Source organism: Klebsiella sp. WP3-W18-ESBL-02 (genome assembly GCF_014168815.1).
GTDB classification, from domain to species: domain Bacteria; phylum Pseudomonadota; class Gammaproteobacteria; order Enterobacterales; family Enterobacteriaceae; genus Kluyvera; species Kluyvera ascorbata_B.
The window spans coordinates 3446982-3503988 of sequence record NZ_AP021972.1 but is presented as its reverse complement, the minus strand read 5'-3'; the positions used below and the strand labels follow the sequence as shown (position 1 = coordinate 3503988).

Sequence of the window (57007 nt, the reverse complement as noted above, 5' to 3'; positions counted from 1 at the left end):
GGTCTTGTCGCGCATGAATCACGCCTGTTTGCTGCCTGCCAACAGAGTAAACGGCGTGCTGATTTTGTTGTTTATGCCTATTTATGGAGCATCGCCAGTGTGCATCAGCTCACTTCATTTGCTGATGTCGCTCTTGATGCCATTAAGAGTGACAAAATGGATACGATTATGTATGCCCTGTCGTTCTTGAATGCCTCTCCAACCTCCGCACTTTTGCCACTTTGTGCTGATTTTATTGCATTTTATGAGCGTAATATTACGCGTGGGCATAATTTAGCTCGCGTGGAGGTTGAGCTAATCCGACTTATTGATAAATGCGCAGATCGCACGCGGATAAGCCAGTGGTTAAATGGTTATCTGGAGTCGTTTTTCCCTCAGGAAAAGAGAGATAAATTCGCGGAAGACGATATCACGTATGCTTTCTCGTTAAGTCATGTCATCGCGACGATTGCGAAATATGCAGATGATATTGATGTTGGTATCATCAATAAGATCATCTTGCTGGATTGCAAGGCGTGGACTGAGATCGACAATTATCAACGTCAGATGGTGAATGCGCTCACCGACGCGCGGGCAACAGAACTGCTGGAGCTAGCGATCTCAAGTCAGTCTGTACCGGTCATTAATAATTATCTGGCTAAATTGTTGGTTGGAAGAGCGCATCTGCTGACGAAAGCGCTAACGATTAGCCTGATTCCTTCATTGCTTAGTTTCCATATGTGGCATCACACGCTGTTTATGCTCGTGGCGTCAAAATGGGATGATGAGGTGGCCGATGCGTTTTTAAAAAATATGATTGAAATGCCATGGAATTCGATTAATGCGCAAATGTTTGAAGGTAAAGCCGGAGAGTTTTCCACGTTGCTTTCAGCACGGCATTTGGACGCTTATACCGATTATGCAAACAGAGTTACTGACCCTCGTATTTTACGCATTTTCCAGCTATGGATTGAGGTTGCCAGAGATGAAACGCCCTCTCCGTAGAGAGGGCGGTTTTATCACTTCGCTTTACCCTGGTTTGCTACCGCAGCGGCTTTCGCGGCGATTTCATCCGCATTGCCCAGATAGTAGTGTTTGATAGGCTTGAAGTTTTCGTCGAACTCGTACACCAGCGGAACGCCGGTCGGGATGTTCAGCTCAAGAATTTCATCTTCGCCCATGTTGTCGAGGTATTTGACCAGCGCACGCAGGGAGTTACCGTGCGCAGCGATGATTACGCGCTCGCCGCTTTTCAGGCGCGGCAGAATGGTTTCGTTCCAGTAAGGCACCACGCGCTCGATGGTCAGCGCCAGGCTCTCGGTGGTTGGCAGCTCTTTATCGGTCAGCTTAGCGTAACGCGGGTCGTGGCCCGGATAGCGCTCGTCGTCTTTCGTCAGCTCTGGTGGGGTGACCGCGAAACCGCGGCGCCACTGCTTAACCTGCTCGTCACCGTATTTTTCTGCGGTTTCGGCTTTGTTCAGACCCTGCAGCGCGCCGTAGTGGCGCTCGTTCAGTTTCCAGGATTTCTCAACCGGCAGCCAGGCCTGATCCAGTTCATCCAGAACGTTCCACAGCGTGTGGATGGCACGTTTCAGCACAGAGGTATAAGCAAAGTCGAAGCTGAAGCCTTCAGCCTTCAGCAGTTTGCCTGCTGCTTTTGCTTCGCTAACGCCTTTCTCAGACAGATCAACGTCGTACCAACCGGTGAAACGGTTTTCGTTGTTCCACTGACTTTCACCGTGACGAACCAGTACCAGCTTAGTTACAGCCATACTCTCACTCCTCAAGCTTTATTGAATGATAACAATTCTCATTATATTGCCGCGATCGCCTCGCCAGCAACGCTTATGCATAACCATAGCGAAAATAGTGCCCCAGTGTAAGATGCATGTGAACTCAGCGTTATTATTTTGTCTGTTCGTGACGTTATTTTCAGCGATATGCTTAAAAGATCGGCGAGATGCCGCAGGGGAGAGAATAGCCCGGCGTCGCTTCGCTCGGCCGGGCGGGTAACATCGGTCACTACAGGGCAATAAACTGATATTCGGTCAGGCTAACGTACTCGTTGCCCGGCCGTAAAACGCAGTCCGGCTGCGGCCATTCCGGATGGTTAGGGCTGTCCGGCAGAAATTCGCTTTCCAGCGCCAGCCCCTGCCATGCGGCATAAGGTTGCGCGGTGCGGGAAAGGGTACCGTCGAGGAAGTTGCCCGAGTAGAACTGGATTGCGGGCGCCGAGGTGTAGACCGCCATCTGCAGCTTTTTGTCTTGCGACCAGACGTTGGCAACCACTTGGCTGGCGTCGCCGTTGGCCTGTAGCAGGAAGGCGTGATCGTAACCATTCACCTTTTTCTGATCGTCATCGCGCAAGAAGTCCTGTGCGACGGTCTTCGGCTCACGGAAGTCGAAGCCGGTGCCTGCTACTGCTTTCAGCCCTTCGTGCGGGATCCCGCTGGCGTCCACCGGCAGATAGTCATCTGCCAGCAGCTGCAGGGTGTGGTTGCGCACGTCGGTCTGCGCGCCGTCAAGGTTAAAGTAAACGTGGTTAGTCAGGTTCACCGGGCAGGCCTTATCAACCTTAGCGCGGTATTCAATAGAGATGCGGTTGTCTTCGGTCAGGCGGTAGATTGCGGTAGCCTGCAATTCGCCGGGGAAACCCTGGTCGCCGTCTGGCGAGGTCAGGGTAAAGACCGCTTCCGTCGCGTTCTGGGTGGTCACTAACCAGCGTCGCTTATCAAAGCCTTCCGGTCCGCCGTGCAGCTGGTGCTCTCCCTGGCTTGGCGCGACGTCTACCGTCTGTCCATCGAGCGTGAAGCGGCTGTTGGCGATGCGGTTGGCGTAGCGGCCAATAGACGCGCCGAGAAACGCCGCCTGCTGTGGGTACTGCGCTGGCGAAGCGCAGCCCAGCAACGCTTCACGCACGCTGCCGTCGCTAAGCGGAATACGCGCCGACAGCAGCGTGGCGCCCCAATCCATCAGGGTCACGACAACGCCGTTGGCATTGCGTAAGGTGATCAGACGGTACGGTTGGCCGTCAGCGGCCAGCTCGGGAGTTTCAGTTAGCACTGGCCAGCTCCTTGCGACGGTTTGCAAACATAGAAGGTTTCCTTGATGCCCGTTTTCGCTTCGTACTGTTCCGCTACCGCTTGTTTCACCGCCGGAACCAGCGTTTCTGGAATCAGCGCAACGATGCAGCCGCCGAAGCCGCCACCGGTCATACGCACGCCGCCCTGCTCGCCGACGGTCGCTTTGACGATATCCACCAGGGTATCAATCTGCGGTACGGTGATTTCAAAGTCATCGCGCATTGAGGCGTGTGATTCGGCCATAAGTTGGCCCATACGCAGCAGGTCGCCTTTCTCCAGCGCGGCCGCCGCTTCCACGGTGCGGGCATTTTCGGTCAGGACATGGCGTACGCGTTTGGCCACCACCGGGTCCAGCTCGTGGGCCACAGCATTAAATTCGTCGACGGTGACGTCACGCAGAGCCGCGCGCTGGAAGAAACGCGCGCCGGTTTCGCACTGTTCGCGACGGGTGTTGTATTCACTGCCAACCAGAGTGCGCTTGAAGTTGCTGTTGATAATCACGACGGCGACGCCTTCAGGCATCGAGACCGCTTTTGTGCCCAGTGTCCGGCAGTCGATCAGCAGCGCGTGGTCTTTTTTGCCCAGCGCCGAAATCAGCTGATCCATAATGCCGCAGTTACAGCCCACAAACTGGTTTTCGGCTTCCTGGCCGTTGAGCGCAATCTGAGCGCCGTCGAGCGGCAGATGGTAAAGCTGCTGGAAAACGGTACCGACCGCCACTTCCAGCGAGGCGGAGGAGCTTAAACCCGCCCCCTGCGGCACGTTGCCGCTGATGACCAGATCCGCCCCGCCAAAGGCGTTATCACGTTTTTGCAGATGCTTGACGACGCCACGAACGTAGTTGGACCACTGCTGAGTTTCGTGGCTGACGATCGGCGCATCGAGGGAAAAGGTATCGCTTTCGTTGTCGTAGTCGGCGGCGATCACGCGCACCGTACGGTCTTCACGCGGTGAGCAGCTGATAACGGTTTGATAATCAATGGCGCACGGCAGTACAAAGCCATCGTTGTAGTCGGTGTGTTCACCAATCAGGTTAACGCGGCCCGGAGCCTGGATGACGTGGGTGGCAGGGTAGCCGAATTTTTCAGCAAACAGGGCTTGTGTTCTTTCTTTCAGACTCATTGTTATTCTCCGGACTCGCGAAAGTGGATGTCGCTGACCGCGCGCAGGCGCTCGGCCGCTTGTTCTGCCGTCAGGTCGCGCTGGGTCTCTGCCAGCATTTCATACCCGACCATAAATTTGCGCACGGTGGCCGAGCGCAGCAGCGGCGGATAGAAGTGCGCATGCAGCTGCCAGTGAGCGTTATCTTCTCCGTTGAACGGCGCGCCGTGCCAGCCCATCGAATAGGGGAAGGAGCACTGGAAGAGGTTATCGTAGCGGCTGGTCAGTTTTTTCAACGCCAGCGCCAGGTCTTCGCGCTGGGCGTCGGTTAAGTCGGTAATGCGCAGTACGTGCGTTTTTGGCAGCAGCAGCGTTTCGAACGGCCAGGCCGCCCAGTAGGGAACAACCGCCAGCCAGTGTTCGGTTTCAACCACCGTGCGGCTGCCATCGGCCAGCTCGCGGTTAACGTAATCCACCAGCATCGGCGACCGCTGTTCAGCGTAATAGTCGCGCATCAGGCGATCTTCACGCTCAATTTCGTTGGGCAGAAAACTGTTTGCCCAGACCTGGCCATGTGGATGCGGGTTAGAACAGCCCATCGCCGCGCCTTTATTTTCAAACACCTGAACCCACGGATAGCGCTGACCCAATTCTGCAGTCTGCTCCTGCCAGGTTTTAACCACCGACTGCAGGGCGCTGAGGCTCAGCTCCGGCAGCGTTTTGCTGTGGTCAGGGGAGAAGCAAATCACCCGGCTGGTACCGCGTGCGCTCTGGCAGCGCATTAACGGATCGTTGCTTTCCGGTGCATCCGGTGTATCGACCATCAGCGCGGCAAAATCGTTAGTGAAGACGTAGGTGCTGGTGTAGTCCGGGTTCTTATCGCCCGTCACCCGGGTATTTCCCGGGCACAAAAAGCAGTCCGGATCGTGTGCGGGCAGCGTCTGTTTTGACGGTGTCTCTTGCGCCCCCTGCCAGGGGCGCTTTGCACGATGCGGTGACACGAGGATCCACTGGCCGGTTAACGGATTAAAGCGGCGATGCGGATGGTCGACGGGGTTAAATTGCGTCATTTCACAATCCTTAATCGGGATATCCCTGAGGATGGCGGGACTGCCAGTGCCAGGTGTCCTGCGCCATTTCATCAAGGTTACGGGTGACACGCCAGTTCAGCTCCTGGTCGGCTTTGCTTGCATCGGCCCAGTAGGCCGGGAGGTCGCCGTCACGACGGGGAGCGAAGTGGTAGTTAATGGGTTTGCCGCAGGCTTTGCTGAACGCGTTAACCACGTCAAGCACGCTGCTGCCGACGCCTGCACCAAGGTTGTAGATATGCACGCCGGCTTTGTTGGCCAGCTTTTCCATCGCCGCAACGTGGCCGTCGGCGAGGTCCATGACGTGGATGTAATCGCGCACGCCGGTGCCGTCAGGCGTCGGGTAGTCGTTACCGAAAATGGCCAGCGATTCACGACGGCCTACCGCCACCTGCGCAATGTACGGCATCAGGTTGTTCGGAATGCCCTGCGGATCTTCGCCCATATCGCCAGACTGATGCGCACCCACCGGGTTGAAGTAGCGCAGTAGCGCAATGCTCCAGTCCGGCTGCGCTTTTTGCAGGTCGGTCAGGATCTGTTCAACCATCAGCTTACTTTTGCCGTATGGGCTTTGCGGTGTACCGGTCGGGAAGCTTTCAACATAAGGGATTTTCGGCTGGTCGCCGTAGACGGTCGCGGAAGAGCTGAAAATGAAGTTTTTAACGTTCGCGGCGCGCATTGCGCTGATTAAACGCAGGGTGCCGTTAACGTTGTTGTCGTAGTACTCCAGCGGCTTTTGCACTGATTCACCGACGGCCTTCAGGCCCGCGAAGTGGATCACCGCATCAATGGCGCGATCGCGGAGGATCTCGGTCATCAGCGCTTCATCACGGATATCGCCTTCGACGAACGATGGGGCTTTGCCGCCCAGGCGGGTAATGACGGGCAAAACGCTACGTTTGCTGTTGCACAGGTTGTCGAGAATCACCACTTCATGACCCTGCTGCAGCAGCTGTACGCACGTGTGGCTTCCAATGTAACCGCTACCACCTGTAACCAATACTTTCATTTTTAGCTCCGTTAAGCTTATGGCATGGAATAACCTTAGCATAACAGAACGGCTAAAAGTGTGACATGGGCTAAATTAGTGGTATCGTTTACACAGCAATACGTTAAACAGGGAATCGAATAAAAATGATTTTAAATCAAAAGGGTAACTTGTTCATGTGAAAAAAATCTGAAAAAGGACCTTATTTGAGAACGGATTATTCTCTGCAGAGCGGTGTTTGTCCGGGCTACGCGTAGCACGCCGTAACCCGGACAAACGCGATTACAGCGGGCCGACCTCGTAGCGATAGCCGTCACCGTCGGCGACAAACGCCAACCGGTGGGTAATACACTCCGGCGCGTCTTCCGCATGATGCGAGACAAACAGCAGTTGGGTTTTTCCCTCACTTATCAACACGTCGATAAAACGGCGCACCACCTGACGATTGAGCGGGTCCAGCCCCTGCAACGGCTCGTCAAGAATGAGCAGCGTAGGATGCTTAACCAACGCGCGAACAATCAGCGCCAGCCGCTGCTGGCCCCAGGAGAGGCTGTGGAACGGCGCGTCGGCGGTACGCGCGTTCATGCCGAGTATCGCCAGCCATTCGTCCACCTGTTTACGCTGCTTATCAGAAACGGCCTGATAAATGCCAATGGAATCAAAATAGCCGGAAAGGATCACGTTGCGTACCGTCGTGCTGACGCGGTAGTCAAGGTGCAGGCTACTGCTGACATAGCCGATATGCTTTTTGATATCCCAGATGGTTTCGCCGCTGCCGCGGCGACGGCCGAACAGCGTAAGATCGTTGCTGTAGCCCTGCGGATGATCGCCGGTGACAAGGCTTAGCAGCGTCGATTTGCCGGCTCCATTGGGCCCGACAATCTGCCAGTGCTCGCCGGGTGATACCGTCCAGCTCAGGTGGTTAATGATCGGTCGATCGTTATACGACACCACGCCGTCGCGCAGCACGATACGTGGCTGGTCGTCGGGTAAGGAAAGGCGGGCCGAGGGGGCGTCCGGTTCGGGCAGCGTCATCCCGGCGAGCTTCTCGCTGTGGGCCAGCTGGGCAACCAGCGTTTGTTCAAGCAGCGTTTTTTTCTCGCCCATGTCGCTCAGCGTACAGTCGGCGAGCACGCCAGCAAAGGGCACGAAGTCCGGAATATCATCAAAGCGGTTGAGCACCAGCACCAGGGTATAGCCTGACTGGTAAAGCGTGGCCAGATGATCGGCCAACTGACGGCGTGAGGCAACGTCGAGACCATCAAATGGTTCATCAAGGATCAGCAGGTCGGGCTGTGCCATCAGCGCCTGGCAGAGCAGGGTTTTGCGAGTTTCGCCGGTAGAGAGGTATTTAAAGCGTCTGTCCAGCAGGTGGTCAATGCCGAACTGGGCGGCCAGCTGCGCGCATCGCGCAGCGTCCTTAACCTCATCCTGAATAATTTGTGCGGCGGTGCGTCCGGTGTCGTCTTCGTCGGCGCTGAGCATGTCGGTGTTGTTACGCTGCCATTCGTCGCTGACCAGTTTTTGTAGCTGCTCGAAGGAGAGGCGGGTGATGCGACTGAAGCCGCACGTCCGGCTGCCGGACAGCAACGGCAGCTCCCCCGCCAGCGCGCGGGCCAGCGCTGATTTTCCGCTCCCGTTGCTGCCGACGAAAGCCCAGCTTTCGCCAGCGCGCAGCGTCAGCTGGTCAATATGGAGCGTTTTGGTGTCGCTAAGACGAAACGTGCCTTGCGAAATTTGCAATGATGACATTATGTATCCCGTTTTTTGCAGCGTTATGCATCAGGGATACGTCTTCCTCAGCGCAAAGTCAATGCCATCAGCACAACGTAGCAAGAATGATGCGATCGGCATTGAAGTATGCTGTGACATCGCTCCCTTCTTCCAGCGTTTCGGCATCCTGAAGCGGCAGCGTGGCGCACAGGGTTTGCCCGTCGGGCAGCGCCATCAGAACTTCGCACTGCTCTGCGCCGCGCTGAATGTGGCTAATACGGCAGGCGAGCTGGTTGTCAGCGGCAGCGGCGAGTGCGGGATCGCGAGTGACGTTGACCCACGGCGCTTTCAGCAGCACCAGCACTTCCTGACCTTCATCGAGCCCCAGGCGCTCGCCGCTTTGTGCGGTAATCGCCACCTTGAGACGGGTTGTGCCATCAGCCAGTAAAATATCGACATGCTGTTGTACCTGCTGGTGGTCACGGCGGGTGACCGTACCAAACCACTGGTTGCGAGCGCTGGTTTGCAGCGAGAAGCGAGAGATAGCCGCCAGCAGGCTGTCGAGCGGCAGCGCATCGTCGTCACTCAGCACATCAAAGGCTTTTTGTTGAATTTGCGCCAGCAGATCGTAGAGCTGAATCAGACGCTGACCGTAGCGGGTGAGCACCGCGCCGCCGCCGCCTTTGCCGCCGGTTGCGCGGTCGACCAGCGACTGCTCGCTGAGCTGATTCATTTCGTTAATGGCATCCCATGCGCTCTTGTAGCTGATGCCGGCGTTTTTGGCCCCCTGGCTGATTGAGCCGGTCTGTGCTATTTGTTTGAGGAGCGAGATGCGGCGCGGATCGGCAAACAGGCGCTGCTGGAGCTTAAGGGTCAGAAGGATTTCAGCCTGCATAACAGTGTCCTGGAGTCAAAAAGGGTATTCTGACCCAAATGTTAGCCTGCGCAAAGCTCACCGCACAAAAGGGCGTGTTTTTCTGCGTTATCCGGTTACAATAGCGGCATCACATTGTATGGAGTAAACCATGTTAGAGCTGTTGAAAAGTCTGGTATTTGCCGTAATCATGGTACCCGTAGTGATGGCTATCATCCTGGGGTTAATTTACGGTCTGGGTGAAGTGTTCAACATCTTCTCCGGCGTTGGTCATAAAGACAGAAGCCAGCAAAACCACTGATTCCTCAAAAACGCCCGGTTCCGCCGGGCGTTTTGCTATCAAGTTCCCCACCTTTGTGCCGATAATCAGTCCTGTACGCTGCGATCGTTGATGTATCTGTAATGCATTAATGTCAGAAAACCCCTATACTCTTCGCTGTATTTTACTTTATATAACGACATTTACAGGAGTTTCAAATGGCAGGTTCATGGTTACGCTTGTTTGCAGGGGCGACATTATCGCTTTCCGTTGTGGGTCACGCGCTGGCGGATGACGCGAAGATTACCGTTTTCGCCGCGGCGTCGTTGACGAATGCGATGCAGGATATTGCGAAGGCCTATAAGAAAGAGAAAAACGTAGACGTGGTCTCCTCTTTTGCGTCTTCCTCAACGCTGGCTCGCCAGATTGAAGCCGGCGCGCCGGCAGACCTGTTTATCTCCGCTGACCAGAAGTGGATGGACTATGCGGTGGATAAAAAAGCGATTGATACTGCGACACGTGAAACGCTGCTGGGCAACAGCCTGGTCGTTGTTGCGCCGAAGGCCAGCGAGCAGAGCGATATTACTGTCGATGCAAAAACCAACTGGACCAGCCTGCTGAAAGGCGGCCGTCTAGCGGTAGGCGATCCGGATCACGTACCGGCAGGCATCTACGCGAAAGAAGCGCTGCAGAAGCTGGGCGCATGGGAAACGCTGTCGTCGAAACTGGCCCCGGCAGAAGACGTGCGTGGCGCGCTGGCGCTGGTGGAACGCAACGAAGCACCGTTGGGTATTGTGTACGGTTCTGACGCGGTCGCCAGCAAAGGTGTTAAAGTTGTCGGCACGTTCCCGGAAGACTCTCATCAGAAAGTGGAATACCCGATTGCCATTATCGATGGCCATAAAAATGCCACCGTCTCGGCGTTCTATGATTATCTGAAAGGCCCGCAGGCGTCTGAGATTTTTAAACATTACGGATTTACGACTCGCTAATGATATTGACCGATCCCGAATGGCAGGCGGTAATGCTGAGCCTGAAAGTATCTTCCCTGGCTGTGGTATTTAGCCTGCCGTTTGGGGTTTTTTTTGCCTGGCTGTTGGTACGGCGCAACTTCCCCGGAAAAGCCCTGCTCGACGGGCTTCTTCACCTCCCGCTGGTGCTCCCGCCGGTGGTTGTGGGGTATCTTTTGCTGGTAGCGATGGGCCGCCGAGGCTTTATCGGTAGCTGGTTGTATGACTGGTTTGGCCTGACCTTCGCTTTTAGCTGGCGCGGCGCGGTGATTGCGGCGGCGGTGATGTCGTTCCCGCTGATGGTCAGGGCGATCCGTCTGGCGCTGGAAAACGTCGACGTTAAGCTTGAACAGGCGGCTCGCACCTTAGGGGCGGGGCGCTGGCGGGTATTTGGTACCATTACGCTGCCGTTGATGCTGCCGGGGATTATTGTCGGTACCGTACTGGCGTTTGCCCGCTCGCTCGGCGAGTTTGGTGCCACGATCACCTTTGTGTCGAATATTCCCGGCGAAACACGCACCATTCCTTCGGCCATGTATACCCTGATTCAGACCCCCGGCGGCGAAAGCGCTGCGGCGCGTCTGTGTCTGATTTCTATCGTACTGGCGCTGATTTCCCTGATGATTTCCGAATGGCTGGCAGGCATTAGCCGCCGCAGGATGGGGGCGTAAATCATGCTGGAGCTGAATTTTAGCCAGACGCTGGGCACGCACTGTCTGGAGATCAATGAATCGCTGCCGGCTTCCGGCATTACCGCCGTTTTCGGCGTCTCGGGCGCGGGAAAAACTTCCCTGATTAACGCCATCAGCGGACTGACGACGCCGCAGCAAGGGCGCATTGTGCTCAACGACCGCGTGCTGAATGATGCTGAACAGGGAATTTGCCTGGCACCGGAGAAACGACGCATCGGCTATGTGTTCCAGGATGCGCGCCTGTTCCCGCATTACAAGGTACGCGGCAATCTGCGCTATGGGATGGCAAAAAGCATGGCTGAGCAGTTCGATAAGCTGGTCTCGCTGCTCGGTATTGAGCCGTTGCTCGACCGGCTGCCGGGCAGCCTGTCCGGCGGCGAAAAACAGCGCGTGGCGATTGGCCGTGCGCTGCTGACCGCGCCGGAGCTGCTGTTGCTCGATGAGCCGCTGGCCTCGCTGGATATCCCGCGCAAGCGCGAGCTGCTGCCGTATCTTCAGCGTCTGGCGCGAGAGATCAATATACCGATGCTCTACGTCAGCCACTCGCTGGATGAAATTTTGCACCTGGCTGACAAGGTGCTGGTGCTGGAAGGCGGCAAGGTGAAGGCGTTTGGCAATCTGGAAGAGGTGTGGGGCAGCAGCGTAATGCATCCGTGGCTGCCGCAGGATCAGCAGAGCAGCATTCTGCGCGTGACGGTGCTGGAACACCATCCGCACTACGCGATGACGGCGCTGGCGCTGGGCGATCAGCACATCTGGGTGAATAAACTCGACAAGCCGTTGCAGAGCGCCGTTCGCGTGCGTATTCAGGCAACCGATGTGTCGCTGGTGCTACAGCCTTCGCCGCACACCAGTATTCGCAACGTACTGCATGCGAAAGTCCAGCAGTGCTATGACGACAACGGTCAGGTCGAAGTGCAGCTGGACGTCAGCGGCCGCACGCTGTGGGCGCGCATTAGCCCGTGGGCCCGCGATGACCTGGCGGTGAAGCCAGGCCAGTGGCTCTATGCGCAGGTGAAGAGCGTATCGATCACCGCCTGATTACAGCAGGTGGGTATTGATATAGTCGGCGATAGCATCAGTGGTGTTGTCACCGATCACCACGTTAGCGCGCGCCTTCACCGCATCATCCGCGTTGCCCATCGCTACGCCGGTGCCGGCCGCTTCAAGCATACTGATGTCGTTAAAGTTATCGCCGAAGGCCACCACGTCGCGCATCGACCAGCCCTGTGCGGTGATGAACTGCGTCAGACGGTTACCTTTGCTGTTACCCTGGCGCGCAATATCGACCTGATCGTGCCACGACCACTCGCATTCCAGCTGTAGCGTCTGTTCAACGTGCTTGGCAAAGTTTTGCAGTTTTTCGCCATCTTCATCGGTCAGGGCAAACTTCCAGACGTTTTTTACCTCGCGTGCCGCCTGTGCCAGCGAGTCGACCTGGGTAAACGACGGGCGCTGCGCCTCCGGCAAGCTCTGCGCCCAGTTGCTGGTTCGCACCACATGGCCGGTTGGGTACTGGTACATCATGGTATCGTCGACGTACATCAGGCCATGCACCTTGTGTTCATCAAGCAAAGCGATCAGCTGCTGGGCTTTATCAACCGGCATAGGATCGGCATCCAGTACTTTTTTCGCTTGATAATCATACAAGTAAGTGCCATTACAACAAATTGCAGGTGTATCCAGCGCCAGTGCCTGATAAAAAGGATGAATGGCAACGTGATGACGACCGGTGACGATCATTAAGTGATAGCCTGCCGCTTTGGCGCGATTCAGCGCCTCCAGCGAAGAGGGCAGTAAGGTTTTCTTTGGTGTCAGGAGCGTTCCGTCCAGATCCAGGGCAATCACACGTGCAGTCATAATGTTGTCTCGCGTTAAAGAGAAAATTTGCTGTGCAGGATGGTACACCGAGATACCTGCGCGGCAAAATGGTGTGATAAATAGCCGCAAATTATGTGTTTTCAGAAAGGAGTGTTCATGAAACAGACCGTTTATACCGCCAGCCCCGAGAGCCAGCAGATCCACGTCTGGACGTTGAACCATGACGGCAGCCTGAAGCTGGTCCAGGTGGTGGATGTTCCGGGGCAGGTGCAGCCGATGGTCATCAGCCCTGATAAACGCTATTTGTACGTCGGCGTGCGCCCGGAGTTCCGCGTGCTGGCCTACCGTATTGCACCGGACGACGGTGCGTTGACCTATGCTGCCGAAGCGCCGCTGCCGGGTAGCCCGACTCACATTTCCACCGATCGTAAAGGCAACTTTATCTTCAGCGCCTCTTACAACCAGGCCAACGTGGCGGTGATTCGCCTGCAAGACGGTCTTCCGCGCGATACCGTGACGGTGGTGGAAGGGCTGGAAGGCTGTCACTCGGCGAATATCTCACCGGATAACCGTACCCTGTGGGTACCGGCGCTGAAGCAGGATCGTATCTGCCTGTTTACCCTCAGCGACGACGGCTTCCTGGCGGAGCAAACGCCGGCGGAGGTGACCACCGTAGAGGGCGCGGGCCCGCGTCACATGGTGTTCCATCCGAACGAGCAGTATGGCTATTGCGTCAACGAGCTAAACAGCACCGTTGATGTGTGGGAGCTGAAAGATCCGTACGGCAAAATCGAATGCGTTCAGACGCTGGATATGATGCCGCATGATTTCACCGGTACGCGCTGGGCGGCGGATATCCACATCACTCCGGATGGCCGTCACCTGTACGCCTGCGACCGTACCTCTAGCTTGATCACCGTCTTTAGCGTCTCTGAAGATGGCAGCGTACTGTCGCTGGAAGGCTTCCAGCCGACCGAAACCCAGCCGCGTGGCTTCAATATCGATCACAGCGGTAAATACCTGATTGCCGCTGGGCAGAAATCGCATCACATTGCGGTGTATGAAATTGCCGGTGAGCAAGGGTTGCTACAGGAAAAAGGGCGCTATGCCGTAGGGCAGGGCCCGATGTGGGTGGTGGTGTACGCGCACTAATCGTGGCGGTTAAACCACCTGCTCGCGCAGGTGGTTTACGTCATCAGAAGTCCAGATTCAACGCATCATATTTATCCCGCTGTGCCTGCATTTCACTCTCTTTGTTGAGAATGCTGCGTTCATACATCTTAAAAAATGGGTAATACATCAATAATCCCGCCAGAATCACCAGTACCGCGACGATCGGCGCACGCCAGTCCATCGTGATAAAGTACTGGGCAATAGGTGTTGGTATTCCGCCAACCTGGGCCACCGGCCCGCCAACAAAGCCCATGTCGAAAACTAAGTACGTCAGTGACGCCAGGATCGGTGTCCCGAGCACGAACGGAAAGAAAAAGTAAGGGTTAAAGGCGATTGGAAAACCGTAGACCACCGGTTCAGAAATACCAAACAGAGAGGGGACGATGGCTGCTTTCCCCGCCGCCTTCAGCTGCGGTGCTCTGCTCATTAAGCCAAGAAGGGCGATGGCACCGGTAATCCCTGAGCCCGTACAGGCGGCAAATGCGCCCCACCAGCCTTCGGTAAATACGTGTTCCGTCGGCAGGCCCTGCGCAAAGTTTGCTGCATTCAGCGACAGGTATTGCGTCATAAATGGCAGCGTAAAACCGATGAGAATCGCGTAACCGTTGAGGCCGAAAAACCAGAAAATCATCTCCAGCAGAATGATGATGAAGACCCCCCAGACGGAATCGATGCCACTGACGGCCGGCGCCAGCGCAGTCGTGAACAGTTCGGGCACAATCTGCTGGTTGAACAGGCTCTGGCTGGTAATGGTCATTGCGCAGGCTGCTATAACGACAAAAAGCAAAGGGAATATTGATTCGAAGGTTTTGGCAATCATATCTGGCAATCCGCCGATGCGGATGGTGATTTTCTTGCGATAGGCCCAGCTAATAAATTCCACGGTTGCCAGTGAGGCAATAATGGCAACGAACAGGCCGCGAGAGTCTAAAAACGCAATATTAATATTACCCTCAACAATCTTGCTGTTCAGAATCATCGTTACCATCACCGAACTGATAATGGGGTAAAGGGGGGCAACGTTGATTTTTTGCGTGTGGTGGTAGCTAATGGTAATGGCACAATAAACCGAAAGCAGACCGAAGGTATAGGTAAAAGGCAGTTGAAATAAAGCCCCGTATTGCGCAAAAAAATGGCTGATAGCCGTATCGGGGGAAAACAAACTGCCTAACCCCGTAATGATTAAGCTGATGGAACCTACCATCAGAATCGCCATTAAGCTAATCATTCCATTTTTTATCGATGAGATAAAACGATTCTGCTCAATCCGGGTTGCAATATAGACCATGTGTTGCTCAAATTTCTTGAGAAACGGCTGTGAGGCTGTCATTTTACACCTTCCTTGGCAGGCCGATTAAGATGATATAAATAGAGTGCTTGTTTCAATATTAATGCGCCATCAGCAAGCCCGTAGGCCTGGCTGTCGATAACTTCAATGGGTTTAGCATATTGCCCGGCGATGGCCGCAAGCTCGGGAAATTTATGCTTCATCTGCGGGCCGACCATCACCAAATCGTAATCAGCGATATAGGTATTTAGATCACCAGCGCTGCGGGCATCGATACGAATATTCTGGCCTTTCAGTACTTCACTGTTATCGACAACCTCGCGCATTTTACTCACCATCACGCTAGTCGATGCTCCGAGGTTACAGACGAGAAGAATGGATAAATTCTGATAGTTCATATTGGGGCCTCGATTATTTATTTTTATACAGTTCGATAAATTCGCGATAAATATTCTGCGCCAGCAGGACGTTCATTAAATGATCCTGGGCATGAACAAAAAGCAGAGAAAATGCGATCGGTTGGCCGCTGATTTCCCCTTGTAACGATTCACTTTGAATATGATGGGCCCGCTGAAGGTTAACTTCCGATTCGTGAAAATAAGCCTCAGCCTGCGTGATATCGCCGCTTTTGGCGGCCTGTAACGCGGCATTGAGCTGCGAAAAGCTTTCTCCGGCGCAGGCTATAATGCTGAACCACCGTTGTTCGTCAGTCATAAAATACTCTCCACGTTAAACACGGCATCATCCAGCAGCAGTATCGTATTGGCGTGCTGTTTTAAGCTGGTGGCCGGGAAGTTTTCGTTCGGGGGCGTAAACAGCAGGCGCTGCACAATATTGCGTTTATGCGCGCCGCTAGCGGCAATGATAATGTGTTCACTGGCAAGAATATTACCAATGCCAAGCGTAATGCCCTGATGCAGGCGGGTGGCTGTCGGGAAATACTTCTGTGCAACGCGAATGGTTGTTTCGCTAAGGTTGGAGATGTGCGCCAGCGAGTTGAATGCGCTGCCGGGCTCATTGAGACCAAGATGGCCATTCTGACCTATCCCGAGTAGCGTCAGGCGCAGCGGCCGTTCGGCCAGCAGCTGGTTTATGCGGTGGCACTCGTGTTCCAACGCCTCTCCGGTATGCGTAGCGTCGAACTGCTGGAGTTGGCCGGGGCGCAGCGCTAAATGTTGATACAGGTCGTGATGCATTGCGTACTGGCAGCTGCCTTCATCCTGCTGACCGAGCCCGACCCACTCATCAAGCCCAACGAGCGTTGCGCGCAGCGGGAAGCGGCGACGTTGATATTCTGCGGCAACGTACTGATAGGCTCGCTGAGGCGTATCGCCCGAAGCCAGGCATACGGTGCCTTCTTGCTGAAGAGCATCAATGATGGCGTCGCCGAGCACGCGGGAAAACTGCTGTTGAGAACATATCGCCAGTTCCATTAGCGCCACTCCCCGGTGTAGGCCTGATATTCGGCGAGTAGCTCATTGAGAATCTGCGTGGCGATGGTGTAGTCATTAATCAGCGGATGTACCATGAGCGCCCGAATTGCGCTCTTTTTACAACGCTGCTCAATCGCGTGAATCGTCAGGTTTTCAAAGCGTTTGATCGTACTGATGATGTGGCTCTGATAGGCCGGCAGATCGTCGACGCGTCGCGGCATTATTTTGCCGTCATGCATATCGCAGGTTATCTCAATGACATCATCGGGATGCAACTGGCGGATGCTGTCGTTGTTTTTCACCAGAATCGTCATTGGCCACGCAGGTTTATTCTGTAATCCCCTGATAATATTCAGCGCGATTCCCGAGTAGCCGCCGGTATCTGGAGCGGCAATAAACTCCGGGAGGCTGAGTGCTTTATAGTGGTTATCCCGGCGGCCGTCGCTTTCAATCGCAAAGTAAGAGTTTTCTCGCTCCAGCAGATGGTGCGCAAAAATAGCAAATTGCTGCTCTATACTGGCTGATTGATTCGCGCGCAGCTCGTCCAGCATCCGCTGATTAATGTTTTGAATCGTCTCACCGCGCGCGCAACCGTGGCGAGCTATCGAGGTAATAATGGCCTGATGGTTGAAATAAAAGTAGAGATACTCATTGGGGAGCTCTTGTTGTAAAACGTCGATGGTTGCTTCGTCGAACAGCTTCATCTCCGTCTCTTTGAACAACTGCTGATGGGCCAGGATCTGCGCGCTGACGTCTTTACCGTCGACGGTGAAATCGCGGTAGAACGAGAGATGATTCAGACCATAGCAGGTTGCTGAGAAACGCATAATGTCGACGTCCAGCAGTTTTGCTATTTCACGCATGAAGCTCGCAGGGCCATCACAAATGCCATAAACATTGTCGTAACCGGCATTAATCAACGCCTGGGTAACCAGCCCTGATGGGTTGGTGAAATTGAAGAACAGTACCCCTTTGGCGGAAACCTGGCGGGCCAGTTCGAGATACTCTTTTAAGACAGGAATGGATCGCAGGGCCATCGCAAATCCGCCAATGCCGGTGGTTTCCTGGCCCAGAATATTGTATTTCTGAGCCAGTTTTTCATCAAAAACGCGCCCGGCATCCCCTTCAACGCGTAGCGTGGTGATAACATAATTTGCGTCGGTCAGTGCAGTCCGTGGGCTGGTGGTCAGGGAAATCGTTAAATCAGGATTTATTTTCTTTGCAATAGCCCGGGCTAGCCCGCCATAAATAGTCAGTTTCTCTTCGTTAATATCCATAAAGCATATTTCAGTCAGTGCGAGCTGCTTTGACTGTAATGCTAACGTTTTGGCAAGATATGGCGCGCGAACGCCGCCACCGCCTAATACGGTTAATTTCATTCAGGTCACTCCTTTATAATACGGTTAAATTAATTAACGGCTTATTAAAAAGGCGTGTGAGCAGGAATTGATCAAACAGCTGTAATTGATGAGTTCAGCGTCACGCCTTGTAATTCAATGGTGTATTCGAATTGACTACCGCGAGCTATTTCGACGGTGTATTCAATTGGTGTATTATCTAAAAATGCAATGCGCTCAATCTGCAAGCCAGGCGCACCAGGAGTTTCATTCAGATGTCTGGCAATATCTGGTTTAATATTTATCGCTCTGAATGTATCAATCGCCCGGCGAACGGAAATGTTATACTTTTCTTTTATAGCATTATATAAACCACACGTTTCAATATCCTCCTGCGTTAGCTCAGGGAAAAGAACACTAGTAAGATAGGTTTCTTCATATAAGATAGGCTCATAGTCGGCGGAGCGTAGACGAATAATATGATAAACAGGATTTTCAGTATTCAGTTTTTGCGCGATCCGCGTTGGCGCGCTGCTCAGACTGAAGTGGAGCAGGGTGGTGCCTGGCGTTTTATTTAAACGCATCATTTCTTCATGAAAACTATAAACGGTAATGAGGCTTTGCTTCACCGCTTGCTCGCGAACAAAAATACCTTTGCCGTGTATTTTTTTGATAAACCCTTCTTTTTCCAGCTCGGCCATCGCCTGGCGCACGGTAGTGCGGCTGATTTCATACTGCAAGCATAATTCTCGCTCAAAAGGTAATTGTTGGCCCGCCTTGAGTTCGCCAGCGTTAATTTTCTGCGTGACAATTTCAAAGAGCTGCGCATACATGGGCAATTTGTTTTTTTTATTGATCTTCATTGCACGACATCCTTAACAAGACCTGAGCTTTGATGTTGTAAGGATGTCATGATCTCTCATTGTCATGATGTTATCGCTGTCACAGTACAGCGTTATTTTTTAAGTTTTTTTCTTTTAAAACAATGCGTTAGTTGATTCCGTTAAAGCTTCAGATATAAAAAAGGCCCATGATGTCATGGGCCTTTTTCTATTGATGGCGGATTATTTCTTCGGCTCGGCCACGATATGACTTCCCACGCCGCGGTTGTTGTATTCCCACATGCGGTTGAAGTTACGGTCGTTGAGGTCGCGCTTCAGCTGACCTTTTTCGTCCTGCGCGCCGGTGTTGCCGCTGAACGGACGTTTAGAAACGGCGGCGTCAGCCCATGGTTTCGCGACGTTAAAGCCTTCGTTAATCACGCTATCGCGGATCACGACCTGGCCGTTGGTGTTGCTGTCGACGTCGAGCGAGCGGCCCAGCTGCGCTACGCCGTCACCGGAAGCGGTGAAGCGGCTGTTGGTGGCGAGGAAACCGTAGAAGATGTTGGATGACGTCGCAGGTGCGAAGACATAGCCTTCCTGCTGGGTACGCGAGTTCACTACGCGGAAATCGGTGTTGTCGAACACCACCGCGCCACGGCCGGAAACGATATCCACATCGCCTTCGAGGTAGCTGTTGCTGACCAGCGTACGGGTCTGGCGATTGTTCTGCAGACGGTTATCAACACCGCTGTTGGTGACGAAGAACGTATTCTGACGGCCCAGCACATTGACGTTGTTAAGCTGGGTTTTATCGCCATCGGTCCGCAGCGCGACCGCCTGGTGAGTCCCTGCATCGACGCTGTCGCCCAGGGTATTTTGAATCGTCAGGTTTTGCAGCTGCAGACCGTTGTTCTGCGACCAGACGACCGCCGAGCACATGACGCCAATCGTGGCGCTGCGCTTGCTCTGGCAGCTGTCAAACATGTACCACGCCGGTTTGCCCGGCATGTATTTACCGCCTGGGTTAACCAGCTTACGCCAGCTTGCCGGGTCGATTTCAGAATCGATGGCCAGACCGATTTTGACATCAATCGCTTTCTCGCCGGTACCGTAGATGGTCAGGCTGCCCGGAGCGGCCGGCACATAAACGGTGCCCTGATACTCACCTGGCAGCACGGCAATATAGATGCGTGAGCTGCTGTGGCGCGCGATAGCGGCATCAACGGCGGCCTGAATGCTGGTGTGCGTCACGCCCTGGGTACCGGCTGGGCCAACCACGAAGTCTGCTTTCGCCGGCACGGCGATAGACGACGGCGACCAGGCTGCAGCGTTAGGGTCAAGCGAAGCGAAGTAACGCGCGGCGGTAAAGTTTTGCGCTTCATCTGCCGACAGCACCGGGCGGGAAGAGGTCCCTGGCGCGGTCTGATCGGACGGACGCTGATCCGCAGGGGTTGAGCTGCAAGCCGTCAGTGTCACGCCAAAAGCCAATGCCAGCGCCAGACGAGAAACCGAGAAAGTGTTCATGTTGCTCCAGGCTAAGTAAGTGAAAGAGAATCCTGTAAAAGCAGCCTTTTTATACTAAGTTGAGCGAAACGGGAAGATGCGCTGATAAAAAAAACGCCGGTTTTTTGCCGACTTATGTCAACGAAAAGCAAAGAACTGCGGATGGCAAAGGCGAGGGCCCTATTATGGGTATTATCCATCCGCTGTCGACAGCGCTTAAAACGCTTTCTTATGCGCCAGACTGGTCACTAAATCCGTAATGCTGAGCACCAGCGTTGAGCGGACCATCTGCTGATAACGCTGTTCCTGCATGGTTCTTAGCGCATCATCAACCACGTCTTCCGGCAGGTGTAGCGTAGGCGGCGGCGGGAGTGCTGTCATGCAGTGCAGCATATTGATAGGGCCCAGGATTTCATCGTCGGTAAAGCTGTAGATTTTGTTCTCATGCGCCAGCTCGTTATTCAGCGCCAGCAGCAGTTCGACGTCTTCGTATTCATCGCGGCTGATCACGCCCAGAGCGTAGATAAGCTTGAGCCGCACCGGCAGGTTTGCCAGCGGCCCGCTGCCTTCCAGCAGCGGCTCTACCGCGTATTTAACGGCGTAATCATCTTTACGAAAGGCCTGGAGGATGAGCTGATCCACCGCTTCGGACAGCAGCCCGACGGCGGTCTGAATAAAACCGGTCAACGTCTGGCGGGCGTTCAGCCGCTCCAGGATGCGGTTTTCCACCGCCTGATTCTGATTAAGGTGTGCGTCGTCCATTGGGGCCATCATCGTTGCGTTGCTTTTTGCAAATGGTGGTTTCTCTGGAGCCGAGTCCTTTGGGTGTGGCTTTTCGCTTTCGGGTTGCGCGTTCATGCGCAGGCGATTCAGTTTCATTTTACCCTTCTTATCGGCAGCGGCCGCCTACGGCAGCCGCGCCTGTCCTATGGGGTGACATCGTCGTTAACGTTGCATGGCGTTATACACATTCACGATCTGTGCGACAAGCTCTGGCTGGTCATGCAGCCCACAAACCTGATTAACCGTGCTTGTTACCCCTTTTTCCTCCAGCAGGTTTGCCATTTCTTGCGCCTGCGGGTCCTGGTGGCTGCGATAGCGTAACGCGGCGGCAATGCCGATTATCAGGTGCCGGTTCGGCAGCGCGTACTCCAGCGTGCCGCGCAGCGGTTTGATTAAGCGATCGTTCTCGCTCAATTTACGCAGCGGCTGACGGCCTACGCGTTCGACCTCATCGTGCAGGTATGGGTTTTCGAAGCGGGTCAGAATTTTGTCGATGTAGGCGGCATGCTGCTGCGAATCGAAGGCGTAGCGCTTAATCAGCACGTCGCCGCTTTCGGTCATGGCGTTTTTCACCACCTCACGAATAGCCGGGTCCAGAATGGACTCGCGAATGGTCCGGTAGCCAGCCAGTTGACCAAGGTAGGCCGTGATAGCGTGACCGGTGTTGAGCGTGAACAGTTTACGTTCGATGTAGGCCATCAGATTGCTGGTGGGTTCCATGCCAGCAATCTCCGGCAGCGCCCCCTTGAACTGGGTGCTGTCGACAATCCACTCGCTAAAGGTTTCAACGGTGACGTCCAGTGGATCGTCGTTTGCCGCGGTCCCCGGTGGCACGATGCGATCGACTGCCGAATCGACAAAGCCAATGTGTTCTTCCACCCACCCGTGCAGCGCGATGGGCATTGCCTGCAGCACGTGCTGCTTGAGCTGGCTGGTGCCGCGCACCATGTTTTCGCAGGCGATAATATTCATCGGCTGCGCGTTGCCGCGCTCAAAGCGGGCGATCAACCCCTGGGCCAGGGTGCTGGCGATTTTGCTGAGCACCTGCGGGCCTACGGCGGTGGTGATGATATCGGCCTGCGCAATCTGCGCGATAGCGTCCGGGCTGTTGCTGTAGATGGCGCTAATGCGGCTGACCTGCTCGACGCGCGCATTTTCACCCACTACGTTGACCTGATAATGCTGCTGGTGCGCCAGTTGATCGACCAACGGTTGATTAACATCGGCGAAGGTGAGCTCCGCCTGGGCGTCCGCCAGCAGTTTACCGATAAAGCCGCGGCCAATATTCCCTGCGCCAAAATGAATTGCTTTCATTGCTGTTTACCTCGAAAAAAATCCGTAGCCGGGGGCTGAGGCCCCCGAGACCTTATGCCGCTTGCTCGCCGGACAGGAGTTGTAAAATCTCCTGGACGCTGGTGGTTTGCGCCAGGCGTTCAATCACGTCCTTATCGTCCAGCGCGTTGGCCAGACGGGCGATAACCTGAACGTGCTCGTTGTTGCGTGCGGCAATGCCGATGACCAGGCGGGCGATATCGTCCGGTTCATCGCCAAAGCGGACGCCCTGCGGGTACTGGCAAATAACAATCCCGGTGCGCAGCACGCGGTCTTTGGCTTCTACGGTGCCGTGCGGCACGGCAATGGACTCTCCGAGGTAGGTGGTGGTTAACGCTTCCCGCGCCAGCATGGCGTCAACGTAATCCGGCTCGACGTAGCCGCCGGATACCAGCATTTCGCCAGCAAAACGAATGGCCTGTTCTTTATTGGCGGCGGTCAGGTTGAGGAAAATGTTATCGGCGCTGAGCTTAAACAGGTTTTCCTCGCGCTCGCCAGGCGTGAATGCATCGTCGTTGGCGGCGATAATGGTCTGATTAATCAGTCGGCTATCGTTGGCTGCGGGCGGTAGCTTCGCGGCCAGCAGACGGGTGGTGAGATCGGTGTACAGGCCGCTGTCGAGGAAGTTGCTCAGCGACATATGCATCGCCTGCGGCGCAAAGCGCATGGCGCGTTCGGTAAGGTCCTGGTGGGTGATGACCAGGTCGACATCCTCCGGCAGGCTATTGATGGCGCAGTTGGTCACCGAAATATGGTTCAGACCAGCATCCTTCACCTTTTTGCGCAGTACGCCTGCACCAAGGGCGCTCGAGCCCATTCCGGCATCGCAGGCTACGATAATTTTACGCACGTGGTGCAAATCTTTCGCCAGATCCAGCGCCGGCTGCGGGATTTCGCCAGACGGTTTGCCGCCGGTTTTAGACTGCTGTTTCAGGCTCTGCATACGGCGGGTGGCTTCCGCCAGGCCGTTGCTCTCTTCATCACCCACGCGAACGCGTTTAAGCAGCATCGAGGCCGTGAGGAAAGAGACCAGCGTTGACGCCAGAATCGACAGTACTACACCAATCAGCGACGCTTTCGGCGTCATCAGCAACACCGCAAAGATAGAGCCCGGAGAGGCCGGGGAAACCAGGCCTGCGTTGAACAGCGTCAGGGTAAAGACGCCGGTCATGCCGCCAAGAATGACCGCCAGAATTAAACGCGGGTTCATCAGCACGTATGGGAAATAAATTTCGTGAATACCGCCGAAGAAGTGAATGATCGCTGCACCGCCTGCCGACTGCTTGGCGCTGCCTTTACCGAAGAACATGTATGCCAGCAGAATACCCAGACCCGGACCCGGGTTGGCTTCAATCAGGAAGAAGATAGACTTGCCGGTTTCCGTTGCCTGCTGAATGCCCAGCGGTGAGAAAATGCCGTGGTTGATCGCATTATTGAGGAACAGAATTTTCGCCGGTTCGACAAAGATCGAGGTTAACGGCAGCAGGTTGTTCTGTACCATCACGTTGACGCCGGTCGCCAGTGCTTTAGACAGCAGCTCGACCATTGGCCCGATGGCCAGGAAGGAGAGCATTGCCAGCAGCATGCCGATAATCCCGGCGGAGAAGTTGTTCACCAGCATCTCAAAGCCGCTTTTGATCTTACCGTCGACCCAGCGGTCAAAGCGTTTGATTGCCCAGCCGCCCAACGGCCCGGCAATCATGGCTCCCATAAACATCGGCATATCGGCACCGACGATCACGCCCATGGTAGTAATTGCGCCAACGACGCCGCCGCGCTCGCCACCAATCAGGCGACCGCCGGTGTAGCCGATGAGCAGCGGCAGCAGATAGGTGATCATCGGGCCGACCAGTTTGGCCAGCGTCTCATTCGGCAGCCAGCCGGTAGGAATAAACAGTGCGGTAATCAAACCCCAGGCAATGAATGCGCCAATATTGGGCATCACCATATTGCTGAGGAAGCGGCCAAAATTCTGTACCTTGACCTTGATATCTGGTGATAACATAAAAACACCCCTTGTGGTGCGCGTTAGATGTTGCGCGCGTAATAGTTGTGGTGGTTTCGCCAAAAACCATCCAGTCGTTCTGTATGCAAAATCGACTCTATCACGCCGTTTTCGTCTCGCGTACCCCAGGGGGTGTTTGTGATCTGCGTCACTATCATGGGGCCGATTAAAGGGTGTTTTTGGTGATGCTCGTCACATAAAAAGCCTGTAAGTCGGCTACAAAGTTAAAATATCGCGCATGTTGAGCTTATTTTTGTGACTAAAATCACTTTTTGTGTTGGTGTGTTTGTTTTTGAATTGTGATCATATTCACAAGATAATTTTACCTTCTTCTCGCCCCGTCTTTTGACTCTCCTGGTTCATCGTTTTTTCGTCAGAAAATTACACCGTGCGGCTGTCGGCATAAAAAAGCCCCGCGAGGTTTCCCTGCGGGGCTCAAAGTATAGGCCGTGAGATTAGCTAAAAAGCGCGGTCAGCGATGCGCTGCCCAAACTATGGAAATGGACGTTAAAGCCGACCATTGCGCCGCTTGCACCTTCATCGACGTCTATCTTATCTACGTCCAGCGCGTGGACGGTAAAGATATAGCGGTGAGTTTCGCCTTTCGGTGGTGCTGCGCCACCATAGCCAGCTTTACCAAAATCGGTGCGGGTTTGTAGCGCGCCGGCGGGCAGGCCGACCAGACCAGAGCCAGCGCCGGTGGGCAGTTCGCGGGTGTCCGCTGGCAGGTTGGCAACAATCCAGTGCCACCAGCCCGAGCCGGTTGGCGCGTCCGGGTCGAAGCAGGTCACAACAAAGCTTTTGGTCCCCGCCGGCACGTCATCCCATGCCAGATGCGGTGAAAGGTTTTCGCCGTCGTAGCCCATCCCGTTGAACACCTGGCGCTGGGGGAGTTTCTCGCCGTCACGCAGGTCGTGGCTGACTAATTTCATCAACTGCCTCCTTGGTTAATCTACTGATTAACCAAGGAGTGTAGCGGTTAGCCGCGCAGATTACCGCAGCTTATTGGATAAAAAATGTTTCCTGCTCGACGGCGAGGCAGACCGCACGGGTCAGGCGCGTCAGCTGCTGCGTGGTGATGAGGTACGGCGGCATCAGATAAATAAGGCGGCCAAACGGGCGAATCCACACGCCTTGCTCCACGAAGAAACGCTGAAGCTGGGCCATGTTCACCGGGTAGCGCGTTTCCACGACGCCAATAGCACCCAGTACACGCACATCGGCAACCAGCGGTGCATCGGCAGCAGGGGCCAGTTCGCGCTTAAGCTGTCGCTCGATGGCGGCGACCTGCGTTTGCCATTCGCCGCTTTCCAGCAGCGCCAGACTTTCGGCAGCCACGGCGCAGGCCAGCGGGTTGCCCATAAAGGTCGGCCCATGCATAAAGCAGCCGGCTTCGCCGTTGCTGATGGTTTCGGCCACCTCGCGGGTAGTGATGGCCGCTGACAGCGTCATCGTTCCGCCGGTTAACGCTTTGCCCAGGCACAGAATATCGGCGCTGATGCCCGCATGTTCGCAGGCGAAAAGCTTGCCGGTGCGGCCAAATCCGGTGGCGATTTCGTCAGCAATCAGCAAAATTCCCTCCCGGTCGCACATTTTACGGATCCGCTTCAGCCACTCAGGATGGTACATCCGCATGCCCCCTGCGCCCTGCACGACCGGTTCGAGGATCACTGCCGCAATTTCATGGCGATGTGCGGCCATCAGGCGGGCAAACGCCACCATATCGTATTCGTCAAATTCGCCGTCAAAGCGGCTGTGCGGTGCGGGTGCAAACAGGTTCTCCGGCAGATAGCCCTTCCACAGACTGTGCATGGAGTTATCCGGATCGCACACCGACATCGCGCCAAAAGTGTCACCGTGGTAGCCGTTACGGAAGGTGAGGAAACGCTGGCGCGGCTCGCCTTTGGCCTGCCAGTACTGCAACGCCATTTTCATCGCGACTTCGACCGCAACGGAGCCAGAGTCAGCAAGGAAAACGCACTCCAGCGGCGCGGGGGTCATCGCGACCAGTTTACGGCACAGCGCCACGGCAGCAGGGTGGGTAATGCCGCCAAACATCACATGCGACATCTGGTCAATCTGCGTTTTCATCGCCGCGTTCAGGCGCGGGTGATTGTAGCCGTGAATCGCCGCCCACCACGATGACATACCGTCAACCAGGCGTTCGCCGTCGGCCAGCTGCAGTTCGCAGCCTTCGGCAGAAACCACCGGATAAACCGGTAACGGAGTGGTCATGGAGGTATAGGGATGCCAGATGTGGCGGCTATCAAAGGCGAGATCGTCCGTTGTCATAATCGACTTGTAAACCATTTTGAAAAGTTTTAGGTTTACGAGTATAAACCGAACCGAAAATTAACAAAACCCCGGAGAAGCCAATGGCTCACCCTTTACGCTGGACAATGTCGCAGGTCACCGCTCTTTTTGAAAAACCGCTGCTGGATTTACTGTTTGAAGCTCAGCAGGTTCACCGTCAGCATTTTGATCCCCGCCAGGTGCAGGTCAGCACGCTGCTGTCGATTAAAACCGGCGCTTGCCCGGAAGACTGTAAATATTGCCCGCAGAGTTCGCGCTACAAAACGGGCCTGGAAAGCGAACGTCTGATGGAAGTGGAGCAGGTGCTGGAGTCAGCGCGTAAAGCCAAGATGGCGGGCTCAACCCGTTTTTGTATGGGCGCGGCGTGGAAGAACCCGCACGAGCGCGATATGCCTTACCTCGAGCAGATGGTACAGGGCGTGAAAGCGATGGGACTGGAAGCCTGTATGACGCTGGGGACGCTCTCCGACGGTCAGGCGCAGCGTCTGGCTTCGGCCGGGCTGGATTATTACAACCACAACCTCGATACCTCGCCGGAGTTTTACGGCAACATCATCACCACCCGTACCTACCAGGAACGCCTGGATACGCTGGATAAAGTCCGCGATGCCGGGATCAAAGTGTGTTCTGGTGGGATTGTCGGGCTGGGAGAAACCGTTACCGATCGCGCGGGCCTGCTGCTGCAGCTGGCGAACCTGCCGACGCCGCCGGAAAGCGTACCCATCAACATGCTGGTGAAGGTGAAGGGGACGCCGCTGGCCGATAACGAAGACGTCGATGCGTTTGATTTTATTCGCACCATTGCCGTTGCTCGCATCATGATGCCAACCTCGCATGTGCGTCTATCCGCTGGCCGCGAGCAGATGAACGAGCAGACGCAGGCCATGTGCTTTATGGCCGGAGCCAACTCTATTTTCTACGGCTGCAAGCTGCTGACTACGCCGAACCCGGAAGAAGACAAAGATTTACAGCTGTTCCGTAAGCTGGGCATTAATCCGCAGCAAACCACGGTGACGGCCGGTGATAATGAACAGCAGCAGCGTCTGGAACAGGCGTTGATGACGCCGGATACCGACGATTATTACAACGCGGCGGCGGTATGAGCTGGCAGCAGCGAATAGAACAGGCCGTCACTGAGCGACGCGACGCGCAGGCTTTTCGCCAGCGTCAGCCGCTGGAACAGGGGGCGGGGCGCTGGCTGCTGCACGCCGGGCGTCGCTACCGCAACTTTTCCAGCAATGATTATCTTGGCCTCAGCCAGCATCCGCAGGTGATTCGCGCCTGGCAGGACGGGGCTGAACGCTACGGTGTCGGCAGCGGCGGGTCCGGTCACGTCACCGGCTATCATCTGGCGCATGAGCGGCTGGAAGAGCAGCTCGCTGATTGGCTGGGCTACGACCGCGCGCTGCTGTTTATCTCAGGCTTTGCCGCCAACCAGGCGGTCATTGCCGCGCTGGCCGGGCGTGAAGATCGGATAGTCGCAGACCGGTTAAGCCACGCTTCGCTGCTGGAGGCTGCCAGCCAGAGCCCGGCTCAGCTGCGCCGTTTTCAGCACAACGATAGCCATCATCTGGCTTCGCTGCTGGCTGCTTCTGTCAGCGGCCAGCAGTTGGTTGTGACGGAAGGTGTTTTCAGTATGGACGGCGACAGTGCGCCGTTGGCCAAAATCGCCGCCGCCGCGCGCACTGCTGATGCCTGGTTAATGGTCGATGATGCGCACGGTATTGGCACGACCGGTGAGCGCGGGCGCGGCAGTTGCCATCAGCAGGGCGTTCACCCTGAACTGCTGATCGTTACCTTCGGCAAAGCTTTTGGTCTGAGCGGCGCCGCCGTGCTCTGCAGCCATGCGGTGGCCGATTATTTTGTGCAGTTTGCTCGCCATTTGATTTACAGCACCGCCATGCCGCCCGCTCAGGCGCAGGCGCTACAAATGGCGCTGGCGGTGATTCAGAGTGACGATGGTCAGCAGCGTCGGGAAACGCTGGCGCAGCACGTGGCTGATTTTCGCCTCGGCGCCCGCGGCCTCGCTTATACGTTAACCGACTCAGCGAGCGCTATTCAGCCGCTTATCGTCGGCGATAACGGGCAAACCCTGCGGTTGGCCGAGCGTCTGCGCGAGCGGGGATGCTGGGTCACCGCGATTCGCCCGCCGACCGTTCCGGCTGGCACCGCCCGTTTGCGCCTGGCCCTAACCGCAGCGCACGACGCACAGGACATCATGCATCTGCTGGAGGTGCTGCATGGCGAGCGTGGATAAACAGGCGGTCGCGGCGGCGTTTGGTCGCGCGGCAACGTCGTATCATCAACACGATGAACTACAGCGTCTTAGCGCGACGCAGCTGCTGTCCCAGCTACCGGCGCAGGCGTTTCCTCGCGTGCTGGACGTCGGCTGCGGGCCGGGCGGCTACAGCCGCTACTGGCGAGAACGCGGCAGCCACGTTACCGCGCTGGATCTCAGCGAAGAGATGCTCCAACAGGCACGCAAGCAGCAGGCCGCGGATTGCTACCTGCTCGCCGACATGGAGGCCATTCCATTGCCCGGCGAAGGTTTCGAGCTGGTGTGGAGTAACCTGGCCATTCAGTGGTGCAACGATTTGCCCTCTGCGCTAGCCGGGCTTTATCGCCAGCTCGCCCCCGGCGGGACGCTGGCGTTCACCACGCTGACCGCAGGCTCGCTGCCGGAGCTGAACCAGGCCTGGCAGGCGATTGATAACCATCCGCACGCCAACCGTTTTTTGCCTGAATCGGCGCTCTCCGAGGCGCTGGCGGGGTACCGCAGCCGAAGTCGTGCAACCACCATCACGTTGTCATTCCCCAATGCGCTGAGCGCCATGCGTTCGCTGAAGGGGATTGGCGCGACGCACCTGCACCAGGGGCGCAGCCGTCAGCCGTTAACGCGCGGCAGGCTACAGCAGCTCGAGCTGGCCTGGCCATCGCAGGCGGGAAAATGCCCGCTGACTTACCACCTTTTTACTGGAGTGATTACGCGTGACTGAACGCTTTTATGTAACCGGAACCGATACGGAAGTGGGCAAAACCGTGGCCAGTACCGCGCTATTGCAGGCTGCGCGTTTGCTGGGGCGTCGAACGGCAGGCTATAAGCCGGTTGCCTCCGGCAGCGAAATGACTGAGGAAGGGTTGCGCAACAGCGACGCGCTGGCGCTACAGCGTAATAGCGTCGTGCCGCTGCGCTATGAACAGGTCAACCCCTATACCTTTGCGGAGCCGACCTCTCCGCATATCGTTAGCGCCGATGAGCAGCGGCCGATCGAGGCCAGCGTACTGTCTGCCGGGCTATGCGCGTTGGAATCGCAGGCTGACTGGGTGTTGGTCGAAGGGGCTGGCGGCTGGTTCACGCCGCTTTCCCCGACCTTGACTCTCGCCGACTGGGTGCGAGATGAACGGCTACCGGTGATTCTGGTGGTCGGGGTGAAGCTCGGCTGCATTAACCACGCGGTTCTGACTGCGCAGGCGGTACAGCAGGCAGGGCTGCGGCTGGCGGGCTGGATAGCGAATGACGTCACGCCGCCGGGACGTCGCCATGCCGAATATCTCAGCACCCTTCAGCGAATGCTGCCAGCCCCGATGCTGGGGGAAATTCCCTGGCTGGGTGAGGCGGTCGATACCCAGCCGCTGGGCGGCTATCTTGACCTTAGCGCACTGTGAGTCCTGCTGTCGGGGGCGGGATTCGCGCCGGTGGTCATCTTCATTCGTAAATGCTAAACCGTGGAAAACGTAAGGGAAAAGGCGCAGAAACGAAGGAAAACAAGCGCGCTTTTTTGCTGATACATATCAAAATTGGCGAGAAAATATTTTTTTGCTCGAGCATTGACAGGATGTTGCGCAAATCGCCGTGTGGCGGGGGATAGGGGCTAGCGGCAGTTATCCACTATTCCTGTGGATAACCCTGTGTATTAGAGTTAGAAAACCCACGGTAAACGAGAGAGCATGCGGTCTGCGCCTGAATTGATGCGAAACGCGGCTTTTCTGTGTTTTTGTTGTTAATCAATAAGTTAAAATAAAGCAATGGCGTAATAAAAAGTGCCTTAGGTTGCCATAAAACTTTCATGACCTATATTGACAAATGTTAAAAGAGAAAAAATTCTGGGGATAACCCAATTTGGCCAGCGTTTTATCTTGTCACGGGTTAAATTTTCGCGGCGTGCGTCCGCCATTTCGTCGATTGTGCAAACTACAATAGGTGATTACTGTTTTTATATCCAGTGTTTTTTATTGGCAATTCGGCGGGCGGCGAGTAGAATTAATTCCCAGCCCGGCCCATTCGTCATCAGGTAGCGTCGCCCATGAGTAAACCGTTTAAGTTACATTCCGCATTCAGCCCTTCCGGCGATCAGCCGGCTGCCATCGCGCGCCTTAAAGAGGGGCTTGAGGACGGCCTGGCCCACCAGACGCTGCTTGGGGTGACCGGCTCGGGGAAAACCTTCACCGTCGCCAATGTGATTGCCGACTTACAGCGCCCAACGATGGTGCTGGCGCCGAACAAAACGCTGGCTGCGCAGCTGTATGGTGAAATGAAGGCCTTCTTCCCGGAGAATGCGGTAGAGTATTTCGTTTCTTACTACGACTACTATCAGCCTGAAGCCTACGTCCCAAGCTCGGACACCTTCATCGAAAAAGACGCCTCGGTGAACGAACACATCGAGCAGATGCGTTTATCCGCCACCAAAGCGCTGCTTGAACGCCGGGACGTGGTCGTCGTGGCATCGGTGTCGGCGATTTATGGCCTGGGCGACCCGGATCTTTATCTTAAAATGATGCTGCACCTGACCGTGGGCATGATTATCGACCAACGTTCTATTCTGCGTCGTCTGGCCGAGCTACAGTACACCCGCAACGATCAGGCGTTTCAGCGCGCAACCTTCCGCGTACGCGGCGAAGTCATCGACATTTTCCCGGCCGAGTCGGACGATCTGGCGCTGCGCGTAGAGCTGTTTGACGAAGAGGTTGAACGTCTTTCACTGTTCGACCCGCTGACCGGTCACGTCGAGTCGACGATTCAACGCTTTACCATCTACCCTAAATCGCACTACGTCACGCCGCGTGAACGTATCGTGCAGGCGATGGAAGAGATCAAAGACGAGCTGGCAGATCGCCGCAAGGTGCTGCTGGCCAACAACAAGCTGCTCGAAGAGCAGCGCCTGAGCCAGCGCACCCAGTTTGACCTGGAAATGATGAACGAGCTTGGCTACTGCTCGGGCATTGAAAACTACTCGCGCTTCCTGTCCGGGCGCGGGCCGGGCGAGCCGCCGCCGACGCTATTTGACTATCTGCCTGCCGATGGCCTGCTGGTGATTGACGAATCACACGTCACCATCCCGCAAATCGGCGGTATGTATCGCGGTGACAGGGCGCGTAAAGAGACGCTGGTCGAATACGGTTTCCGTCTGCCGTCGGCGCTGGATAACCGTCCGCTGAAGTTTGAAGAGTTTGAGGCGCTGGCGCCGCAAACTATCTACGTTTCGGCAACGCCGGGCAACTACGAGCTGGAGAAATCCGGTGGCGAAGTGATAGACCAGGTCGTGCGCCCAACCGGGCTGCTAGATCCGCTGATTGAAGTGCGGCCGGTGGCGACACAGGTCGACGACCTGCTGTCTGAAATTCGCAAGCGTTCGGTGATTAACGAACGCGTGCTGGTCACCACCTTGACCAAGCGCATGGCGGAAGACCTCACCGAATATCTCGAAGAACACGGCGAGCGGGTACGCTACCTGCACTCGGATATCGACACCGTCGAGCGCATGGAGATCATTCGCGATTTGCGCCTCGGTGAGTTTGATGTGCTGGTCGGCATCAACCTGCTGCGTGAAGGGCTGGATATGCCGGAAGTATCGCTGGTGGCGATTCTCGACGCCGATAAAGAAGGTTTCCTGCGCTCTGAACGTTCACTGATTCAGACCATCGGCCGCGCCGCGCGTAATATCAACGGTAAGGCGATTCTTTACGGTGACAAAATTACCCCGTCCATGGCGAAAGCTATCGGTGAAACTGAACGTCGTCGCGAGAAGCAGGAACGCTACAACGAAGAGCATGGCATCGTGCCGCAGGGGCTGGTGAAAGACGTCGTCGATATTCTGGCGATGGGCGAGGGGCTGGCGAAGACCAAAGCGAAGGGCCGCGGTAAGTCGCGCTCCGCGTCGCCAATCGTTGAGCCGGACGTTCAGGCGCTGACGCCGAAAGCCTTGCAGCAGCAGATTCAAACGCTGGAAGCGCAGATGCTGAAACACGCACAGAATCTTGAGTTTGAGGAAGCGGCAGACATCCGCGATCGCCTGCATCAGCTGCGCGAGCTGTTTATTGCAGCGTCATGAGTCGGTGCATGAATATCGCGTCGGCCTGATAAGCGTTGTGCTATCAGGCCGCGTGGCGGAGGGGGGCAAAGCCTTCTCCGGCCTGCTGGCTAGAGATGGGGCACTATTTTTCTGAATTGCGGCATCCATCACGAGCCAGCAGCCAGCCTTAATGTTCACTTAATAAATTGTGCTGATACTATCTGCAAAATCATTGAGGGTAGTGTCATGTCAAAACTGAATATCCAGCAGCTGTTCACCTTACTCATCTCTGTTGCCATCGTTGCCGGTTTCCTGAGCCACTGGATGCTGACCTTCTGAGCGCGCTTTAGCGCCTGGTGAGCTGAAACTCTACCCATGCCCGCGTACCGGTTCCGGTCTCGCGGTTTTGCAGGAAGAATGCGGCTTCATGGAGTTGGGCAATGCGCGTGACGATGCTCAGCCCAAGCCCAATTCCGCCGTAGCGGCTGTCCATACGTACAAACGCCTGGCTAAGCTCACCCACCTTCGACTCATCAATCCCCGGCCCCTCATCTTCCACAATAAGCATCGGCTTTGAATCCCTCGCCAGCGACACCGTGATGGTTGACGATGGCGGGCTATAGCGGTGAGCATTCTCAATCAGATTACGCAGCAGAAGCCGCAGCAGCGTGGCGTCACCGGCCACGGTCACCGTCGGTACGGGCTCAGCGATGGCTAATGTCTGCTCACGTGATGCGAGCATCGTTTCCAGCTCTCCCTTCAGCGGTTCAATCACATCGCTCAGCAGATTAACCTGCTGATAGCTGCCTGCTGAGAACGATTGTCCGACGCGGGCCAGCAGTAAAAGTTGCGCAACGCTTTCGGTCATCTGGTCCAGACGCTGTAGCAGCGGCGCCAGATTCAGGTGCTGGGTTTTCTCCAGTAGCTCCAGATGCAGCTTCAGGCCCGCCAGCGGCGTGCGCAGCTCGTGGGCGACATCGGCGGTAAACAGGCGTTCGCGATCGAGCGTCTGGGTCAGGTTTTCCACCAGTTGGTTGATGGCATGGGTAACTGCTTCAACCTCAACGGTGGTCTGCTGCAGGAAAATGGGCTGCAAATTCCCCGGGGTGCGCGCATCCAATTCCCGCTGCAGGTCGGCGAGCGGCTGGGTGATGCGTTTTACCGCCTGCAGACACAGATACAGCGCCAGGCCGATAATCACCACGCTAGGAACCAGCAGGCTGGCGATGGCTTCACGAACCTCATGACGGATATGTTTAACGTTATTGTGGTTGTGCATCAGCATCGCCACTTCCAGCTCAATCTGCTCTTTGCTTTCATGCCATAGCCAGAACACGCTGATGAGCTGGAACACGACCAGAATCAGGCCAATTGCCAGCAGCAGCTGGTGGCGCATCGGCCATTTACGGACGGAAAAAAGCGCCATGCGTTATTCTGCCTTACCGGTATTCACCAATTGATAGCCAAAGCCTCGTACGGTACGAATCCGTGATTTTCCCACCTTGTCGCGCAGGTTATGGATGTGCACTTCCAGCGTGTTGGTGGCCGGTTCGTTGTCCCAGTTATAGATATCGTTGTAGAGAATTTCACGATGCACCGGGCTACCGGCCTTCAGCATCAGACGCGAAAGCAGGGCGTACTCTTTCGGCGTGAGCTCAAGCAGCGCGTCATCCAGCCACACCTGACGGCGCGTAACGTTGAGGCGCAGGTTTTCCACCGTCACTTCATTATCGCCCTGGTTCAGGTTGCGGCGCAGCAGCGCGCGGATACGGGCGTTCAGTTCTTCCAGCGCGAATGGCTTGATTAAATAGTCGTCGGCGCCGGTATCAAGACCGCTGACGCGGTCCTCCAGCGTATCGCGGGCGGTCAGAATCAGCACCGGCGTGGTCATTTTCTCCTGCCGCATACGGTGGAGGAAATGCAGCCCGTCTTCATCCGGCAGGCCGAGGTCCAGCACGATCAGGCTATAGTGCCCGTTGGCCAGACTCAGCGCAGCCTGCTGCGCCGTGGCGACGCCGTCACAGGCATACCCTTCACTCTGCATGGCCAGAATCAGCCCCTGCAATAATAGGGTGTCATCTTCAACGACTAATATTTTCATCTGTTCGCCTCTATTTGCACGTCGCTAATATATCATCCGCTGCGCGATACTCTTTGGTCTCTACGCCGGTCATCCCCAGCACGGTAGAAAACAGATTATCCTGCGAGTAGTCATTCTCTTTGGCCTGTTTCTGCAGGCAGTCGTAATTCACACCGTAACGCTGCTGATAATCCTTGGATAGCCATAATAACATTGGTACATGTTTTTGCGTTTCCGGAGCAATAGAATACGGTAATCCGTGCAGATAAACGCCATTTTCCCCTAGCGATTCGCCGTGGTCGGAAAGATAAACCAGGCTGGTGGTAAATTTATCCTGTCTGGATTGCAGCAGTTTGATGGCCTTATCGACAATATAATCGATATACAGAATGGTATTGTCGTAGGTATTTTTCAGCTGCTCCTGGGAACAGGATTGAATTTCGCTGGTGTCGCAGGTTGGCGTAAAGCGGCGGAACTGCGGCGGGTAGCGATTGTAATAGGTCGGGCCATGGCTACCAATGGTATGCAGCACAATGACGCCGTCGCCCTGTAGGCTATCGATGGTTTTTTCCAGATCGTGGAACAGAACTTCGTCGTAGCATTCACCGTTAATGCACTGGCCCGGCAGATTCAACGCCGTCACGTCCTGATGCGGCACGCGGTCACAGGCGCCTTTACAGCCGCCGTCGTTGTCGTTCCACTGCACCTGAATCCCCGCGCGCTGGAGGATATCCAACAGCCCTTCCTGGTGATAGGCCAGCGCTTCGTCGTAGCGTGCTCGCGGCATATTCGAGAACATACAGGGAACGGACACCGCGGTAGCGGTACCGCAAGAGGTCGTGTTAGGGAAGTAAACCACATTATCTTGCGCTAACCGCGGGTTGGTATCGCGGTCGTAGCCGCCCAGCGAGAAATTGGCGGCGCGTGACGTTTCGCCCAGTACGATAATGGTTAAATTCTTACGCGGGCCATTTTTCATCAACGCTTTTTGCTGCGCATCTTCGCCAATTTTAACCAGCGGAAGATTGGCCATTTTGTGGTGATAATACCAGGAGTTAAGCGCAACAATACTGTTTGACGGGTTCAGTGATTTCACCAGTTCTTTATTATTACGGAACAGCGATGCGTAATCTTTATAGAACAGGCCTGCAACCAGCAGAATTAATAGGGTAGAGACAATAATTGTGCCCGCGCGCGTTAGCGCACCGCGCCACAGCGTTGTGGCGGGCTTAATTTTTACCCACCAGGCCAGCGCAATAAACAGCAGTGCGGTGATCCCCAGTACGATAATCATCTGGCCGGAAAGCAGGGCATAGCTCTCGGCGGGGGTGGTATCAAAAATATTGGTGACCATCGAGCGGTCAACAATAATACCGAAATTCATCATGAAATATTGTGCGCTGGCGCCGAGCAGAATAAACAGCGTCACGAGCACTTTCTCAAGACGAACGATGGACGCGAGCGCCAGACAAATCGCCATCACCGCAAAGGCGACGATCGGCATGGTCAGAAAGACCAGCGCGTTATGCAGGCTATCAACTGGCAGCAGGGTAAACGCCTGGCGATAAAATACGACGTTGAGCGCCAGGGCAATGTAGAGCGCGAATAAAACAATGTAGGCCAAACGGCTAATCGTAGGGCGTTGACGTAACAGGCGAAGCATAGCAGTAACCTAATAAGATTGATGCTCGCTATGCTGCCCGACCTATTTTAAGACAACCTTAAGATTTTAAGGAATCGCCGCCTAAAGCCTGAAGCGCCTCTTCCAGCGCGGCGCGTAACAGGGCGCGATCGTGACGATACGGAATGTCGCTCGCTTCCAGCGCCTGCTGAATCACTACTTTATCTGCCGTACCGCTGATGTCCGCTTTCGGACTCACTACCACGGCATCAATAACCGATTTACCAATGTAATGCTCCAGCAGGCTCAGCCGGTCTCCCAGACTCAGATGACCGGCAGGGCTGTGCTCACGGCCCAGGTTTTCGATGTAAACCATTGGGGCAGGCGTGCGACGCAGCGCCTGAGCAATGTCCGGCAGCAGCAGAATCGGCAGCAGGCTAGTGTAGAAACTGCCCGGGCCGATGAGGATCAGGTCGGCTTCGGCAATGGCCTGTACCGCTTCGCGAGTGGCGCTAACCGACGGCGTCAGCAGCAGCTCCTGTGGAGGCAGTGTGAGCTGGTCAATATTAACCTCGCCGTAGATTTCGTGGCCCTCGCTGTCGATTGCCATTAAATCGACCGGCTGCTCCGACATCGGGATCAAGGATGCCTCTACTTTCAGCAGGTTTCTGATTAAATTAATCGCCTCTAAAGGCCTTACGCTCAGGTGATCCAGCGCCTTTAACATCAGATTTCCGAGGTTATGCCCGGAAAGTTCGCCATTACCACCAAAACGATACTCAAACATGGTCGATGCGACGCTGGGTTCGGTGATTAATTGATTGAGACAGTTACGCATGTCGCCCCAGGCGATACCGCCTTCCGAACGGCGAATGCGCCCTGTAGAACCGCCGTTGTCGGTCGTGGTGACGATGCCGGTGAGGCGAGAACCCAACGATGACAGGGATGACATCACGCGTCCAAGGCCGTGCCCGCCGCCGAGCGCGACAACGCGGTCGAGATCGGCAAAAGTGCGATTGCGCATACAGCTTCCTTATGTCCTGAAAATGGGCTTACATTAGCCTAACTACCTCTAAAAGACGATGCCCCGTACCGGTCAAAATGACGTATATCAATGCAAAAACATGATTTTTACGTATTCTGTAGGGAAAGTGCACGATCGTCTCGTTATGTACATGTTTATATAGCGAAAGCGAAAATGGCGAAACCGTTATTCTCGCGCTACTATTCGGCATAACATGGTTCAGTATTACCGACTGAACAACACACTCTAGCCTCTGCGCCTAAGTCAAAAGATAGGGCGTTTTGGCCGCGGCAGGTTCTCCTGTCGCCAGGGCGAAGGAAGAAATGATCTCGCCTCCCGTATTTGGAAAGGTGTCTATGGCTTCACAACTCACTGATGCGTTTGCGCGCAGGTTTTTCTATCTGCGCCTGTCGATTACCGACGTATGCAATTTTCGCTGCACCTACTGCCTGCCTAACGGCTACCAGCCTAATGGGGTCACCAATAAAGGGTTTCTGTCGCTTGACGAAATTCGCCGTGTGACGCGCGCCTTTGCGGCTCTGGGGACCGAGAAAGTGCGACTGACCGGCGGCGAACCGTCGCTGCGTCGCGACTTTACCGATGTGATTGCCGCAGTCAAAGAGAACGCCGCCATTCGCCAGATCGCGGTCACCACCAACGGTTACCGTATGGCGCGAGACGTTGCCGCCTGGCGTGAGGCAGGACTGACGGCGCTGAACGTCAGCGTCGACAGCCTTGACGCGCGCCAGTTCCACGCGATAACCGGGCAGGATAAGTTCCGCCAGGTGATGGACGGCATCGACGCCGCCTTTACCGCAGGCTTTGATAAAGTGAAGGTCAATACCGTGCTGATGCGCGATGTTAACCATCACCAGCTCGACACCTTTCTGGCGTGGATCAAACCGCGCCGTATTCAACTCCGCTTTATTGAACTGATGGAAACCGGCGAGGGCAGCGAGCTGTTCCGCAAACACCATATTTCCGGCATGGTGCTGCGCGACGCGCTGCTCAGACGCGGCTGGATCCATCAAATCCGTCAGCGCAGCGACGGCCCGGCACAGGTCTTTTGCCACCCCGACTACGAAGGGGAAATCGGCTTAATCATGCCGTATGAAAAAGACTTCTGCGCCAGCTGTAACCGCCTGCGCGTCTCGTCCGTTGGGAAGCTGCATCTGTGCCTGTTTGGCGACGGCGGCGTTGATCTGCGCGAGCTGCTGGCCGAAGACGCCCAGCAGCAGGCGCTGGAAGCGCGCATTGCCGAAGCCTTAACGCACAAAAAACAGACCCACTTCCTGCATGAGGGCAATACCGGGATTACCCAGAATTTGTCCTATATTGGTGGATAATTCGTTATCAAGGAGCTATCAAATGAGTCAGGTGAGCGCTGAATTTATCCCGACCCGCATTGCTATTCTTACCGTTTCCAACCGTCGTGGCGAAGAGGATGACACCTCCGGCCATTTCCTGCGTGACGCCGCGCACGAGGCGGGGCATCAAATCGTCGACAAGGCGATTGTTAAAGAAAACCGCTACCAGATCCGCGCTCAGGTTTCCGCCTGGATTGCTCGCGATGATGTACAGGTGGTTCTCATCACCGGCGGTACCGGCCTGACCGACGGCGATCAGGCGCCGGAAGCGCTGCTGCCGCTGTTCGATCGCGAAATTGAAGGCTTCGGCGAAGTGTTCCGCATGCTCTCGTTTGAAGAAATCGGCACGGCCACGCTTCAGTCGCGCGCCGTGGCCGGCATGGCCAACCGGACGCTGATTTTTGCGATGCCGGGTTCCACCAAAGCCTGCCGCACCGCGTGGGATAACATCATCGCGCCGCAGCTGGATGCCCGTACGCGTCCGTGTAATTTTCACCCTCATCTGAAGAAATAAACGATGTCGCAACTGACCCATATCAACGCGGCGGGCGAAGCCCATATGGTGGATGTATCCGCCAAGGCGGAAACCGTTCGTGAAGCGCGCGCGGAAGCGTTCGTTACCATGCTGCCGGAAACGCTGGCGATGATCATCGACGGCAGCCACCATAAGGGGGATGTCTTCGCAACCGCGCGTATCGCCGGTATTCAGGCCGCCAAGCGCACCTGGGATCTCATTCCGCTGTGCCACCCGCTGATGCTCAGTAAAGTGGAGGTGAATCTCCAGGCTCAGCCGGAGCATAGCCGCGTGCGCATCGAGTCTTTATGCCGCCTGACCGGCAAAACCGGCGTCGAGATGGAAGCGCTGACCGCCGCCTCGGTGGCCGCATTGACCATTTACGATATGTGTAAAGCGGTGCAAAAAGATATGGTTATCGGCCCGGTTCGTCTGCTGGCGAAAAGCGGCGGTAAATCAGGTGATTTTGAGGCGGAACATCATGATTAATGTGCTTTTTTTTGCGCAGGTGCGTGAGCTGGTGGGGACCGACTCGCTGGCATTAGCGCCGGAATTCGCCACCGTTGAAGCCATACGTCAGCACCTGGCTGCGCAGGAAGGGCGCTGGTCGTTGGCCCTGGAGGAGGGCAAACTCCTCGCGGCGGTCAACCAGACGCTGGTCAGCTTCGACCATCCGGTGACCGATGGCGATGAAGTGGCGTTTTTCCCGCCGGTAACAGGAGGTTAAAATGAGCGAAACGCGTATTTGCGTTGGGCATGAACCGTTTAGCGTCGGGGAGGAGTATCCCTGGCTTGCCGAGCGCGATGAAGACGGCGCGGTAGTGACGTTTACCGGCAAGGTTCGTAACCACAACCTCGGTGACAGCGTGAAGGCGCTGACGCTCGAACATTATCCGGGCATGACCGAGAAAGCGCTCGCCGAAATCGTAGAGGCGGCGCGTGAACGCTGGCCGCTGGGGCGTGTGACCGTGATTCACCGCATTGGTGAGATGTGGCCCGGTGACGAAATTGTGTTTGTCGGTGTGACCAGCGCGCATCGTAGCAGCGCCTTTGACGCCGGTGAATTTATCATGGACTATCTCAAGACCCGCGCGCCTTTCTGGAAGCGTGAAGCGACGCCGGAAGGCGATCGCTGGGTGGAAGCGCGCGACAGCGATAAACAGGCAGCCGAGCGCTGGTAGAGTACACTTACTGTTGATACCTATTGATTCAGGAGACTGTCATGGAACGATTCCCTCGGTCCGATTCTATCGTCCAGGCCCGTAGCGGCCTGCAAACTTACATGGCACAGGTCTACGGCTGGATGACCTGTGGGCTGCTGTTAACCGCGTTTATTGCGTGGTACGCGGCGAATACCCCTGCGGTGATGATGTTTGTCTTCTCCAGCAAAATCACCTTTTTCGGCCTGATTATCGCCCAGCTGGCGCTGGTGTTTGTGCTCTCCGGTATGGTGCAGCGTCTGAGTGCGGGCATGGCGACGACGCTGTTTATGCTCTATTCGGCGTTAACCGGGCTGACGTTATCCAGCATTTTTATCGTTTATACCTATTCTTCTATTGCCAGCACCTTCGTGGTGACGGGCGGGATGTTCGGCATCATGAGCCTGTATGGTTACACCACCAAGCGTGACCTGAGCGGGCTCGGCAGCATGCTGTTTATGGGGCTGATTGGTATCGTGCTGGCTTCATTGGTTAACTTCTGGCTGAAAAGCGACGCGCTGATGTGGGCGATTACCTATATCGGGGTGATTATCTTCGTCGGGCTGACCGCCTACGACACCCAGAAGCTGAAAAACATCGGCGAGCAGATTGACGTGCGCGACACCTCAAATCTGCGTAAATACGCGATTCTTGGCGCGCTGACGCTGTATCTCGACTTTATCAACCTGTTCCTGATGCTGCTGCGGATTTTCGGCAACCGCCGCTAAGCGCAAAGAGAAAAGCACAATCCCGGACGAGTTCCGGGATTTTTTTTGCTTACAACCTGGATGGGTAGCCTGAAAAATGCACAAGCTGCTCTCTTCCTGAGCGAAATAGTGACACGGATGTCACAAAAAGAGGCACATTTACGGAATTTTCCGTAGACTCGGGTACTCTGAATAAGCAAATAAAATTCTTCAGGAGAGAAGCCATGAAGTGGCAACAACGAGTTCGTGTCGCAACGGGGCTAAGTTGCTGGCAGATTATGTTGCATTTGCTGGTCATCGCCGTGCTGGTGATGGGCTGGATGAGCGGCGCGCTGGTGCGCGTGGGTTTGGGCCTCTGCGTTGTGTATGCCGTCACCGTTTTACTGATGCTGGCCTTACAGCGTCACCCTGAGCAGCGCTGGCGCGACGTCGCCGATGTGCTCGAAGAATTGACCACGACCTGGTATTTTGGCGCCGCAGTTATTGTCGTCTGGCTGCTGTCGCGCGTGCTGCAAAATAACTACCTGCTGGCGGTGGCCGGGCTGGCTATCCTTGCCGGGCCCGCGGTGTTCTCGCTGCTGGTGAAAGAAAAAGCCTCAGGCGATCTTGCGGCGAAACATCGCGTACGCCACTGATCCCGTCGTGGCCGCTATAAACAGTAGCGGCCACAGGCTCCCCCAGACAATCGACAGACTCGCATCCTTCAAATAAATCTGCTTGGTAATATCGGTAAAATGCCGAATCGGGTTAATCCACGTCAAATGCTGGAGCCATACCGGCATGTTTTCGACCGGTGATACATAGCCCGACAGCAGGATCGCCGGCATCATAAAGACGAACACGCCGATAAACGCCTGCTGCTGGGTCGAGCACAGTGCAGAGATTAGCAGCCCAAACCCGACCAACGACAGCCCATAAATCACCATCGTGAAGTAGAACAGCGCCAGCGAACCGGCGAAGGGAATCTGATAGGCCCAGATACCGACGGCCAGCACGATAGTGGCCTGGAAGGTGGCGACGATCAGCGCAGGCACCGCCTTGCCGACGAAAATTTGCCAGGTAGCCAGCGGCGAAACCAGTAGCTGATCCAGCGTGCCCTGTTCGCGTTCGCGGGCGACCGACAGTGAAGTGACGATCATCACACCGATGGTAGTGATCATGGCGATCAGCGACGGTACCACAAACCACTTGTAGTCGAGGTTCGGGTTGTACCAGTTACGCACCACCAGCTCGCTGTTATTGGGTTTGGCCTTGCCTTCCATGAGCTCCTGCTGGTAGTTCTTCACAATCTGCTGGAGGTAGTTAGCGGCAATCTGCGCGCTGTTAGAGTTGCGTCCGTCGAGCAGCAGCTGCATTGGCGCGGTCTGGAAGGTGTCGAGGTTACGCGAGAAGCCGGCCGGGAAGCGTACCAGCAGCAGGGCCTTTTGGGTGTCGAGGGTCGGCTGAATGTCCTGCGGGCTTTTTAGCACCAGCACATGGGTAAAGGCTTTCGCGCGCGCAAAGCGTTGGGTCAGCTCGATAGCGTGCTGACCGTTGTCTTCGTTATAGACGGCGATGGTGGCGTTAGTGACCTCCAGCGTGGCGGCAAAGGGGAACAGCAGCACCTGAATCAGCACCGGCATAATCAATATGGCGCGGGTCTGCGGTTCGCGCAGCAGCGACTGTAGCTCTTTGCGGATAAGCGTCCATAAACGATAAAACATAGTACCGTCCTCATGTCGGGTGGCGCTGCGCTTACCCGACCTATAAGGCCCGTAGGCCCGGTAAGCGCAGCGTCACCGGGCAAAAAACGCGCCAGAGTTAATCCAACCGACGTTTGGTTTTCATCCACGTCAGGCCAATAAACATCACCGCCGAAGCGATTAAAAACAGCGTATTGATAATCAGCACGACCGGAATATTTCCCGCCAGGAACAGGCTTTGCAGCGTGCTGACGAAATAACGCGCCGGGATGATATAGGTCACCACGCGGATCGCGGCCGGCATACTGTCTATCTGGAAAATAAACCCGGACAGCATAATCGACGGCAGAAACGCCGCGTTCAGCGCCACCTGCGCGGCGTTAAACTGATTGCGGGTAATCGTCGAGATCAGCAGGCCCATGCCGAGGGTGCTGAGTAAAAACAGGCTGGTGATAAAAAACAACACCACCAGCGAACCGCGATACGGCACGCCGAGAATAAACACCGACACCAGCATGCACAGCAGCATGGCCAGCATACCGAGGAAATAGTAAGGAATGAGCTTGCACAGCAGCAGCTCGACGCGGGTGACTTCGGTTGAAAGCAGCGCCTCCATGGTGCCGCGTTCCCACTCGCGGGCAATCACCAGCGAGGTCAGAATTGCGCCGATCACCGTCATAATGATGGTAATGGCGCCGGGGATAATAAAGTGCTGGCTGATGGCCGCCGGGTTAAACCAGTAGCGGGTTTGTACATCGATGAGCGGTTCAAATTCCTGGCCGCGGTCTTCGGCGCGCTGTTTCTGCCAGATTTGCCAGATGCCTTCGACGTATCCCTGCACAAAGTTAGCCGTATTGGGCTCGCTGCCGTCGGTGATCACCTGAATGGGGGCGTTGTCACCCGCACGCGCCATGTGCTTATCAAAATCAACCGGAACCACGATCAGGCCGCGGATGCGTCCGGCCTGCATCATCTCAATCAACTGATGACGATTATCGCTCACGGTGGCATCAATATAGGGCGAACCGGTTAAGGTGTGGGTGAAGTCGAGCGCTTCTTTGCTCTGTTGTTCAAGCAGTACGCCGACGCGCAGCTTGCTGGAATCGAGGTTGATGCCGTAACCGAAAATAAACAGCAGCAGCAGCGGGATCACCACGGCAATCAGCCAACTGCTGGGATCGCGGACGATTTGCCGCGTCTCTTTGACGCACAGCGCGCGCACGCGCCGCCACGACAGCCCTCTAGCGCTCATTGGCGTGCTCCTTATCCCAGTCGTTGATAAGCGTAATAAAGGCCTGCTCCATGGTCGGGTCCGGCTGCTGCGCGTCGGCGGCCTGGGCTTTTAAATCGTCCGGCGTGCCGCTGGCGATAAGCTTACCGCGATACACCAGGCCAATGCGGTCACAGTACTCGGCTTCATCCATAAAGTGGGTGGTGACCATCACCGTCACCCCTTTTTCCACCATGCTGTTGATGTGCAGCCAGAACTCACGACGGGTGAGGGGGTCAACCCCTGAGGTTGGCTCATCGAGAAACAGAATGTCCGGCTCGTGCATCAGCGAGCAGGCCAGCGCCAGGCGTTGCTTAAAGCCTAACGGCAGTGAGTCGGTGGTGTGGCGAGCGATCGCTTTGAGGCCAAAGGCGTTGCTCATGCTGTCGATTTTGTCATTCTGCGCGCGGCCGCGCAGGCCGTACACGCCGGAGAAGAAACGGAGGTTTTGTTCGACCGTGAGGTTGCCGTACAGCGAAAACTTCTGCGCCATATAACCCAGATGCTGGCGCGCCTTACCCGAGCTGACCTTCAAATCCATATTCAGCACCAGCGCGTTGCCGGAGGTTGGCACCAGCAGACCGCACATCATTTTGAAGGTGGTGGATTTCCCCGCGCCGTTCGGACCCAGCAGGCCGAAGATTTCCCCGCGCTTGACCGCAAAATTGACGTGGTCCGTTGCGGCAAAGTCGCCGAATTTTTTGGTCAGCTGTTTGGCTTCGATGACCGTTTCGTCCGGCGAACCGTCAACGGTATGCAGAATGGCTCCCAGCGGCGATTCTGAGGTCCCCGCGCCGCCGAGCAGATCGATAAATGCATCTTCAAAGCGCGGCGTGGTCTCTTCTATTTCCAGCGTTGGCATGCCGGGTGCCCGGCGCAAATCATCGGCACTGGCCGATTTTTTGAGGATCACGCGCACCGAACGCCCCTGAATCATCCCGTCGCTGACCGCGCTTTGCTTCAACGCGCGCTGCAGCAGTCTGCGGTTATTTTCCTGCGGGCTGTGCATTAAAAAGCTGCGTCCGGCCATGGTACGGGTGAGGGCAGTAGGTTCGCCCTGATACAGGAGTTCGCCTTCGTTCATCAGCAGCACGTCCTGACACTGCTCGGCTTCATCAAGATAAGAGGTGCTCCAGAGGATCAGCATTCCATCACCCGCCAGCTCGTGCACCATTTCCCACAGCTCGCGGCGCGAAATGGGGTCGACGCCAACGCCGGGTTCATCCAGCAGCAGCACCTTTGGCTCGCCGACTAACGTACAGGCCAGTCCCAGCTTTTGTTTCATCCCTCCGGAGAGTTTACCCGCCAGGCGTTCGGTAAAAGGCCCCAGCGCGGTGAACTCCAGCAGCCGCGCGAAGGTCTTTTCCCGCGTTTCGCCGGTCACGCTTCGCAGGTCGGCATAGAGGTTAAGGTTCTCCATGACCGTTAAATCTTCATACAGGCCGAATTTTTGCGGCATATAGCCGAGCACCGCGTGCAGGGCGCTATCGTTGGCAATCGGGTCCAGCCCCAGCACCGTCGCGCTGCCCTCATCCGGCTTCAGCAGCCCGGCAAGCATGCGCATCAGCGTGGTTTTTCCCGCGCCGTCCGGCCCGACCAAACCGGTCACGTAGCCGGCGTTGATCGTGCAGTCCAGCCGGGCGACCGCTGGCTTATCCATGCCGGCAAACCGTTTGACCAGCCCGCGCAGCTGAATCTGGCTATCACTCATGGCGCGACTCATCGCTAAAGCGCAGCGTGACCGGCATCCCCTGGCGCAGGCTGTCGTCGGCGTCGGTGACGATAATGCGCAGGCGGTAAACCAGATCGGTACGCAGGTCCGGGGTCTCTACCGTTTTGGGCGTAAACTCGGCGGTCGGGGAAACAAAACCGATTTTACCGTGGTACGGTTTGTCCGGGCGGCCGTCGGTATAGAGCAAAATTTCGCGCCCCGGCTGGGCCTGATTGAGGTTCTTCTCGTCAACATAGGCGCGCACCCACACCGGGCGGGTCAGCGACAGCGTCAGCACGGTGCTGCCCGCGCTGAGCATACTGCCTGGCTCAACCGCGCGGGTGAGCAGGGTACCGTCGGACGGTGCGGTGAGCGTCGTGTCATGTAAATCGAGCGTTGCCTGCGCCAGCTGGGCTTGGGCCTGTTCGAGGTTGGCTTTTGCCTGAGCGATCTCCTGCGGCCGGTTACCCGCTCGGTATTGGCTGAGCTTGTCCTGTGCCGATTTCAGCGACGCCAGCGCCTGGTCACGGGAAGAACGCGCGTTGGCCAGATCGTTAGCCGACAACAGACGGCTGTTCCACAGCCCCTGCTGACGCTGGAGGAAGCTTTGCGCATAATCGTAGGCAGCCTGCGCCTGTTTTACCGCCGCGGCGGCTTGGGCTATTTCTTCTGCCCGGTAGCCGGCCATCATCAGATCGTATTGCGCTTCGGCGGTAGCGACGTTCGCCTTCGCCTGCTGCAGCGCGTTTTCATACGGCGCTTTATCCAGTTGGCCAAGCGTCTGGCCCTGCTTAATCGCATCGCCCTCGTCGACCGTCAGCGATTGCAGACGCCCGCCAACGCGGAAGCTCATGTTGACGGTACGAATATCGACGTTGCCATACAGGGTCAGGCCGTTATTCTGCCGACTCTGATACCACCACGTCCCACCGCCAATCAGCGCGACGATGAGCGCTATGGCCAGAATAAGGACCACCGGTTTTTTCATCACTTCAGGCTCCTTTGCGTTAATCCTTGCAGAATGAAATCGATATGACAGGTAACGACCGCGAAAATTTGCTCGGCTTTGTCGGCGTCAAATTGTGTCCAGCCGGTGCGCATCAGAATCGTTTCCCGCCCCAGGCGAAACGCCAGCACTTCCCCCAGCAGGGCGTGGGTGTGGAGGATCATTTGCGTGCTGCTGGCATCGCAGCCGGTATAGGCGGCAATCAGTCGGGTCAGATGCGCATGCAGCGGGGCAATCACCTGATCGTGAATCCGCTGGTAGGCGGCGGTCGGCGACAGCTGCTCGCGTGAGATAAATTTGCTCAGGTTCAGCGTGTCATCCTGAGTCAGCAGTAAAATCATGTTGCGGCAGGCGTGGAGGATCAGCGCGCGTATGGCTTCTCGGTCCGGCTGCGGTTGGGCGAATAGCTGTTCAGCGGCTTCGGCGTGAGCCCGGAAGTTTTCGCCGATAAAATCAGCAATCCATTGGGCGCAGGCCTGGTATAAATCTTCTTTTGAGCCAAAATAATAGGTGATGGCGGCAATATTCTGCCCGGCCAGCGCGGCGATATCGCGGGTGGTCGCATGCAGGCCGTACTCGCCAAACTGGGCGAGTCCGGCGGCAATCAGCTGGCTTTTCGCCTGTTCGCCTTTGCTGGTAATCGGAGTGGGATTCATGATGCCACCAGAATTAATCAAACGATTGATTAAGATTATGCCGGGTTTTCCATCTTGTCCAGCGTGGTGAATAATCTTGTTTTACCGCGTGAAGGGGATAATTTATGCGGTGCATCACAAAAACTGCTACACTCCGCCCCTTCATGACATTGTGGTTTTTGTCATTCCCCTGTTTTTCTCTCCCCTCGAAAACTACACCGCATGCGGTCGGGGTGGGTGTGGAGTACTTATGTCTTTTGATTCTCTCGGGCTGAACCCCGACATTCTGCGCGCCGTTGCTGAGCAAGGTTACCGCGAACCCACCCCCATCCAGCAGCAGGCGATTCCTGCGGTACTGCAGGGCCGCGACCTGATGGCCAGCGCCCAAACCGGCACCGGTAAAACCGCAGGCTTTACCCTGCCGCTGCTGCAGCTGCTGGTTTCCCGTGAGCCGCACGTCAAGGGCCGTCGCCCGGTGCGCGCGCTGATCCTCACGCCAACCCGTGAGCTGGCGGCGCAGATTGGTGAAAACGTGCGTGAATACAGCCGTTACCTGAACATCCGTTCGCTGGTCGTGTTCGGCGGCGTCAGCATCAACCCGCAGATGATGAAGCTGCGCGGCGGCGTTGACGTGCTGGTGGCTACGCCGGGGCGTCTGTTGGATCTCGAACATCAGAACGCCGTGAAGCTCGATCAGATAGAAATCCTGGTGCTGGACGAAGCTGACCGTATGCTCGACATGGGCTTCATCCACGACATCCGTCGTGTGCTGACCAAGCTGCCGGCGAAGCGCCAGAACCTGCTGTTCTCCGCTACCTTCTCCGACGACATTAAAGCCCTGGCAGAAAAACTGCTGACCAACCCGCTCGAGATTGAAGTGGCGCGTCGTAACACGGCTTCTGAGCAGGTAACGCAGCACGTTCACATGGTTGATAAAAAACGTAAGCGCGAGCTGCTGTCGCAGATGATCGGCGAAGGCAACTGGCAGCAGGTGCTGGTATTTACTCGTACCAAGCACGGCGCAAACCACCTGGCGGAACAGCTGAATAAAGACGGTATCCGCAGCGCGGCGATTCACGGTAACAAATCGCAGGGTGCGCGTACGCGCGCGCTGGCCGATTTTAAATCCGGCGATATCCGCGTGCTGGTGGCGACCGATATCGCCGCGCGTGGCCTGGATATTGAAGAGCTGCCGCACGTCGTGAACTACGAGCTGCCGAACGTGCCGGAAGATTACGTGCACCGTATCGGCCGTACCGGCCGCGCGGCCGCGACCGGTGAAGCGCTGTCGCTGGTGTGCGTTGATGAGCACAAACTGCTGCGCGACATCGAACGTCTGCTGAAGAAAGAAATTCCGCGCATTGCGCTGCCGGGCTACGAGCCGGATCCGTCTATCAAAGCGGAGCCGATTCAGAACGGTCGCCAGCAGCGTGGCGGCAATGGCAACGGTAACGGCGGCGGCCGTGGTCGCGGCCAGGGTGGTCAGGGGCAGGGCGCAGGGCGTAGCCAACAGCAGCCGCGTCGTAACGACGGCGGCGCGCCGAAAGCCAAACCGCGCAGCGCGGAGGGTAAACCGGCAGGCGATAAGCCGCGTCCACCTCGCCGCCCGCGTAAACCTGCAGCAGCGCAGTAAACTGCGAGCCCGGCCGAAAGCCGGGCTTTCTTTTTTGCGGCGGCGTACAGAAAGTGCCACAATAGTGGCTGTTTATACAGTATCTCAGGTTTTCTCATGGCTTTGACCGCTGCGCTGAAAGCGCAAATCGCCGCCTGGTACAAGGCGCTTCAGGAACAGATCCCCGACTTTATCCCCCGTGCGCCGCAGCGGCAGATGATTGCGGACGTCGCTAAAACGCTTGCCGGAGAAGACGGGCGACATCTGGCGATTGAAGCGCCTACCGGCGTCGGGAAAACCTTGTCCTACCTGATTCCCGGTATTGCTATCGCCCGCGAAGAACAGAAAACGCTGGTGGTCAGCACCGCCAACGTGGCGTTACAGGATCAAATCTACAGTAAAGATTTACCGCTGCTGCGCAAAATTATCCCCGATTTGCGCTTCACTGCCGCCTTTGGTCGCGGCCGCTACGTATGCCCGCGTAACCTGACGGCGCTCGCCAGCAGCGAGCCAAACCAGCAGGATCTGCTGGCCTTTCTCGACGATGAGCTGACGCCCAATAACCAGGAAGAGCAGAAGCGCTGCGCGAAGCTGAAGGGCGATCTCGACAGCTACAAGTGGGACGGCCTGCGCGACCATACCGACATCGCGATTGACGATGATTTATGGCGTCGCCTGAGCACCGATAAAGCCAGCTGTTTGAACCGTAACTGCCAGTATTATCGCGAGTGCCCGTTCTTCGTCGCGCGCCGCGAGATTCAGGAGGCTGAAGTCGTGGTCGCAAACCATGCGCTGGTCATGGCGGCAATGGAGAGCGAAGCGGTGCTGCCGGAGCCGAAAAACCTGCTGCTGGTGCTGGATGAAGGCCACCATCTGCCGGACGTCGCCCGCGACGCGCTGGAGATGAGCGCCGAGATTACCGCACCGTGGTATCGGCTACAGCTCGACCTGTTCAGTAAGCTGGTGGCCACCTGCATGGAGCAGTTCCGCCCGAAAACCACGCCGCCGCTGGCGCTGCCGGAGCGACTTACCGCGCATTGTGAAGAGCTGTACGAGCTTATCGCGTCGCTGAATAACATTCTTAATCTGTATCTACCCGCAGCCCAGGAAGCCGAGCATCGATTCCCGATGGGCGAGTTGCCCGACGAAGTGATGGAAATTTGCCAGCGTTTGGCCAAGCTCACCGAAATGCTGCGCGGGCTGGCGGAGCTGTTCTTAAACGATCTCAGCGAGAAAACCGGCAGTCACGATATTGTGCGCCTGCATCGGGTGATTTTGCAGATGAACCGCGCGCTGGGGATGTTTGAATCCCAGAGCAAGCTGTGGCGTCTGGCGTCGCTTTCCCAGGCATCGGGGGCGCCGGTCACCAAGTGGGCTACCCGCGATCTGCGCGATGGGCAGATGCACGTCTGGTTCCACTGCGTAGGTATCCGCGTCAGCGAACAGCTTGAGCGCCTGCTGTGGCGCAGCGTGCCGCATATTGTTGTCACCTCGGCAACGCTGCGTTCGCTTAATAGCTTCTCACGCCTGCAGGAGATGAGCGGGCTGAGAGAAAAAGCAGGCGATCGTTTCGTGGCGCTGGATTCGCCGTTTAACCACGTCGAGCAGGGTAAAATCGTCATTCCACAGATGCAGTTTGAGCCGCTAATCGATAACGAAGAGCAGCATATTGCCGAAATGGCGGCCTATTTTCGCCAGCAGGTCGAGAGCAAAAAGCATCACGGTATGCTGGTGCTGTTTGCCAGCGGCCGCGCGATGCAGCGTTTCCTTGAGCACGTGACCGATCTACGTCTGATGCTGCTGGTGCAGGGCGATCAGCCGCGCTATCGGCTGGTAGAACTCCATCGCAAGCGGGTTGAGAGCGGCGAGCGCAGCGTGCTGGTTGGGCTACAATCTTTTGCGGAGGGGCTGGATCTGAAAGGTGAGCTGCTAAGCCAGGTGCATATTCATAAAATCGCCTTCCCGCCGATCGACAGCCCGGTGGTGATCACCGAAGGCGAATGGCTGAAAAGTCTCAACCGCTACCCCTTTGAAGTGCAAAGTCTGCCCAGCGCATCGTTTAATCTGATTCAGCAGGTGGGGCGACTGATTCGTAGCCACGGTTGCTGGGGCGAAGTGATCATCTACGATAAGCGGCTGTTGACCAAAAACTACGGTAAGCGTTTACTGGATGCGTTGCCGGTTTTCCCGATTGAACGTCCGGAAGTGCCGGAAGTTAAACAGAAAGCTATCACGGCTAAGCCAAAATCACCGCGCCGTAAAAAACGCTAGCCCGGTGTGTAGGCCTGAAACGCATAGCGCCATCAGGCGGCCGCCGCACATTGCCGGATGCGCTGCGCTTATCTGGCGACGACGAGCAAAGGAGCAGTAAATGGATTATCGCAAAATCATCAAAGAAATCGGTCGTGGAAAAAATCATGCGCGTGACCTGGACCAGGACATCGCGCGCGGCCTGTACACCCAAATGCTTGATGGTGATGTTCCGGATCTGGAAATGGGCGCGATTTTGCTCTCCATGCGCATTAAGGGGGAGGGCGAAGCGGAGATGCTTGGTTTTTATGAGGCCGTGCAGCAGAAAACCATGCGCCTGACGCCGCCGGCGGGTAAACCGATGCCGATTGTCATTCCCAGCTATAACGGCGCGCGCAAGCAGGCCAACCTGACGCCGCTGCTGGCGATGCTGCTGCATAAGCTCGGTTTTCCGGTCGTGGTGCACGGGGTCAGCGAAGATCCGACGCGGGTCATCAGTGAGACCATCTTTGAGCTGCTGGGCATTGAGCCGACGCGTCATGCCGGGCAGGCGCAGGCAAAGCTGGATGGCCATCAGCTGGTCTATATTCCGGTTGGCGCGCTGTGCCCGCCGCTGGAACGGCAGCTGAATCTGCGCTGGCAGCTTGGCGTGCGCAACAGTGCGCATACGCTGGCCAAGCTGGCGACGCCGTTTGCCGAAGACGCGGCGCTGCGCTTGTCCAGCGTCTCGCATCCGGAGTACGTGGGCAAAGTCGCAAAATTCTTTGCCGATATCGGCGGGCGCAGCCTGCTGATGCATGGCACCGAGGGCGAAGTTTATGCTAATCCGCAGCGCTGCCCGCAAATCACATTGATTGATGCGCAGGGCGCACGGGTCATTAACGCGCGTCAGAGTGAGCAGTGCGAAGAGATTGTGGCGCTGCCAGCGGCGAAAGATCCGCAAACCACGGCGCAGTGGATCGAACGCTGCGTGGCGGGCGTCGAGCCGGTGCCGCAGTCGTTGAAAATTCAGCTGGCCTGTTGCCTGCTGGCGGCCGGAGAGGTCAGTTCGCTTGAAGACGGCCTTGACCGCGTCGCGCTCGCCTATTAAACCCGCTGGCTGTCCTCCCGAGCCGGGCATGGCCCGGCTCGTCTTATACCGCGCAAGCGGCCTTCCTGCGTAAATTCCACGCAAAAAAAAGCCCGGCGTGGCGGCCGGGCAAAAAAGGGTATCAACAAGTCAATGAGGGTTGGAGCACCCGCGAGAGGTCAGCTCACGGGGTATAACAGAGGGTGGCGATTATTTATAGATAACCGCAGTACCGCTAACTTTGTTGTTGGTGTTAGCAGACGTGATGGAGTAGCCGGTTGCGCCAGCAGCGGCAGCTTTCTGCGCCAACTGAGCTTCCATACCATCCAGAGTCGTCGCGCCGTCAACGGACACGGTACCCATTGCGTTCATTTTTTGTGCCTGAGCTTGGGTAACAGGCTGGGCAGCGAAAGCGCCAAAGGACAGGGCAGACAGGGCGATGGCAGCAACAGCATATTTAATGGTTTTCATAATTAATCTCTCGCAGGTTATGTCGTACAGGGGACGATGTTTTCGTCGATGTGATAAGTATCACGTTTTTATTTGGCGGAATAAATCGAAGAGAATTGATTACCATGCTCAAAAAAATTGAATGATTATTAATTTATTGATTATTAATAAAATATTCACGTCATGAATGTGTTTGCGTTGAATCCAGCGGAAGCGGGGGGATCGAAGGCACAATTTGCTACTTTTTTTGCCAAAAAGCGTGCTCGTAAAGATAATCGATTGCTCTGTATGTTGCGGTATGGATTTGTAATAAAAGCTGGGTTGTTGGGCCTGTTCTGGAATTATATTCTCATACAGGCGGTGAATGTAAACTTTTATCTGTCGTTTATCAAGTTGTCTGGCGCGGCCTTTGTCATGGCCGCCGGCGGTATTTTTTGCGGCGCGTCTTCTTCATATATTTTGAGAAATACTCGCCTGTTTAGATCTCAGACCACTCGCGCAGCAGGTTGTGATAGAGATTAAGCAGGGAAAGTGCCTCCTCCGACTCACCGTGACGGCTGTTCAGCGATTGAATATTTCGGTCCAGTTCGAACAGCATGGCGCGGCGTTTATCGTCGCGGATCATCGACTGAATCCACATAAACGATGCTACCCTCACGCCGCGCGTGACCGGCGTGACGCAGTGCAGGCTGCTGGAGGGATAAAGTACCAGGTCGCCTGCCGGAAGCTTCACCGAATGCTGCCCGAAGGTGTCGTTGATGATCAGTTCTCCACCGTCATAGCTCTCCGGATCGGATAAAAACAGGGTGGCGGACAGGTCGGTACGCATCCAGCCGCTTTCGGGGTGCTGGCGCACCGCGCCATCGACGTGAAAACCGTAGGTTTCCTGTTGCTGATAGCGGTTGAATAGCGGGCTGGAAAGGGTTTTCGGCAGCGCGGCGGCAAAGAACAGCGAATGGCGGTTTACCGCTTCTTGCACCAGGGCCTGCAGTGCCCGATAGCGCTCGCTGCGGGTATCGACCTGCTGATTATGCTTCACCTGCGCCCCCTGTGCGCCCACGGTCGCCCGGCCATCAATCCACTGCGCCTGGTTAAGTTCGGCAACAAGATGACGAACTTCATCGGTGCTCAATACGCCGGGAATACGGTACATCATGGGAGTCTCTCCTGAAAAAAGTGGGGCCTGTGCCTCAATGCCTGTCAGTTAAGCGAGATTCGTAGGCCGGATAAGCAAAGCGCCATCCGGCACACTGCGCGCTGATTGCCGGATGGCGGCGTAAACGCCTTATCCGGCCTACGGTTCCTGCTCCTGAATTCAACGCCTTAACTGACCAGCATTAGGCCAGCGCCCCACATGATGCCTTAGAAATGAACGTTCGCCGTCAGTACGAAGGTGCGTGGTTCGCCAGGATGGTAGCGATAGCCGCTCTTGTTGATGGAAGCAACATAGTCGGTATCGAACAGGTTATAGACGTTCAGCTGCAGATCGAGATTGCTGTTGACGCGATAGCCCAGTCTGGCGTCGGCCACCCAATAGCTTTCGGTGAACGACGGCGTGCCCACAGCACCATCGGAGCCGCGGTGCATGCTGCCAATATAGCGAGCGCCTGCGCCCACGGAGAGGGCATCGGTCGCCTGGTACTGGTTCCACAGCGTGAAGGCGTGTTCCGGCGTGTACGGCAGAGAAGCGCTGCCATCCTGCGCGACGTTCGCGCCTGCACGCACCGTCGCACGCTGTTGAGTAAAGCCGCCAATCACCTGCCATTCTGGAGTGATATTGCCGGCAACGGACAGCTCGTAGCCTTCTACGCGCTTAGTGCCGTACTGTGAGTAGGTGCCGTCGTCGTTAGCTTCGACATCGTTTTCAATGTCGGTACGGAACAGGGCGGCCGACAGCAGCAGGCGTTTATCCAGCACTTCCCACTTGGTGCCAATTTCGCTGGTTTTCGCCTTCTGCGGTTTAAAGTCGGTGCGGTTGGCGCTGTTGCCCGTACCGCCAGCGGCCAGGGCAAAGTTGCTGCCGCCCGGAGGCTGCTGGGAGATAGCGTAGTTAACGTAAACGTTGCCGTTCTGCGTCAGGTGATAGAGCGCACCGGCCTTCCAGTTCACGAGGTTGCCCGATTTGCTGGCGTCAACGGTGGTGACCGGTGAATTTTTCGCGACGCCCGCGGGGCAAGCTACCGCGCCGCGGGCAGTGCCGCCGCACAGCGATGCGCTGTCGTACTCGGTGCGATAGCTATCCAGACGGATACCGCCGTTCAACTCAAAATCACGGGTAATTTGCAGCGTGTCAAAGGCGTAGATACCGAAGGTATCGGTCTGACCATTCGCATTGGCGCCGCTGCGCTGGAGGCTGCCCAGAGAAATGCTGCTATCAGGGTGATAGAGGTTCACTGCCGGAGCGGTAAACGGATACACACCGTAGTTGGTCTGCTGTTCGCGGGTAAACTCTACCCCGGTACTGATATCGTGGCCGATTGCGCCGGTAGAGAACTTCGAGGTCAGGTTGGTCTGGTTAGTGAGAATTTTGTTGCTCACATCCTTGGTATTGATGTTACGTGTCCAGGTCCAGGTGTCGACGTTATTTGGATTTGGGCGAGTAATGTTCGTGGCCCCCCCCATCATCGCCGTCATCATATAGTCCTGCTTGATCTGCGACCAGCGGGTAGTGTTGCGAAGGGTGGTGGTGTCGTTGAAGTCGTGCTCAAAACGCATCGTCGCCGTATCGGTGGTCGAGTCGTCGTAGTCGGAGCGAGTGCCGTAGAAGTTATGGGTGTCCACTTTACCTGAGTGATTCAGCGCCGAAGTGGCGGCATTGGGTGCGGAGTAGCCCGGCAGCCCAACGGTTGGCACGCCGCCGTCCGGGGTGTTGTTCTGCGTCACGTGCAGGTAGTTGAGGTACAGACGGTTTTGCGTGCCGAGGCCGAACGCAATGGACGGTGCAATACCGTAGCGCTCGTTTTTAACGTTATCGCGCCCGGCATCGTGGGTTTTTTCACCCATCAGATTTAAACGCACCGCGGCGGTTTCACCGATCGCTTCATTCAGGTCCAGCGTGCCACGACGATACCATGCGCTGCCGACGCTGGCGGAGGCATCGATCCCGGAGTCCAGGCGCGGCTGTTTGCTGATCATGTTGATCGAACCGGTCGGCGCGCTGCGCCCGTAGTCGGACCCTGAGGGGCCTTTGATCACTTCCACCTGCTGGGTGTTAAATGTGTCGCGCGTCACGCTGCCAATATCGCGAATACCGTCAATATAGATACTGTTAGACGTATCGGCTCCGCGCATGTAGATGGTGTCGCCCGTTGACGAGCTGCCGTTTTCACCGGCAAAGAAAGCCCCGACGCCCGGTACGTTTTTCAGCGCATCGGTCAGGTTTGTCGCCCCTTGATCCTTCAACACCTGCTCAGAAATCACCGTGACGGTGCGGGTGGTATCCGCAATTGGACGGCTGAATTTCGGGTCGGCCGATTGAGTGGGGGCATACAGGGACGGAGTTTGGGCTTCAACAACCAGCGTATCACCCGCGTTTTTCTCTTTCCCCTCATCGGCCTGGGCGGCGGGGGTCAGGCCGATACAGATCCCGGTAAAGAAGGTGAGAGAACGAAAGCTGCCAAACGGAGTAGTGCGATTTTTTTCCATATCAATGAGCATCTTATAATTTAAAAAGCCATTAAAAAAATGACAGTAGGGATCGTCTCGTCCCCTTTGCCACTGCAGGTTGCTTAAAATTTATTAAATGAATTTGATAATGATTTTGATAAGCATTATCAAGTCGTGTGACTTTTTATCACTCATTGGCAGAAAAATAAATATATTGATTTACAGTTTCTTCATTTTTTATACATAAAGTTTACACGATTCAGTCGAATGGCCCTGAGGGAGGCGTCAAGCCATCCGCTCACGATGGCCGTTTAC

Annotated in this window: 54 protein-coding genes and 1 riboswitch (2 of these 55 only partly in view); of the genes, 21 read left to right on the top strand and 33 right to left on the bottom strand. The window is 56.1% G+C overall.

Annotated elements, in window-relative coordinates; translation table 11 throughout:
* A protein-coding gene (locus H7R56_RS16725; RefSeq protein WP_146145689.1) for a hypothetical protein crosses the window boundary here: on the top strand, positions 1–984 show its 3' portion. It extends 276 nt beyond the left edge of the window; the window shows 984 of its 1260 coding nt (coding positions 277–1260); its start codon lies beyond the left edge, outside the window; its stop codon occupies positions 982–984.
* A 14-nt stretch (positions 985–998) separates the two neighbouring features.
* On the opposite strand, the gene gpmA is transcribed toward H7R56_RS16725, so the two are convergent.
* The 7 genes from gpmA to modE form a co-directional block, all read right to left on the bottom strand.
* Positions 999–1751 (bottom strand): 2,3-diphosphoglycerate-dependent phosphoglycerate mutase, encoded by a 753-nt coding sequence (gene gpmA, locus H7R56_RS16720; protein ID WP_035892201.1) that lies wholly within the window; start codon positions 1749–1751, stop codon positions 999–1001.
* Between the two features lie 250 nt (positions 1752–2001).
* Positions 2002–3042 carry a galactose-1-epimerase gene (galM, locus tag H7R56_RS16715; RefSeq protein WP_106924625.1) on the bottom strand — a complete coding sequence of 347 codons (1041 nt, stop codon included), beginning with the start codon at positions 3040–3042 and terminating at the stop codon, positions 2002–2004.
* Positions 3036–4184, bottom strand: coding sequence for a galactokinase (galK, locus tag H7R56_RS16710; RefSeq protein WP_106924624.1), 1149 nt, complete (start codon positions 4182–4184; stop codon positions 3036–3038). Before galK ends, galM begins: the two co-directional genes overlap by 7 nt.
* A gap of 2 nt (positions 4185–4186) precedes the next feature.
* Positions 4187–5233: a galactose-1-phosphate uridylyltransferase gene (galT, locus tag H7R56_RS16705; RefSeq protein ID WP_106924623.1), complete on the bottom strand. Its 1047-nt coding sequence runs from the start codon at positions 5231–5233 to the stop codon at positions 4187–4189.
* Positions 5234–5243: 10 nt separating this feature from the next.
* Complete coding sequence (gene galE, locus H7R56_RS16700; RefSeq protein WP_106924622.1) at positions 5244–6260, bottom strand: UDP-glucose 4-epimerase GalE; 1017 nt, start codon at positions 6258–6260, stop codon at positions 5244–5246.
* A gap of 261 nt (positions 6261–6521) precedes the next feature.
* Entirely contained in the window at positions 6522–7991 is a 1470-nt protein-coding gene (modF, locus tag H7R56_RS16695; protein ID WP_106924621.1) for a molybdate ABC transporter ATP-binding protein ModF, read from the bottom strand.
* A gap of 67 nt (positions 7992–8058) precedes the next feature.
* On the bottom strand, positions 8059–8847 hold the full coding sequence (gene modE / locus H7R56_RS16690) for a molybdenum-dependent transcriptional regulator (protein ID WP_106924620.1): 789 nt from the start codon (positions 8845–8847) through the stop codon (positions 8059–8061).
* Between the two features lie 130 nt (positions 8848–8977).
* On the opposite strand from modE, the gene H7R56_RS16685 reads away from it, so the two are divergent.
* The 4 genes from H7R56_RS16685 (at position 8978) to modC (ending at position 11828) form a co-directional block, all read left to right on the top strand.
* Positions 8978–9127 carry an AcrZ family multidrug efflux pump-associated protein gene (locus H7R56_RS16685; protein ID WP_072129149.1) on the top strand — a complete coding sequence of 50 codons (150 nt, stop codon included), beginning with the start codon at positions 8978–8980 and terminating at the stop codon, positions 9125–9127.
* A gap of 176 nt (positions 9128–9303) precedes the next feature.
* Entirely contained in the window at positions 9304–10077 is a 774-nt protein-coding gene (modA, locus tag H7R56_RS16680; RefSeq protein ID WP_106924619.1) for a molybdate ABC transporter substrate-binding protein, read from the top strand.
* Complete coding sequence (gene modB / locus H7R56_RS16675; protein ID WP_181357959.1) at positions 10077–10766, top strand: molybdate ABC transporter permease subunit; 690 nt, start codon at positions 10077–10079, stop codon at positions 10764–10766. Before modA ends, modB begins: the two co-directional genes overlap by 1 nt.
* A gap of 3 nt (positions 10767–10769) precedes the next feature.
* Positions 10770–11828 carry a molybdenum ABC transporter ATP-binding protein ModC gene (gene modC / locus H7R56_RS16670; RefSeq protein WP_181357958.1) on the top strand — a complete coding sequence of 353 codons (1059 nt, stop codon included), beginning with the start codon at positions 10770–10772 and terminating at the stop codon, positions 11826–11828.
* Here the strand turns inward: modC and H7R56_RS16665 are convergent, their stop codons facing one another.
* Positions 11829–12647 carry a pyridoxal phosphatase gene (locus H7R56_RS16665; RefSeq protein ID WP_182928310.1) on the bottom strand — a complete coding sequence of 273 codons (819 nt, stop codon included), beginning with the start codon at positions 12645–12647 and terminating at the stop codon, positions 11829–11831.
* A gap of 117 nt (positions 12648–12764) precedes the next feature.
* Between H7R56_RS16665 and pgl the strand changes: the two genes are divergently transcribed.
* Positions 12765–13760, top strand: a complete 996-nt coding sequence (pgl, locus tag H7R56_RS16660) for a 6-phosphogluconolactonase (RefSeq protein ID WP_106924608.1) — start codon at positions 12765–12767, stop codon at positions 13758–13760.
* 43 nt (positions 13761–13803) lie between these two features.
* On the opposite strand, the gene H7R56_RS16655 is transcribed toward pgl, so the two are convergent.
* From H7R56_RS16655 to bioA, 12 genes are all read right to left on the bottom strand, one after another.
* A complete protein-coding gene (locus H7R56_RS16655; protein ID WP_106924607.1) occupies positions 13804–15111 on the bottom strand; it encodes a PTS sugar transporter subunit IIC in 1308 nt (435 codons plus the stop codon).
* Entirely contained in the window at positions 15108–15467 is a 360-nt protein-coding gene (locus H7R56_RS16650) for a PTS sugar transporter subunit IIB (protein WP_106924606.1), read from the bottom strand. Before H7R56_RS16650 ends, H7R56_RS16655 begins: the two co-directional genes overlap by 4 nt.
* Positions 15468–15480: 13 nt before the next feature.
* A complete protein-coding gene (locus tag H7R56_RS16645; RefSeq protein ID WP_106924605.1) occupies positions 15481–15783 on the bottom strand; it encodes a PTS lactose/cellobiose transporter subunit IIA in 303 nt (100 codons plus the stop codon).
* A complete protein-coding gene (locus H7R56_RS16640) occupies positions 15780–16502 on the bottom strand; it encodes a 6-phosphogluconolactonase (protein WP_106924604.1) in 723 nt (240 codons plus the stop codon). Before H7R56_RS16640 ends, H7R56_RS16645 begins: the two co-directional genes overlap by 4 nt.
* Positions 16502–17881 (bottom strand): family 4 glycosyl hydrolase, encoded by a 1380-nt coding sequence (locus H7R56_RS16635; RefSeq protein ID WP_106924603.1) that lies wholly within the window; start codon positions 17879–17881, stop codon positions 16502–16504. The genes H7R56_RS16640 and H7R56_RS16635 overlap by 1 nt, the downstream gene beginning before the upstream one ends.
* Positions 17882–17952: 71 nt before the next feature.
* Positions 17953–18702 (bottom strand): GntR family transcriptional regulator, encoded by a 750-nt coding sequence (locus tag H7R56_RS16630; RefSeq protein ID WP_106924602.1) that lies wholly within the window; start codon positions 18700–18702, stop codon positions 17953–17955.
* Positions 18703–18903: 201 nt separating this feature from the next.
* Complete coding sequence (locus tag H7R56_RS16625; protein WP_106924601.1) at positions 18904–20187, bottom strand: putative acyl-CoA thioester hydrolase; 1284 nt, start codon at positions 20185–20187, stop codon at positions 18904–18906.
* Positions 20188–20382: 195 nt separating this feature from the next.
* Entirely contained in the window at positions 20383–20940 is a 558-nt protein-coding gene (locus H7R56_RS16620; protein WP_223878907.1) for an MltR family transcriptional regulator, read from the bottom strand.
* 171 nt (positions 20941–21111) lie between these two features.
* Positions 21112–22263 (bottom strand): mannitol-1-phosphate 5-dehydrogenase, encoded by a 1152-nt coding sequence (locus H7R56_RS16615; RefSeq protein ID WP_106924599.1) that lies wholly within the window; start codon positions 22261–22263, stop codon positions 21112–21114.
* Between the two features lie 52 nt (positions 22264–22315).
* The gene (locus H7R56_RS16610) at positions 22316–24286 is read right to left on the bottom strand and encodes a PTS mannitol transporter subunit IICBA (RefSeq protein ID WP_106924598.1); all 1971 of its coding nucleotides are present in this window, start codon (positions 24284–24286) and stop codon (positions 22316–22318) included.
* A gap of 455 nt (positions 24287–24741) precedes the next feature.
* The gene (locus tag H7R56_RS16605; protein WP_106924597.1) at positions 24742–25218 is read right to left on the bottom strand and encodes a kinase inhibitor; all 477 of its coding nucleotides are present in this window, start codon (positions 25216–25218) and stop codon (positions 24742–24744) included.
* 70 nt (positions 25219–25288) lie between these two features.
* The gene (gene bioA / locus H7R56_RS16600; RefSeq protein ID WP_106924596.1) at positions 25289–26578 is read right to left on the bottom strand and encodes an adenosylmethionine--8-amino-7-oxononanoate transaminase; all 1290 of its coding nucleotides are present in this window, start codon (positions 26576–26578) and stop codon (positions 25289–25291) included.
* Between the two features lie 83 nt (positions 26579–26661).
* Here bioA and bioB point away from each other — a divergent pair, with 83 nt between their 5' ends.
* From bioB to uvrB, 5 genes are all read left to right on the top strand, one after another.
* Positions 26662–27702, top strand: a complete 1041-nt coding sequence (bioB, locus tag H7R56_RS16595; protein WP_106924595.1) for a biotin synthase BioB — start codon at positions 26662–26664, stop codon at positions 27700–27702.
* Entirely contained in the window at positions 27699–28856 is a 1158-nt protein-coding gene (bioF, locus tag H7R56_RS16590; protein WP_106924594.1) for an 8-amino-7-oxononanoate synthase, read from the top strand. Before bioB ends, bioF begins: the two co-directional genes overlap by 4 nt.
* Positions 28840–29595, top strand: coding sequence for a malonyl-ACP O-methyltransferase BioC (gene bioC, locus H7R56_RS16585; RefSeq protein WP_106924593.1), 756 nt, complete (start codon positions 28840–28842; stop codon positions 29593–29595). The genes bioF and bioC overlap by 17 nt, the downstream gene beginning before the upstream one ends.
* Positions 29588–30265 (top strand): dethiobiotin synthase, encoded by a 678-nt coding sequence (gene bioD / locus H7R56_RS16580; protein ID WP_106924592.1) that lies wholly within the window; start codon positions 29588–29590, stop codon positions 30263–30265. Before bioC ends, bioD begins: the two co-directional genes overlap by 8 nt.
* Before the next feature lie 638 nt (positions 30266–30903).
* Positions 30904–32928 (top strand): excinuclease ABC subunit UvrB, encoded by a 2025-nt coding sequence (gene uvrB, locus H7R56_RS16575; RefSeq protein ID WP_106924591.1) that lies wholly within the window; start codon positions 30904–30906, stop codon positions 32926–32928.
* A 307-nt stretch (positions 32929–33235) separates the two neighbouring features.
* Here uvrB and pmrB read toward each other — a convergent pair whose 3' ends face one another.
* From pmrB to yvcK, 4 genes are read right to left on the bottom strand one after another with little or no spacing between them, the layout of a single operon-like run.
* On the bottom strand, positions 33236–34315 hold the full coding sequence (gene pmrB / locus H7R56_RS16570) for a two-component system sensor histidine kinase PmrB (protein ID WP_106924590.1): 1080 nt from the start codon (positions 34313–34315) through the stop codon (positions 33236–33238).
* A gap of 3 nt (positions 34316–34318) precedes the next feature.
* Positions 34319–34990, bottom strand: coding sequence for a two-component system response regulator PmrA (gene pmrA / locus H7R56_RS16565; protein WP_106924589.1), 672 nt, complete (start codon positions 34988–34990; stop codon positions 34319–34321).
* Positions 34991–35000: 10 nt separating this feature from the next.
* Complete coding sequence (eptA, locus tag H7R56_RS16560; RefSeq protein WP_106924588.1) at positions 35001–36632, bottom strand: phosphoethanolamine transferase EptA; 1632 nt, start codon at positions 36630–36632, stop codon at positions 35001–35003.
* A gap of 58 nt (positions 36633–36690) precedes the next feature.
* The gene (yvcK, locus tag H7R56_RS16555) at positions 36691–37614 is read right to left on the bottom strand and encodes a uridine diphosphate-N-acetylglucosamine-binding protein YvcK (RefSeq protein ID WP_106924587.1); all 924 of its coding nucleotides are present in this window, start codon (positions 37612–37614) and stop codon (positions 36691–36693) included.
* Between the two features lie 230 nt (positions 37615–37844).
* Positions 37845–37983, top strand: a riboswitch (molybdenum cofactor riboswitch).
* Between yvcK and moaA the strand changes: the two genes are divergently transcribed.
* The 7 genes from moaA to H7R56_RS16520 all read left to right on the top strand — a co-directional run bounded on the left by moaA (position 37971) and on the right by H7R56_RS16520 (position 42036).
* Complete coding sequence (gene moaA, locus H7R56_RS16550) at positions 37971–38960, top strand: GTP 3',8-cyclase MoaA (protein ID WP_106924585.1); 990 nt, start codon at positions 37971–37973, stop codon at positions 38958–38960. It overlaps the preceding riboswitch by 13 nt.
* Positions 38961–38982: 22 nt before the next feature.
* Positions 38983–39495: a molybdenum cofactor biosynthesis protein B gene (gene moaB / locus H7R56_RS16545; RefSeq protein ID WP_065355567.1), complete on the top strand. Its 513-nt coding sequence runs from the start codon at positions 38983–38985 to the stop codon at positions 39493–39495.
* Between the two features lie 3 nt (positions 39496–39498).
* Entirely contained in the window at positions 39499–39984 is a 486-nt protein-coding gene (moaC, locus tag H7R56_RS16540) for a cyclic pyranopterin monophosphate synthase MoaC (protein WP_106924584.1), read from the top strand.
* Positions 39977–40222, top strand: a complete 246-nt coding sequence (gene moaD, locus H7R56_RS16535) for a molybdopterin synthase sulfur carrier subunit (RefSeq protein WP_106924583.1) — start codon at positions 39977–39979, stop codon at positions 40220–40222. Before moaC ends, moaD begins: the two co-directional genes overlap by 8 nt.
* A gap of 1 nt (position 40223) precedes the next feature.
* Entirely contained in the window at positions 40224–40676 is a 453-nt protein-coding gene (gene moaE, locus H7R56_RS16530; protein ID WP_106924582.1) for a molybdopterin synthase catalytic subunit MoaE, read from the top strand.
* Between the two features lie 41 nt (positions 40677–40717).
* On the top strand, positions 40718–41422 hold the full coding sequence (locus tag H7R56_RS16525; protein WP_106924581.1) for a Bax inhibitor-1/YccA family protein: 705 nt from the start codon (positions 40718–40720) through the stop codon (positions 41420–41422).
* 203 nt (positions 41423–41625) lie between these two features.
* The gene (locus tag H7R56_RS16520) at positions 41626–42036 is read left to right on the top strand and encodes a YbhQ family protein (protein WP_106924580.1); all 411 of its coding nucleotides are present in this window, start codon (positions 41626–41628) and stop codon (positions 42034–42036) included.
* On the opposite strand, the gene H7R56_RS16515 is transcribed toward H7R56_RS16520, so the two are convergent.
* The 5 genes from H7R56_RS16515 to cecR all read right to left on the bottom strand — a co-directional run bounded on the left by H7R56_RS16515 (position 41998) and on the right by cecR (position 47726).
* The gene (locus H7R56_RS16515; protein WP_182928309.1) at positions 41998–43104 is read right to left on the bottom strand and encodes an ABC transporter permease; all 1107 of its coding nucleotides are present in this window, start codon (positions 43102–43104) and stop codon (positions 41998–42000) included. The genes H7R56_RS16520 and H7R56_RS16515 overlap by 39 nt on opposite strands.
* 97 nt (positions 43105–43201) lie before the next feature.
* Positions 43202–44335 carry an ABC transporter permease gene (locus H7R56_RS16510; protein WP_106924578.1) on the bottom strand — a complete coding sequence of 378 codons (1134 nt, stop codon included), beginning with the start codon at positions 44333–44335 and terminating at the stop codon, positions 43202–43204.
* Complete coding sequence (locus H7R56_RS16505; protein WP_106924577.1) at positions 44325–46064, bottom strand: ATP-binding cassette domain-containing protein; 1740 nt, start codon at positions 46062–46064, stop codon at positions 44325–44327. The genes H7R56_RS16510 and H7R56_RS16505 overlap by 11 nt, the downstream gene beginning before the upstream one ends.
* Entirely contained in the window at positions 46057–47052 is a 996-nt protein-coding gene (gene hlyD, locus H7R56_RS16500; RefSeq protein WP_106924576.1) for a secretion protein HlyD, read from the bottom strand. The genes H7R56_RS16505 and hlyD overlap by 8 nt, the downstream gene beginning before the upstream one ends.
* Positions 47052–47726 (bottom strand): transcriptional regulator CecR, encoded by a 675-nt coding sequence (gene cecR / locus H7R56_RS16495; protein WP_106924575.1) that lies wholly within the window; start codon positions 47724–47726, stop codon positions 47052–47054. The genes hlyD and cecR overlap by 1 nt, the downstream gene beginning before the upstream one ends.
* 229 nt (positions 47727–47955) lie before the next feature.
* Between cecR and rhlE the strand changes: the two genes are divergently transcribed.
* The 3 genes from rhlE (at position 47956) to ybiB (ending at position 52657) form a co-directional block, all read left to right on the top strand.
* On the top strand, positions 47956–49338 hold the full coding sequence (rhlE, locus tag H7R56_RS16490) for an ATP-dependent RNA helicase RhlE (RefSeq protein WP_106924574.1): 1383 nt from the start codon (positions 47956–47958) through the stop codon (positions 49336–49338).
* A gap of 96 nt (positions 49339–49434) precedes the next feature.
* Positions 49435–51588, top strand: a complete 2154-nt coding sequence (dinG, locus tag H7R56_RS16485; protein WP_182928308.1) for an ATP-dependent DNA helicase DinG — start codon at positions 49435–49437, stop codon at positions 51586–51588.
* A 100-nt stretch (positions 51589–51688) separates the two neighbouring features.
* Positions 51689–52657 carry a DNA-binding protein YbiB gene (gene ybiB, locus H7R56_RS16480; protein ID WP_106924572.1) on the top strand — a complete coding sequence of 323 codons (969 nt, stop codon included), beginning with the start codon at positions 51689–51691 and terminating at the stop codon, positions 52655–52657.
* Positions 52658–52846: 189 nt separating this feature from the next.
* Here ybiB and ybiJ read toward each other — a convergent pair whose 3' ends face one another.
* From ybiJ to H7R56_RS16460, 4 genes are all read right to left on the bottom strand, one after another.
* Positions 52847–53107 carry a DUF1471 family protein YbiJ gene (gene ybiJ / locus H7R56_RS16475; RefSeq protein WP_106924571.1) on the bottom strand — a complete coding sequence of 87 codons (261 nt, stop codon included), beginning with the start codon at positions 53105–53107 and terminating at the stop codon, positions 52847–52849.
* A gap of 457 nt (positions 53108–53564) precedes the next feature.
* On the bottom strand, positions 53565–54242 hold the full coding sequence (ybiX, locus tag H7R56_RS16470) for a PKHD-type hydroxylase YbiX (protein ID WP_106924570.1): 678 nt from the start codon (positions 54240–54242) through the stop codon (positions 53565–53567).
* Between the two features lie 206 nt (positions 54243–54448).
* Entirely contained in the window at positions 54449–56731 is a 2283-nt protein-coding gene (locus H7R56_RS16465; protein WP_106924802.1) for a catecholate siderophore receptor Fiu, read from the bottom strand.
* A 272-nt stretch (positions 56732–57003) separates the two neighbouring features.
* A protein-coding gene (locus tag H7R56_RS16460) for a YdgH/BhsA/McbA family protein (protein WP_106924569.1) crosses the window boundary here: on the bottom strand, positions 57004–57007 show its final stretch. Its footprint extends 245 nt past the window's final position; only the last 4 of its 249 coding nucleotides appear in the window; the start codon falls outside the window, past its right edge — the gene reads right to left on this strand; it ends in the stop codon at positions 57004–57006.

What these genes read in the sequence shown, in the direction of transcription:
- gpmA (WP_035892201.1), bottom strand. Translation starts at nt 1,751, where the DNA reads ATGGCTGTAACTAAGCTGGTACTGGTTCGTCACGGTGAAAGTCAGTGG.
- galK (WP_106924624.1), bottom strand. Translation starts at nt 4,184, where the DNA reads ATGAGTCTGAAAGAAAGAACACAAGCCCTGTTTGCTGAAAAATTCGGC.
- galT (WP_106924623.1), bottom strand. Translation starts at nt 5,233, where the DNA reads ATGACGCAATTTAACCCCGTCGACCATCCGCATCGCCGCTTTAATCCG.
- galE (WP_106924622.1), bottom strand. Translation starts at nt 6,260, where the DNA reads ATGAAAGTATTGGTTACAGGTGGTAGCGGTTACATTGGAAGCCACACG.
- modF (WP_106924621.1), bottom strand. Translation starts at nt 7,991, where the DNA reads ATGTCATCATTGCAAATTTCGCAAGGCACGTTTCGTCTTAGCGACACC.
- modE (WP_106924620.1), bottom strand. Translation starts at nt 8,847, where the DNA reads ATGCAGGCTGAAATCCTTCTGACCCTTAAGCTCCAGCAGCGCCTGTTT.
- H7R56_RS16685 (WP_072129149.1), top strand. Translation starts at nt 8,978, where the DNA reads ATGTTAGAGCTGTTGAAAAGTCTGGTATTTGCCGTAATCATGGTACCC.
- modA (WP_106924619.1), top strand. Translation starts at nt 9,304, where the DNA reads ATGGCAGGTTCATGGTTACGCTTGTTTGCAGGGGCGACATTATCGCTT.
- modB (WP_181357959.1), top strand. Translation starts at nt 10,077, where the DNA reads ATGATATTGACCGATCCCGAATGGCAGGCGGTAATGCTGAGCCTGAAA.
- modC (WP_181357958.1), top strand. Translation starts at nt 10,770, where the DNA reads ATGCTGGAGCTGAATTTTAGCCAGACGCTGGGCACGCACTGTCTGGAG.
- H7R56_RS16665 (WP_182928310.1), bottom strand. Translation starts at nt 12,647, where the DNA reads ATGACTGCACGTGTGATTGCCCTGGATCTGGACGGAACGCTCCTGACA.
- pgl (WP_106924608.1), top strand. Translation starts at nt 12,765, where the DNA reads ATGAAACAGACCGTTTATACCGCCAGCCCCGAGAGCCAGCAGATCCAC.
- H7R56_RS16655 (WP_106924607.1), bottom strand. Translation starts at nt 15,111, where the DNA reads ATGACAGCCTCACAGCCGTTTCTCAAGAAATTTGAGCAACACATGGTC.
- H7R56_RS16650 (WP_106924606.1), bottom strand. Translation starts at nt 15,467, where the DNA reads ATGAACTATCAGAATTTATCCATTCTTCTCGTCTGTAACCTCGGAGCA.
- H7R56_RS16645 (WP_106924605.1), bottom strand. Translation starts at nt 15,783, where the DNA reads ATGACTGACGAACAACGGTGGTTCAGCATTATAGCCTGCGCCGGAGAA.
- H7R56_RS16640 (WP_106924604.1), bottom strand. Translation starts at nt 16,502, where the DNA reads ATGGAACTGGCGATATGTTCTCAACAGCAGTTTTCCCGCGTGCTCGGC.
- H7R56_RS16635 (WP_106924603.1), bottom strand. Translation starts at nt 17,881, where the DNA reads ATGAAATTAACCGTATTAGGCGGTGGCGGCGTTCGCGCGCCATATCTT.
- H7R56_RS16630 (WP_106924602.1), bottom strand. Translation starts at nt 18,702, where the DNA reads ATGAAGATCAATAAAAAAAACAAATTGCCCATGTATGCGCAGCTCTTT.
- H7R56_RS16625 (WP_106924601.1), bottom strand. Translation starts at nt 20,187, where the DNA reads ATGAACACTTTCTCGGTTTCTCGTCTGGCGCTGGCATTGGCTTTTGGC.
- H7R56_RS16620 (WP_223878907.1), bottom strand. Translation starts at nt 20,940, where the DNA reads ATGATGGCCCCAATGGACGACGCACACCTTAATCAGAATCAGGCGGTG.
- H7R56_RS16615 (WP_106924599.1), bottom strand. Translation starts at nt 22,263, where the DNA reads ATGAAAGCAATTCATTTTGGCGCAGGGAATATTGGCCGCGGCTTTATC.
- H7R56_RS16610 (WP_106924598.1), bottom strand. Translation starts at nt 24,286, where the DNA reads ATGTTATCACCAGATATCAAGGTCAAGGTACAGAATTTTGGCCGCTTC.
- H7R56_RS16605 (WP_106924597.1), bottom strand. Translation starts at nt 25,218, where the DNA reads ATGAAATTAGTCAGCCACGACCTGCGTGACGGCGAGAAACTCCCCCAG.
- bioA (WP_106924596.1), bottom strand. Translation starts at nt 26,578, where the DNA reads ATGACAACGGACGATCTCGCCTTTGATAGCCGCCACATCTGGCATCCC.
- bioB (WP_106924595.1), top strand. Translation starts at nt 26,662, where the DNA reads ATGGCTCACCCTTTACGCTGGACAATGTCGCAGGTCACCGCTCTTTTT.
- bioF (WP_106924594.1), top strand. Translation starts at nt 27,699, where the DNA reads ATGAGCTGGCAGCAGCGAATAGAACAGGCCGTCACTGAGCGACGCGAC.
- bioC (WP_106924593.1), top strand. Translation starts at nt 28,840, where the DNA reads ATGGCGAGCGTGGATAAACAGGCGGTCGCGGCGGCGTTTGGTCGCGCG.
- uvrB (WP_106924591.1), top strand. Translation starts at nt 30,904, where the DNA reads ATGAGTAAACCGTTTAAGTTACATTCCGCATTCAGCCCTTCCGGCGAT.
- pmrB (WP_106924590.1), bottom strand. Translation starts at nt 34,315, where the DNA reads ATGGCGCTTTTTTCCGTCCGTAAATGGCCGATGCGCCACCAGCTGCTG.
- pmrA (WP_106924589.1), bottom strand. Translation starts at nt 34,990, where the DNA reads ATGAAAATATTAGTCGTTGAAGATGACACCCTATTATTGCAGGGGCTG.
- eptA (WP_106924588.1), bottom strand. Translation starts at nt 36,632, where the DNA reads ATGCTTCGCCTGTTACGTCAACGCCCTACGATTAGCCGTTTGGCCTAC.
- yvcK (WP_106924587.1), bottom strand. Translation starts at nt 37,614, where the DNA reads ATGCGCAATCGCACTTTTGCCGATCTCGACCGCGTTGTCGCGCTCGGC.
- moaA (WP_106924585.1), top strand. Translation starts at nt 37,971, where the DNA reads ATGGCTTCACAACTCACTGATGCGTTTGCGCGCAGGTTTTTCTATCTG.
- moaB (WP_065355567.1), top strand. Translation starts at nt 38,983, where the DNA reads ATGAGTCAGGTGAGCGCTGAATTTATCCCGACCCGCATTGCTATTCTT.
- moaC (WP_106924584.1), top strand. Translation starts at nt 39,499, where the DNA reads ATGTCGCAACTGACCCATATCAACGCGGCGGGCGAAGCCCATATGGTG.
- moaD (WP_106924583.1), top strand. Translation starts at nt 39,977, where the DNA reads ATGATTAATGTGCTTTTTTTTGCGCAGGTGCGTGAGCTGGTGGGGACC.
- moaE (WP_106924582.1), top strand. Translation starts at nt 40,224, where the DNA reads ATGAGCGAAACGCGTATTTGCGTTGGGCATGAACCGTTTAGCGTCGGG.
- H7R56_RS16525 (WP_106924581.1), top strand. Translation starts at nt 40,718, where the DNA reads ATGGAACGATTCCCTCGGTCCGATTCTATCGTCCAGGCCCGTAGCGGC.
- H7R56_RS16520 (WP_106924580.1), top strand. Translation starts at nt 41,626, where the DNA reads ATGAAGTGGCAACAACGAGTTCGTGTCGCAACGGGGCTAAGTTGCTGG.
- H7R56_RS16515 (WP_182928309.1), bottom strand. Translation starts at nt 43,104, where the DNA reads ATGTTTTATCGTTTATGGACGCTTATCCGCAAAGAGCTACAGTCGCTG.
- H7R56_RS16510 (WP_106924578.1), bottom strand. Translation starts at nt 44,335, where the DNA reads ATGAGCGCTAGAGGGCTGTCGTGGCGGCGCGTGCGCGCGCTGTGCGTC.
- H7R56_RS16505 (WP_106924577.1), bottom strand. Translation starts at nt 46,064, where the DNA reads ATGAGTGATAGCCAGATTCAGCTGCGCGGGCTGGTCAAACGGTTTGCC.
- hlyD (WP_106924576.1), bottom strand. Translation starts at nt 47,052, where the DNA reads ATGAAAAAACCGGTGGTCCTTATTCTGGCCATAGCGCTCATCGTCGCG.
- cecR (WP_106924575.1), bottom strand. Translation starts at nt 47,726, where the DNA reads ATGAATCCCACTCCGATTACCAGCAAAGGCGAACAGGCGAAAAGCCAG.
- rhlE (WP_106924574.1), top strand. Translation starts at nt 47,956, where the DNA reads ATGTCTTTTGATTCTCTCGGGCTGAACCCCGACATTCTGCGCGCCGTT.
- dinG (WP_182928308.1), top strand. Translation starts at nt 49,435, where the DNA reads ATGGCTTTGACCGCTGCGCTGAAAGCGCAAATCGCCGCCTGGTACAAG.
- ybiB (WP_106924572.1), top strand. Translation starts at nt 51,689, where the DNA reads ATGGATTATCGCAAAATCATCAAAGAAATCGGTCGTGGAAAAAATCAT.
- ybiJ (WP_106924571.1), bottom strand. Translation starts at nt 53,107, where the DNA reads ATGAAAACCATTAAATATGCTGTTGCTGCCATCGCCCTGTCTGCCCTG.
- ybiX (WP_106924570.1), bottom strand. Translation starts at nt 54,242, where the DNA reads ATGATGTACCGTATTCCCGGCGTATTGAGCACCGATGAAGTTCGTCAT.
- H7R56_RS16465 (WP_106924802.1), bottom strand. Translation starts at nt 56,731, where the DNA reads ATGGAAAAAAATCGCACTACTCCGTTTGGCAGCTTTCGTTCTCTCACC.